Source organism: Bosea sp. Tri-49 (assembly GCF_003952665.1).
Classification (GTDB): domain Bacteria; phylum Pseudomonadota; class Alphaproteobacteria; order Rhizobiales; family Beijerinckiaceae; genus Allobosea.
Genome location: NZ_CP017946.1, coordinates 3842501 through 3897506, shown reverse-complemented (window position 1 = coordinate 3897506; position 55006 = coordinate 3842501). Strand labels below are relative to the sequence as shown.

Here is a 55006-nt window from a genome sequence, read left to right as displayed (position 1 = left end):
TCGACCGCACGGGCCCGCAGTTGGAAATCCTGTGCGACGGGGCCGGCACTGCCGACCCGGATCGTGTACTCGCCGGGGCCGAGCTTGTAGCGCCGCAGGTTCGGGCGGCTCGGATTGGCGATGTGGATGGTCTTCATCGGGGCGTTGTTGCGGCCGAGCACGTCGACGGGCACGGTCGGGTGCGGCCCACGGACGCTGCCGGTCGGAATATCGACCTCGACATAGGATTCCTGCACGACCAGGAAGGGGTATTGCTGCAGGGCCCGGCCACCTTCGATGCGGGCATTGATCCGCATCGGCGTCTGGTCGAGCCGCGGCGTCTGGGCCGTCGGGCCGAGCGCGGCCCATTGCTGCATCGTCGGCAACTCGTCGAGCGTGACCAGCCCGTCCTCGGAGACCGGTGTCGTGTTCCGGCGGTTGACACTGACCGAGATCCGGTAGCCCAGCGGGCGCGGGTCGACAGTGACCATGCCTTCCCAGCGCTTGTCCTCGGCGCCGGCGGGGTCATGTGCGATCACCAGCGAGACATGGCGCTCGGCCCGGATTTTGGTCTCTTTCTCCTCGGCATTCTGCTTGCTCAGCGCGCGCCGCAGCTTGTCGGAGAAGAATTCCTGCCAGCCGGGGCTGACGGGCAGGCCGCTCAGCATCCTGACCGAGAGCGTGACGGGGTTGGAGGTGTCGACAGAGGCCGCCCAGACGCCGGCTGCGACCCGGTTGAAGAGCTCGTCGGTCGAGCTGTACTCCTCGCCGATGAAATCCTGCGAGACGGTGAAGGGGTCGAGGCTCGGCGAGCAGCTCTCATAGCCGTTCCAGCCATGCGCGGACAGGTTGAAGCGCGCTGCCGCGCCGACCTTTTGGCCTGACGCCCGGACCTCGATCTGGATCTTGGCGAGCTGTTCCTTGCTATTGCCCGCCATCGGGCTGTCGAGCACCCCGGTATCGACGATGCCCTTGATCGGGTCGATATCGAGCCAGGGCGCCATCGAGACGCCCGGAATGTTCGAGAATGCAGCTCTGATCTGCTGCATGATGTTATTGCCCTGATCAGTCGTGAAGGCGTCACGGGTCGCAGGGCGCGAGGCAATGCCGATGGCGACCGGCAGCTTGAGCTGCGGGCATTGCTGCTGGATGCGCTGCCAGAGGAGCTGGGCGGCGGAGCCGAACGGATTGTACGGGTCGAACCCGGCCATCATCTGCGTTTGCGCCGTAACCCCCACCGGTGATGCCGCCGTAAGGCAGGCAACCGTCAGGCAAAGGGCTCGTTTGGTCAGCGCTCGCGCAGTCATCTCGGTTCGATACTCATGGGGTCCTCCCTCGCAAGCGAGGGAGGACCGGTTCTCGTTTCGCCCGCGGCTCAGATGCCGGAGGCTTCGTTGGTGGCCAGATTGACCTCGACCTGGTCGGTGCCGGCGGCCTTGCCTTCGCGGGTCACGCTGCGCTCGACGACGCGAATGCGCTGGCCCTGGCTGTTGTTGTAGGTGCGGACGGTGCGGGCGCGGACGGTGACGTCCTGGCCGCTCGAATTGCGGAAGCGCTGAACGTTCGAGCCGCCCGAGCGAGCAGCGATGTAGGCGGCTTCGCGAGCACGCTCCTTCTCGATCGCGTCGGCGATGACGAGACCGGCAACGCCGCCGATCAAGGCGCCGATCAGGGCACCGCGGCCGCCGCCGACTGCGCCGCCGATCAGGGCGCCCGCGCCGGCGCCCATCGCGCCGCCCGCGGCGACGCGTTCCTGCGACCCGGTGCAGCCGCCGAGCAGGAGCGCGCCCGCGACGAGGATGGTTCCGGCTTTCATGGTCTTGGCATGCATCACGTCACCCCAGTAAAAGATTGTTTCCAAAATCCATGGCGCCTGCAATCTGGCAGCTCTTGCATCCGGTAGAGCCAGTTTCGCAAAACCCGGGCAAGACCATACGGCGCCACACCCGGCATCTCTTCCATATTGGCCATTTCTGGGCAAGAGCCAGCGCAGTTTGTGACGATTTCGATAATCTTTAAAATGTTCGCAGACCCGAACCTGCCTCGAAAGCCAACAAAAACCGGGACTGACGGGCTGCCGCGTGATCGCTGCTCCGTCGTGGTGGCCGTCGGCGGCGCGACATCTTTAAAAACCCGAGGTTCATCTTTAATGCTTTTCCGGCAGCTGTGGTTAATTCGCCGCGGTCCGCTGCGTCCTTACCGCGATGAGTGACGTTTCGTCACGCGCATCGGCATCCCGTCACGCGGCCGCAGTGTGATGCGCTGGGTCGGCATTGGCGCCTCCTCGTTCGCATAGTCGAAACGCAGGTGCCGGAGCAGCGTGGCAAGCACGATCACCGCTTCCACCATGGCGAATTGCTGGCCGATGCAGATTCGAGGGCCGGCGCCGAACGGCAGATAGGCATAGCGTGGGATAGCCTCGCGAGCGCCCGGCAGGAAGCGCTCGGGCCGGAAACGGTCGGGCGCCTGCCATAGCGTCTCATGCCGGTGCAGGAGATAGGGCGAGATCACGACCAGCGCACCCTTCGGGATGACGCAATGCCCGGCGGCGACATCGTCGGCCAGTGCCGTCCGCGACAGGGACGGAACGGGCGGATAAAGACGCATCGCCTCCTCGATCACCGCGCGGGTGAGAGAAAGGCGCTCGCCGGACAGGGCAGCCGCTGCGAGGTCCTCTCCGGCTGCATCGATTTCGGCCTCGAGCGTGTCGCGCACGTCTGGTGCGAGCGAAACAAGATAGAGCGACCAGGTCAGGGCGTTCGCGGTCGTCTCGTGGCCGGCGCCGATGAAGGTGACGATGTTGGCGCCGACCTCGGCCTCGCTGAGCCCTGTGCCCGTCTCGGGATCGCGCGCGGCGAGCAGCGCGTCGAGTAGGTCGGGCTTTTCTGGCTGCCAGCCGCCGCCCGCATGCAGTGCTTGCCGCTCGGCGATGATCGCCTTGACCTGCGCTTCGAAGAAGGAGATCGCCGGTCGTGCCATCCACCGCCCGACCCGCGGCAGCCAGGCGGGCGCACCGAGCACGTCGAGCGGGTCGATCCGCCCTTGCGTCTCGAAATAGCGCGTCAGGGCCTTGCCGAAAGCGTCGGCACCGCCGGCGATCGCGTTCGAGAACATCGTCTCGGCCAGGATGTCGTAGGTCACGCGCGTCATGTCGGCCGAGATATCGACGATGCGGCCGCTGCGCCGGCGTAGCATGCGGGCGACGGTTCGCTCGGCCGGTGCGACCATGCGCTCGGCCAACGCCGTGACCGAGCGCGGCGTGAACAGCGGCGCCAATGTCCGCCGCGCCCGTTTCCAGACTTCGCCCTCGGCCGTCAGCAAGCCTTCGCCGAGCCCGGGCGCCAGGATGGTGCGCTGGAGATCATCCTTACGGTAGTTGGCTGCGTTCTCGACGAGCACATGCCGGACGACGTCCGGATCGGAGACGACGACGCCGTAGCCGAACAGGCCCTCGCCGGCGACGATCGGCTCGCGGAAATGCCGTGTTCGCCAGATCGTCAACGGGTTGCGGCGCAGGCGCAGCAGCAGTTCGAGCCGGCCGAACTCGCGCTCTTCCGGCACCGGGGCCGGTGGGCGCCGCCGACGGGCTTGCACCGCAGACATGGCAGCATCCGCTGTGATCATGGCTCTCCTCGCGGAGCCGAAGCCGAAGCCGACTAGGTCAGCTCAATCGGAACCAGCTCTGAGGGGAACAATCTCCTGCCGGTTTTAGGCATTCCCAAGGCGCAAGTCGCATGCCAACCCGCTCTGCGATTGTTGCATTGCAGAGAATAATCCACGCAATCTTGTGCAGTGCACAATAAGTGCTATTTTAGGCGTCCAAGGAGCCATTGAGATGCCCGAATACAAGAATCCTCCCCCGCGCGTCCTGCGTCCGCGTGTCGAACTGCCGACCTTGGAAGAGGCGGTGACGGCGGCGCAGTGCATGAGCGATTCGCCGGAGCAGCAGGCCGAGCTCGCCGCCCAGCTGATGGGCGTTCCCGTTGCCGAGGTCGTGCCCTTCATCCGTAAGGCCGCGCACCGCACCACGGTGATGACGCCGAATCGCTCCGTCGTCGTGGTCCGCCGGCCGACTCGGACCTTCTCGCCGCGCCTCGCCGAGGCGATGCGGCGCTGAGCGGCGTCTCTGCCGCTTTCCGAATTTTGAGACGCCGGGAGCCAGAAATGGCTTCCGGCGTTTTGCTTTCCAGACTGCAAAACAGTCCCGTCCGACCTGAAATGCTCAGTTCCGAGCGCCGATCTTGTCGAGGATCGGGCAGTCCGGTCGCTGGTCGCCATGACAATTACTCGCTAGATGGCGCAGCGTCGCCGCCATCGCCTGCAGCGCGGCGGCTTTTTCTTCCAGCTCCGCGACATGCTTGAGTGCGAGCTGTTTCACGTCGGCGCTGGCCCGCGAGCGGTCGCGCCAGAGCGCAAGCAGCGCCCCGGTCTCGTCGACCGAGAAGCCGAGGCTGCGGGCCCGCCGCACGAAGCGCAGCGTATGGACGTTCGGCTCGGTATAGACCCGGTAGCCCGATTGCGAGCGCGCCGGCGGCTCGATCAACCCGATCTGCTCGTAATAGCGGATCATCTTGGCGCTGACGCCGGAGGCTTCGGCGGCTTGTCCGATATTCATCCCATCCTCCCAAAGGCGGTGGCCGGAGCTGCGCCTGACGCTGCCGCAGTGATGTCCTGCCGCACCGCGAAGCGACGCAGCCTGAGCGCGTTGGCGAGCACGCTGACACTGGAGAAGGCCATGGCGAAGCTGGCGAAGACTGGCGACATCAGCACGCCCCAGAGCGGGTAGAGCAGCCCGGCCGCGACCGGGATCAGCAGCACATTGTAGCCGAAGGCCCAGCCGAGATTCTGGCGGATGTTCGCCATCGTCGCCTTGGACAGGCCGATCGCCTCTGGCACGTGGCGCAAATCGCCGGAGATCAACACGATATCGGCGCTCTCGATCGCGATATCGGTGCCGGCACCCATGGCGATGCCGATATCGGCCTGGGCCAGCGCCGGCGCATCGTTGATGCCGTCGCCGACGAAGGCGACCTTGCCGCCACCCGCCTGCAGGCGCTTGACGATCGTGGCCTTGTCGGTCGGCAGCACCTCGGCCTCGACGGCGTCGATGCCGAGCCGGGCCGCGATCGCCTCGGCGGTGGCGCGGTTGTCGCCGGTCACCATGACGATGCGCAGGCCGAGTGCCTTCAGGGCGTCGATCGCGGCTGCCGTGCCCGGCTTGGCCTGGTCGGCCACGGCGACGAGGCCGGCAAGCCTGCCGTCGATCGCGACATAGAGCGGGCTTTCGCCATCGCGCGCGGAGGCCGCAGCCTTGTCGGCGAAGATCGCAGCATCGACGCCACGCTCGACCATCAGCCTGGCCGAGCCGACAAGGACCGCGCGGCCCTCGACCCGGGCCGAGATGCCGAGGCCGGGCTCGGCCGCGAAATCGGCGGCCGGAGCGAGTGCAAGACCGCGCCGCTTCGCTTCCGCGACGATCGCCTCGGCGGAAGGATGTTCCGAGGCACTCTCCGCCGAGGCGGCCACACGCAGTGCTTCCTCCTCGGTGAAGCCCTCGGCAGCGATGAAGCGCGTCACTTCGGGCCGCCCCTTGGTCAGCGTGCCAGTCTTGTCGAAGGCAATGGTCGAAACCTCGCTCAGGCCCTGCAGTGCCGCGCCCTGGCGGAACAGGATGCCGAGCTCGGCGGCGCGGCCGGTGCCGACCATGATCGAGGTCGGGGTGGCCAGGCCCATGGCACAGGGGCAGGCGACGATCAGCACCGCGACGGCATTGACCAGCGCATAGGTCAGTGCGGGCGAGGGGCCGAAGGCGAGCCATGTCGCGAAGGTCAGCAGCGCGACGGCGATCACTGCCGGCACGAACCAGTTGGTGACGCGGTCGACCAGCGCCTGAATCGGCAGCTTGGCGCCCTGCGCCTGCTCGACCATGCGCAGGATCTGGGCGAGCAGCGTGTCGGCGCCGACCTTCTCCGCCCGGAAGCGCAGCGCGCCGTTGCGGTTGATGGTGCCGCCGATCACGCTGGAGCCGACGCTCTTATGGGCGGGTGCCGGCTCGCCCGTTACCATCGCCTCGTCGACATAGGACACGCCCTCGACGACCTCGCCGTCCACCGGGATCTTCTCGCCCGGCCGGACCAGCACGAGATCGCCAACCCGGACATGCTCGATCGCGATCTCGCTCTCGACGCCGTCGCGCAGCACGCGGGCCGAGCGCGCCTGCAACTGGACCAGCCGCTTGATCGCCTCGCTGGTCCGGCCCTTGGCACGGGCCTCGAACCAGCGCCCGAGCAGTATCAGCGTGACGATCACCGCCCCGGTCTCGAAATAGGTGTAGTCCGTGCCGGCCGGCAGCCAGTCCGGCGCGAAGGTCGCGACCACGGAATAGGCATAGGCCGCCCCGGCGCCGAGCATGACCAGCGCGTTCATGTCGGGCGCAGCCCGCATCAGCGCCGGCCAGCCCTTCAGGAAGAAGCGCAGGCCCGGCCCGAACAGAACGATGGTGGTGAGGCCGAAGGCGATGAGCTTCAGCACAAAGGCGTCGACGCGGGCGTAGAGCCAGTGATGGAAGGCTTCGCTCAGATGCGGCCCCATCTCGAGCACCAGCAGCGGCAGCGTCCCCAGTGCCGCGACGACGACTGCGCGACCGAGCGCATTCTGCTCCGCCTCGCGGCGCGCGGCGGCATCGCCGTCGTCGCTGCGCCCTTCGTCGAGCGGCTTGGCCTCGTAGCCGGCGACGCTGACGGCCGCGACGAGTGCCGGCGTGATGCTGCCATCGGCGATCCGGACGGTGGCTCGCTCGGTCGCGAGATTGACTTCGGCGTTGAGCACGCCCGGGACGGCGCGCAGCGCCTTCTCGACCCGGCCGACGCAGGAAGCGCAGGTCATTCCCGAGATCGCAAGGGTGATATCGGTCGCGCCTGGTTCGTAGCCGGCGCCGCGGATCGCTTCGGCCACCGCCTCGGCGCTGCCGCCGGCCAGCGTCACCCGGGCCTTGCCGGTTGCCAGGTTGACTTGAGCCTCGCTGACGCCCGGAACGGCGGAGATCGCCTTTTCCACCCGTCCGACGCAGGACGCGCAGGTCATCCCGTCGACGGGAATATCGATCGTGCTCTGCCCGCTTGCGGGCGCTTCACGCTTCGCATGCATCGTCATGACGCATCACCTTCCTTCTCTCGTTGGAAGATGGCTACACCTTCCCATCATGGGAAGGTCAAGCGGTTACTTTTGTGGATTGCCGCGACGGCTTGGACGGCTTCCTGCCGGGCAGAAACCGGGTGTCGCGAGCCGCCGCCGACGCGTTTGATCGCCGCCGACAGGACCGGTGAAGGACGTGGAACATGGCGGCGGCACTCCGTAAGGCGGGTAAGCAAACGATGGAAGCGGCCGTCACGGCCCTGGACTGGCAGCGGATCGAGAATGAGCTCGACGAGCACGGTGTCGGCTTGACCGGGCCGCTGCTCGATCCAGGCACCTGCGCTGCGCTGAGCGGGCTCTATGCCGAGCCTCGACACTTCCGCAGTCGCATCGTCATGGCGCGTCATGGTTTCGGCCGCGGCGAATACCAGTATTTCGCCTATCCGTTGCCGGATGTGATCGCGGCGCTGCGTCCGCTGATCTATGCCCGCCTCGCGCCGATCGCCAATCGCTGGAATGCGGCGCTCGGCATCGACCAGCGCTATCCGGAGAGGCTCGGCGACTTCCTCGCGCTCTGCCATGCGCAAGGTCAGGAGCGGCCGACGCCGCTGCTGCTGAAATACGGCGCCGGCGACTACAACTGCCTGCACCAAGACCTCTATGGCGACCTGTTCTTCCCGTTCCAGATGGTGATCCTGCTCTCCGAGCCGGACCGGGATTTCACTGGCGGCGAGTTCACTCTGGTCGAGCAGCGCCCGCGCATGCAGTCACGGCCCGAGGTGGTGCCGCTGCGACAGGGCGAGGCTGCGATCTTCGCCGTGCAGCACCGGCCGGTACAGGGGACGCGCGGGGCCTATCGCGTCAATCTGCGCCATGGCGTCAGTCGGGTGCGTTCGGGCGAGCGCTATACGACCGGGCTGATCTTCCACGATGCGCGTTGAAATAGCCGTCAGGGTGCCTTGAACTTCAGGCTGCGAAGGATCGCGCCCAGTGCCGGCTCGTCGACGAGGTCGGCTGCATCGGCCTGGGTGAACCATTGGCAGCGGCGCTGTTCCTGTTCGGGCCAGGTCGGAAGCTGGTCCTTCACCGCGAGCAGATAGAGCCTGACCTTGCACAGCACGAAATCGCGCGCGCGCCGTTTCCAGTAGATGTAGCGACCAACGGGCTTCTTGCCGACCTCGCCGATGAGGCCGGCTTCCTCCATGGCTTCGCGCGCCGCGGCTTCATGGCCTTTTAGCCCGCGGATCGGCCAGCCTTTCGGCACGATCCAGCGCTGCGTCTCCCGCGTCGTCACCAGCATGATCTCGACGATGCCATCCGGCCTGTGCCGGTACGGTATGGCGCCGATCTGCACCTTCGGCTCTGCCGCCCGCTTGCCGGCTGCCGCCTTTGCCACTCTTGCCGACCTCCACGTCGCCTGCCCAAGCGGCAGCATATGGTGATTCGCATATGAACTCGCCAGTGGATTGTATAGCCGGCAATTCTTCTCCGGCTTCGGGCGGCCGCCGAGTGCGCTCGCCGTCGCGTGGGTGGCGCTGATGACTATCCGCCCCGCCCGCCTCGCGAAATGGTGATCCGGACGATCCGGGCTTGCGCCACTTGGTTGTCGAGGTCCGGGAGCGGGCGAGGTCTGCGCGCCTCGCCTGCGTTCACATCTTCTTGCCGTCCTTGCCGTATTGCTTGAGAAAGGCGGTGAGATCCGCGATTTCCTTCTCGTTCTTGATGCCGGCGAAGACCATCTTGGTGCCGGGGATCTTGGCCCTGGGATCCTTGATGTAGTCGGCGAAGACGGCCTCGTCCCAGGTGATGTTGGCGCCCTTGTTGGCGGTCGAATAGCTGTAGCCCTCGACCTCGCCGGTATGGCGGCCGAACAGCCCGTTAAGCTGCGGGCCGACCAGGTTCTTGGCGCCTTCGCCGATCTGGTGGCAGGCGCGGCACTTGTTCCAGGAGCGTTCGCCGGCGGAGATGTCCTGCGCTGAGGCGGGGGAAGCGGCAATCGCGGTGAGGGCAAGCAGGGTGGCGCTGGCGATCAGTCTCATCGGGTCGTCCTTCTTCGACTTAGACGCCTTCTGAGATAGCGCGGCCTACCCGGTTGGATACGGGGCAGTTCGTCGCGGTGGTCGCTAACAGCCGCTACAGGGCCCCGATCCACTCGGCCACGTTGGCGGTGAAGGCATCCGGGCGGGAGATCGGGAAGAAGTGCCCGCCTGAATCGAGCAGCGTCTTGCGTGCCCCGGGCATGGCGGCCGCGAGCTCCTCCTGCAGGAAGGCGGGTACGATCATGTCGTCGCGGGTGCCGAGGATCAGCGTCGGCACGTCGATCTCGCCGGCCCAACTCGATCCGTCGAAGGAGCGCAGCGCGTCGATGCGCTCGCGCACGATCTGCTTCGCCTCCGGGGTTTCCGGTGCCGTCGCGACCGCCGTCTCGTAGACGCTCCAATGCGCTTCGAGCCAGGTCGGTGGATAGGTCATCAGCGCTGCAGTCGCCGCATAGGCGCGCGGATGCTGGTCGAGGATGGCAAGGCGGGTCTCGAACAGCGCGGTCATATAGCGGTTCTGCTTCAACCAGCCGCCGCTGATGATCAGCCCGTCGAGCCGCTCCGGCGCCTGGCGTGCCAGAGACAGGCCGATGCAGCCGCCGGTCGAGTGGCCGAGGACGGTGGCGCGTTCGATGCCAGCGGCATCGAGCACGGCGAGGCAGTCACGCGCCAACTGATCGATCGTGCAGGGCGCGCTGCCGCGGTCGCTGGCGCCGATCCCGCGCTGATCGAAGCGCAGCACCTTGAAGGAGCGCGCGAGCGTCGCGGCATTGTCGTCCCAGAAGGCGGCGCTGCCGGCGAGCCCGCTGACCAGCAGCAGCGGTCGACCCTGGCCCTGCGACAGCGCGCGCAACATGGCGCCATCAGGCAGTTTCACCTGAAATTCGCCATCGATCTCGGTCGGCCTGGCCGCGCCGGCGGTGGTTCCATCAGGAGCGTCGTGCTGGTGCCGTCGCGCTTGTGTCATGGCTGCATATCCTTTGGCGCGGGAAGGCTGGGTGGCTGTCCGGGAGTGAGGGCGCGATCGTCCGGCGCCGCTATTCCCGGCGCATTGATCTGGATCACACGGATGGTGTGCCGCTGCGGCCCGGATGCGGGCCCCAACCGGACGGTCTTGCTGGCGGCTTGCCCTGCCATGCCGACCTCCCTTGCGTTTCCCTGGTCAACGATCATGCCGGGAGAAGCGCTGTGTCCAGCCGCCTTTCCTCATGGCGGCATTGGCTTAGACGCAGATCGGGCTATCAGGAAAGAGCGCTGTCATGCGCTGTGCGCATGCGGACGCCGACTACAGGCAGTTGACCCAGAGCACGCGGGTGACGCCGTCGTGCTGGTTGGCGAAGCGATGCGGGCGCGAGGAGAGGAAGCGGAAGCTGTCGCCCTCGCGCATGACCCAGCTCTCGTTCTCGACATTGAGCAGCATGGTGCCGCTGAGTACGAGGCCGGCTTCCTCGCCATTATGGATGTAGTGCTCGTCGCCGGTGCTGGCGCCGGGCTCCATCTCGACGATGAAGAGGTTGAGCTTCGCGCCCTCCGCCTGCGGCGTCAGCAATTGCTTGCGGATACCGGAGCGCCAGAGCTGCAATTCGCCACGATCCGATTGGCGGACGATGGTCGCGGTCGGGTCGGCGCGCCGTGTGTCGGTGGGGAAGAGCTCGGAGATCGCAGTACCGAGCGCGTCGGCGACGGCAGCGAGCACGCGCAGCGTTGGCGAGGACAAGCCGCGCTCGATCTGGCTGAGGAAGCCGATCGACAGCCCGGTGCGGCTCGCAAGCTCCTCCAGCGACAGCCGGCGGGCGCGCCGGAGTTGGCGCAGCCGCGCTCCGATCTCGCGGTCGACATGCAGATGCGGCAGGTCGGTGGCAGGCAGGCTCATCGCGATTCCTTCATGGCCTATTTCATGTGCATGAAAATCGCTTGCCGGCAAGATCGTCCTATGCTCGTATCTTCATGCTCATGAAAATACGAGCCGGCGCCTGACCGGGCGTACGGACAAATGAGGGGACATTGCCATGGAACGCCGGACCTTCCTGACCCTATTGGCTGGAGGCGCTGTCGCCGCTTCCGTATCGCCGGCCGTCGCTCAATCCGTCCTCAAGGTCGGCTCGACGCCGACCGGCATGCCGTTCACCTTCCTCGATACCAAGACCAACACGATCGAAGGCGTCATGGTCGACCTGGTCAAGGCGATTGCCGCGGCTTCGGACCTGAAGGTCGAAGTCGAGGGCATGCAATTTTCGACGCTGGTCGCCTCGCTCACCTCGAGCAAGATCGATCTGATCTCGGCGGCAATGTACATCACCCCGGCCCGCAAGGAGGTGATCGACTTCTCCGATCCGATCTACACCTATGGTGAGGGCCTGCTGGTCCCGGCCGCGGACAAGAAGGATTATGTCGAACTCGCCGACATGAAGGGCTACACGGTTGGTGCCCAGATCGGCACCGCCTATGTCGAGGCGCTGCAGAAGACCGGCCTATTCCCCGAGGTGAAGCTCTACAAGACCTCGCCGGACATCCTCGCAGACGTCAATGCCGGCCGCGTCCAGGCCGCTTTCGCCGACGCGCCGATCATGGCCTACACGCTGAAGCAGGGACAGTTTCCGAATGTCCGGCTGGTCAAGTCCTACAAGCCCATCATCACCGGCTCGGTCGGCATCGGCGTGCGCAAGAGCGACGGCGAACTGCTCAAGAAGGTCAATGCTGGCCTCGCCAAGGTCAAATCCGACGGCACGCTCGACAAGATCCTCGCCAAATGGGGACTGGAATAAGCGAATTGGAGACCTGTCGGCCTATGCCGCGGCCGGGTCCAGCGCGATCCGGCTGACGGGCTAAGGCCGATCCATCGCCGCGACCTTCCCGTGACGCCGAGCTCCGATGCAAGTTTTTTTGCGTGATGCCGCCCAGTTCCTGCCCCTGCTGCTTCAGGGGCTGAAATTCACGATCCTGGTGACGCTCGGCTCGCTGGCCTTGTCGACCGCGCTCGGCCTGGTCTGGGCGCTGATGCGCGTCTCGGGCATCAGCTGGCTCGCCTTCGTCGCAAAGGCGGTCGTCAACACGCTGCGCGGCATCCCGATCCTGGTGCAGCTCTTCTACATCTACTTCGTCTTTCCCGAATTCGGCGTGGCGCTCTCGGCATTGCAAGCCTCGATCATCGGCCTTGGCATCGCCTATTCGGCCTATCAGTCCGAGAATTTCCGCGCCGGCATCGAGGCGGTCGATCCCGGCCAGATCGAGGCGGCACAGTCGATCGGCATGGGCTGGGGCATGATGATGCGCCGGGTGATCCTGCCCCAGGCGGTCAAGATCGTGCTGCCGCCCTACGGCAACATCATGATCATGATGCTGAAAGATTCCTCGCAGGCCTCGACCATCACCGTGGCCGAGCTGACCTTGCAGGGCTCGCTGCTGGCGTCGTCGACCTTCAAAAATATGACCGTCTACACGCTGGTGGCGCTGCTCTATCTCTCGATGAGCCTGCCGCTGATCGCCTTCGTCGGCTGGCTGGAACGCCGCTTCGGCAAGGGAGCCAAGCGATGATCGAGCTCTCCGGAGTCACCAAGAGCTTCGGCACCCACCAGGTGCTGAAGGGCATCACGGGGAGCGTCCAGCGCGGCGAGGTCGTCTGCCTGATCGGCCCGTCCGGCTCCGGCAAGTCGACGATCCTGCGCTGCATCAACGGGCTCGAGGCCTATGATGGCGGCTCGATCCTGATCGACGGCGCCAAGGTCGACCGTGCCGATCGCTCGATCGTCGGCATCCGCACCGCGATGGCGATGGTGTTCCAGCGCTTCAACCTGTTCCCGCACCGGACCGCGCTCGAGAACGTCGTCGAGGGGCCGATCCATGTGAAGAAGGAGCCGGCCGCGCAGGCGTTGGAGCGCGGCCGCGACCTGCTCGCCCGCGTCGGCCTCGCCGACAAGTTCGGCGCCTATCCGGCCCAGCTTTCGGGCGGTCAGATGCAGCGCGTCGCCATCGCCCGCGCGCTCGCCATGCAGCCCAAGGCGATCCTGTTCGACGAGCCGACCTCGGCGCTTGATCCAGAATTGGTCGGCGAGGTGCTCGGCGTGATGAAGAGCCTCGCCGAGGAGGGCATGACCATGCTGGTCGTCACCCACGAGATGGGTTTTGCCCGCGAGGTCGCTGACCGCGTGCTCTTTTTGGATGGCGGCGTCATCGTCGAGGAAGGCGCTGCCCGCGAGGTGCTGAGCGCGCCGCGCAATCCGCGCACGCAGGACTTTTTGCGCCGCGTGCTCAAGCCGATCTGAGGACACCGACATGGCCGAGCCCTTTCCGCTGCAGCCCTCGCTCTGGCATGCGACCGCCCCCGCGGCAGCTGAGACGCCGCCGCTCGCGGGCGATGTCCGGGCCGATGTCTGCATCGTCGGCGCTGGCTATGCCGGCCTTTCGACGGCGCTGCATCTCGCGGAAAGCGGCGTCTCGGTCGTCGTGCTGGAAACGCATGAGCCGGGCTGGGGCGCGTCGGGTCGCAATGGCGGGCAGGTCATCCCCGGCATCAAATACGACCCCAGCGAGATCGTCTCCAAATACGGGGCCGAGGCGGGCGAGGCCCTGGTCTCCTTCGTCGGCTCGACGGCCAATCTCGTCTTCGGGCTGATCGAGAAGCACGCCATGGATGTGTCGTATCGCCGCGCCGGCTGGATCCAGGGTGCGCATACGCCGGCCATGGTCGAGACGGTGAAGCGCCGCGCCGAGCAATGGGCTGCGCGCGGCGTATCCGCCCGCTTTCTCGACGCCGATGCCGTCGGTCGTCTGATCGGCACTGATCGCTATCTCGGCGGCTGGCTCGATCCGCGCGGCGGCGGCGTCCAGCCGCTCGCCTATGCCCGCGGCCTTGCCCGGGTGGCGCAGAAGGCTGGCGCCGTGATCCACGGCCAGAGCCCGGTGACGGACTTACGCCGCGATGGCGGCAATTGGGTGGTGCGGACCGCACAGGGCGCGAGCGTGACGGCGCCGCGCGTGGTGATCGCGACCAATGGCTATACCGGCGACCTGATCCCGAAACTGCGCCAGACGGTGATCCGGCCGAACTCCTTCATCGTCGCGACCGAGCCCCTCTCCGACAATCTCGCCGGCACGATCCTGCCCGAGGGCCAAGTCACCTCCGACACCCGCCAGCTCCTGCTCTATTTCCGCAAGGACCACGAAAACCGCCTGCTGATGGGCGGACGCGGCCCCTTCCGCGAGCCGCGCGATGCCGCCGACTGGGCCCATCTCGAGCGTGTCGTCGGCAAGATGTATCCGCAGGCGAAAGGCTTGCGCATCGATTATCGCTGGTGCGGCCGTGTCGCGCTGACCCGAGATTTCCTGCCGCATCTGCACGAGCCGGAGCATGGCCTGCTCGTCGACATCGGCTGCATGGGCCGCGGCATCGGCCTGCAGACGGCGATGGGCAAGGCGATGGCGGAGTATCTGCACAGCGGTGACAGAACACGCCTGCCTTTCCCGGTCGTGCCGATCGCGCCGCTGCCGCTGCACGCGCTGAACGAGCTCTATGTCTCGGCGATCATCGCCTGGTACCGCCTGACCGATGGCGGCATGAAGGACCGCGCCGCTTGACCGGCGCCCGTTCCTGACGCAGGGCGAGGGCATGAGCATCGTCCTCGCCTGCGATCTCGGCGGCACCTCCTTCCGCGCCGCCCTTGTCGATGACACCGGCGCTATCCGCGCCCAGCACGCCATTGCGGGACCGGCGAGCCGCGACGATGCCTCGGGCCGTTCCGAAATCGAGCCGGATGCATGGTGGGACCTGCTGATCGAGGCTTGCTCCGGGCTGGCGGCGGACGCGCCGGCGCTGTTCGAAGCGGTTGAGGCCATCGCGATCTGCGGCGTTACCCGTACCCAGATCTTTCTCAATCGCGATGGCCGGTCCTTGCGCCCTGCCATGACCTGGAAGGACACGCGCTCCGACGCGCTCGCGGCGCGTCTGCGAGATAAGCTCGACCCGGCCCATCAGGAAAGCGCTGCGATCAACGCCTTTCACCCGCTCGCCCGCCTGGCCTGGCTGCGCGAGGAGGAGCCGGAGGCTTTCGGCAAGCTCGCCTGCCTGCTCGAGCCGAAGGATTATCTGAATTTCCGCCTGACTGGCCGGCAGGCCAGCGATCCGGTCTCGATGGCACGGTTGCTGGCAGCGGCGGCTCCGCATGGCCGCCACGATCTGCTGGAGGCGGCCGGCATCCCGGCTGCGATCCTGCCGGGGATGCTGGAGCCATGGGAGCAGGTCGGCCCGATCCAGGTCGATTTGCCCGCTCAGCTCGATCACCTCGCCGGCAAGCCGGTCTTCTGCGCTTCAAATGACACCTGGGCGGCGGTGGTCGGCCTCGGCGCCATGCGCGAGGGTTTCGCCTACAACATCTCCGGCACCACCGAGGTGCTCGGCGTCGTCGGCCGCGAGCCGGCGCGGGCGGAGGGCCTGCTCACCGTCGACTGGCGCGGCCTGTTCCAGCTCGGCGGCCCCAGCCAGACCGGCGCCGACACTGTCTCCTGGCTGCTGGCGCTGCTCGGCCGTGATGGTGCAACGGTAGGGCAGGAGATCGGTGCGCTGCTTGCGGGTCAGCGCCAGCCGCAGCCGCTGCTCTTTCTGCCCTACCTTCAGGGTGAGCGCGTGCCGTATTGGGACCCGTCCTTGCGCGGCGCGCTCATCGGTTTGAACCGCCAGCATGGCCCGACCGATCTCGCCTTCGCCGTGCTGGAAGGCGTCGCCTGCCTCAACCGCATCGTGCTGGAGCGGGCCGAAGCTGCGCTTGGTCGCGCGGCGACCGAAATCCGCTTTGGTGGCGGCGCTGCGGCAAACCCTGTCTGGAGCCAGATCAAGGCCGATCTCTGCGGCCGGCCGGTGGTCGTCGCGGCCTCGAAGGAGCCGGGCCTACTCGGCGCGGCGATCGTCGCCTTCGCAGGCCTTGGCCATTTCGCCTCACTTGCCGAAGCACAGCAGAAGCTCGTCACGGTCGCGCGTCGTTTCGAGCCCGACCCCACTCGCAAGCCGGCCTACGATGCGCTCTTTGCCCTGTTCCGCCAGGCCGAGGACGCGCTGGCGCCGATCTCGCGCGATCTCGTCATCGCTGCGCAGGAGGGAGGGCCGCTCGCCGGTCTCGCGCGCCATGCGTCTGCGACCGCGAGCCTGCACGCCGATTGACGTTGCGGCTGAGGCGCTTGCACCTTACCCAGATGGAACCAATCTCCAGAGAGAGGTCCATGCCGCGTTCCTGCCGCGTCGTCGCGTTTCGTCTCTTCCCAGTCGTTGGCAGGGCCGGTTGATGCCGAAGCCCGTCACCCTGATCACCGGCGCCTCAGGCGGGATCGGCGGCGCGCTTGCGATGACGCTGGCTCCCGGACACCGGCTCGTCCTCTCCGGATTGGAAGCCAGCCCTCTCGTCGAGCTCGCCGATAGGCTTCAGGCCGAAGGCGCCGAGGTTGCTGCCATGACCGGCGATGTCCGCGACCGCGATCTCGCCGGAGCGCTGGTCGAGCTCGCGGTCGAGCGCTTCGGCCGGCTCGACAATCTGGTGACCGGCGCCGGGGCTTCGCGGCCGGTGCCGATGGTCGAGATGGAAGACGATGAGTGGGACAAGCTCGTCGACATCAACCTCTCCGCCGTGTTCCGCGTCTCGAAGGCGGCCGCCCGGCAGATGATCGAACAGGGCGAGGGCGGCGCCATCGTCCACATCTCCTCGATCGCCCATAGCAATGGCGGCGCGAACCTCGCCTATGGCTCGGCCAAGGGCGGCGTCGCGACGCTGACCTACGGCATGGCCCAGCAGCTCGGCCGCCACGGCGTCCGCGTCAACGCGGTCGCGCCGGGGATCATCGACACGCCGATGGTGCGCGGCGGCTTTGCCAAGCAGTTCAACGCATTGGTGGAGGGCGCCTCGCAGCGCACCCCGCTAGGGCGACTTGGCCGGCCCGAGGATGTCGCCGGCGTCATCGCCTTCCTGCTCTCGCCGGCGGCGGCCTTCGTCACCGGCGCGCTGATCCCGGTCACCGGCGGCATCGAGATCCTCTCGCCGATCTCGGCGATCGCCAAGGGAACGGCCTGAATGCGCGAGATCATCGGCCGCTACGGCACCGCACTCGCCGGCCTCGCCCTGATCGTCTTCTTCGTCGCCTTCGCGCCGAACTTCGCCACGACGATGAACATCGTCAACGTGCTGAAGGATACGAGCTTCCTCGCCATCCTGGCGCTCGGCTTCGCGCTTGCCTTCACCGTCGCCGAGCTCGATCTCTCGATCGCCGAGATGGCGAGCCTGTCCGCCGTGGTCTGCGGCTGGCTGGTCCAGCTGCAATATCCGCCGCTGGTCGCGGTCCTGGCTGCCTTGTCGGTCGGCGTGCTGCTCGGCGGGCTCAACGGCTACGGCGTCACCGTGCTGCGCATCCCCTCGCTGATCATGACGCTCGGCACGGCCGCCATCGCCAAGGGCTTCGCCTTCATGATCACCCAGGGTGTCGCCTTCGTCGGCCGCTGGCCGGTGAGCTTCACCGGGCTGGCGCGCGGCTACACCTTCGGCATCCCCAATCTCGTGCTCTGGCTGACGGGCGTCACCCTCTTCGCCTGGGGCCTGGTCAAATGGACCCGCACCGGCGCCCATATGGTCGCGACCGGCGAGGCCGACGAGGCGGCGCGGCTCTCCGGCATCGCCACCGGCAGGATGAAGCGCATCGGCCTGCTGTTGTCGGGCCTCCTCGCTGCGATCACCGCCGTGCTGCTTGCCGCCAACCTGTCTTCGGCTGCGCCGAACATGGCGGGCGACTACCTGCTCTACGCCATTGCCGCCGTGCTGCTCGGCATGACCATGTTCGAGCCGGGCAAGCCCAACGTGCCCGGCACCGTCTTCGCAGCACTGGTGCTCAAGGTGCTCGGCAACGGCTTGGTGCTGCTCGGCGCGCCCTATTACGTTCAGGATATCGTTCTCGGCGTCATCATCATCGGCTCGGTCGCCTTCTCGGCCAGTGCGATGAAGAAGGCGGCGTTCAAGGTCTAAAAGCTCACAATACAACGAGGGGAGAGGTCGTCATGGTCGGTTTGAGGAAGGTTCTGCTGGCGGCTGCTGCCGTCGTCGCGATGGCTCAGGGCGCGCAGGCCTTCGAGCTCGGCGTCATCGGCTTCCAGTTCTCATCGGAGACGCATGCCCGCGTCGCCAATGCCGCGGCTGCCGCGGCCAAGGCCAAGGGCTGGAACGTCACGCTGCTGAACTCGGAGGGCGCGCTGCCCAAGCATGCCGAGCAGTTCGACGCGCTGATCGCCAAGAAGGTCGACGCGATCATCATCGCCATGGGCAAGCCGGTCGAGGCCGACGCCCAGTTCAAGGCGGCCAAGGATGCCAAGATCCCGGTGATCACCGTGCAGTCGGGCTCGAGCCCGCATGCGCTCTTCGACATCCAGACCAACGAATACAAGGTCGGCGCCGAGGCTGCGCTCTATCTGCTCGGCCAGCTCGGCTATCAGGGCAACATCGTCACCGCCCGCTTCGACCTCAACGTCGCCTCGCGCATTCGCGGCAAGCTGCTCGACAACGTGCTCTCCGAAAACCAGGCGGTGAAGGAGCTCGGCAAGTTCTCGATGGCCCGTACCCAGAGCTGGCGCGACGATGTCCGCGCCGGCATGCAGGCGCTGCTGCTGCAGAACCAGGGCAAGATCAACGGCATCTGGGCCTCGTTCGACGGTCAGGCCTACATCATCGACGACCTCCTGCAGGCGCAGGGTGTGAAGAAGGGCCAGATCCCGCTGGTCTCGGTCGATGGCGGCAAGGAGACCTATGCCCGCATCGCCGACCCCGCCTCGACCTTCATGGCGACCGTCTCGATCCCATTCGAGGAAATGGGCAAGCAGGCGGTCGACGCCATCCAGGCGATCGTCGTCGAGAAGAAGCCGAAAGAGACCATCGCCGCTGGTCCCTATCTCTTCACCGACGCCGTGCTGGTCGACAAGAACAATGTCCAGCAGTTCCTGAAGTGAGCCTGGTGACCGCCACACCCATCCTCTCCCTCCGCGGCATCGGCAAGAGCTACGGCCCGGTTGTGGCGGTACGCGAGGTCGACCTCGACATCTTTGCCGGCGAGGTCGTCGCCATCTGCGGCGACAACGGCGCCGGCAAGTCGAGCCTGATCAAGGTGGTGTCCGGCGCCGAGGAAGCGACCTCGGGCACTGTTCACATGCGTGGCAAGGAGGTCGTCTTCGCCTCGCCGCATGATGCGCTGAGCCATGGCGTCGCGACGATCTACCAGGATCTTGCGCTCGCCCCGCGTCTCTCGATCGCTCAGAACGTCTTCATGGGCTCGGAATTGACGAGGCCCGTGCTGCTGCCCTTCCTGCGCGTGCTCGACAAGAAGAGGATGGCGCAGGAGGCGCGGGGCTTCCTCAAGCAGCTCTCGGTCACGGTCGAGGACATGGATCGCCCGGTCGAACGCCTCTCGGGCGGCCAGCGTCAGGCGGTCGCGATCTCGCGTGCCCTGCGCTGGAAGGCCGAGATCATCATCATGGACGAGCCGACGGCCGCGCTCGGCGTCAAGGAAACCGCGCTCGTCCTCGACCTGATCCGCAAGCTCAAGGCCGACGGCAGAACGGTGCTGCTGATCAGCCACAACATGCGCGACGTGGTCGCGCTCGCCGACCGGGTGGTGATCATGGGCGCCGGCCGAAAGTACGTCGACCAGCCGCTCGGCGATCTCACCGCCGACGATCTCAGCCATATGATCATGGCCGGCAACGCGAAAGCTGCGTGAGATGGCGCGCGAGACCATCGTCATCGATACCGATCCCGGCCAGGACGATGCCGTTGCCCTGCTGCTCGCCTTCGCCAGCCCGGAGCTCGACCTCAGGGCGATCACGACCGTCGCCGGCAATGTCCCGCTTGCGCTGACCACCGCGAACGCGCTGCGCATCCGCGAACTCGCCGGCCGGGAGGACGTGCCGGTCCATGCCGGCGCCGACCGGCCGCTGCTCTTCCCGCTCTCGACCGCCGAATTCGTCTGCGGACCTGATGGCCTCGCCGGCGCCGATCTGCCGCCGGCCCGTGGCAAGGCTAACCCAAGCCATGCCGTCGAAGCTCTGATCGCAACCCTACGTGCCGCGCCGGACGACAGTGTCACGCTCTGCCCGCTCGGGCCGCTGACCAACCTCGCTCTGGCCTTTCGGCTGGCGCCGGACACACTGCCCAAGGTCAAGCGCATCGTGCTGATGGGCGGGGCGCTGGCGCTCGGCAACATCACCCCGGCGGCCGAGTTCAACGTCCATGTCGACCCGCACGCAGCGGCGATCGTCTTCGCTTGCGGCCGGCCGATCGTGATGTTCGGCCTCGGCGTCACCCATCAGGCGATCGCCTCGCACGAACAGGTCGCCCGCCTTCTCGCCTTCGGCAACGCGACGGGCAAGGCGGTGCATGGCATGCTGACGCGTCCGCGGCCCGGCGGGCTCGGCACTGCCGGCCATCCGATGCACGACCCTTGCGTGATCGCATGGTTGCTCTGGCCGGAACTCTTTTCGGGGCGCGACTGTTTTGTCGAGGTCGAGACCGGTGACGGCCCCTTGCGGGGCCGCACCACCATCGACTGGAACGGCCGGCTCAAGCGGCAGGCCAATGCCCATGTCGTCGCGAGCGTCGAGGCGGAGGCGCTGTTCCAGCGCCTGTTTGACCGGCTCGCGACGTTGCCCTGAGCGGAGAAAGAAATGGCCCATTTCGTCGAGGAGCTGCAGCTCGAAGCCGAGCGCGCGATTCTGGCGATGCAGACGGCCGCGCTCGCCGCCCGCCAGCTCCACGCTCGCGCCGAACTGATGCGCCATATGCTGACCACAGCCCGCAAGGTCGCCGGCAAGCCGAAGGCCGAGGCGGTCCAGACGGTGGTGCGCGAATGGATGGACGCCTGGAATCTCGGGCGTGACGAGTGGCCCCATATCGCCCGCGAGATGGAGGGCTTCACCGCCGCCTTCCATGATTATGCGAATGAGCCCGGTGAGGGGAACGACGCCTCGCTGCGCAAGGCCTGCGACGCGCTCGACGCGGCCCTTGCCCGGGAGAACACTTCGATCAGCGATCAGATGGCCTTCCGCTCGCAATGCGCCCATCGCTGGTGGGAGCTGGTCGTGCCGGTGCCGTCGGACCTGCCGGACGCGAAGCCGCGCCCCTCGGTGCCGGCGCTCGATGGGCAGGCGCCATTCTGGCAATCCGGCTGCGCCGAATTCTGTCGCTGAGGGCCGGCCGATGATGTCGACCCAATTGACGCTCCGCCCTGCCGGGCCCTCCGATGCCGACGCCTGCCAAAGGCTTTCGGCGGCGATTGGCTGGCCGCATCGGCGCGAAGATTGGGAGTTTGCGCTCGCACTCGGTCGGGGTTTCGTCCTGCCGAACGGGGACGAGATTGTCGGTGTCGGGCTCTGGTGGGGTTTTGGCGCGACCCACGCCACGCTCGGTACGATCATCGTCGCGCCCGACCGGCAGGGGCAGGGCATCGGCAAGTTGCTGACCGAGCAACTGATCGCGGCGACGGAGGGCAGGACGCTCGGGCTCGTCGCTACGCCGCAGGGCGAGCCGCTCTACGCCCGGTACGGGTTCATCGCCATCGACGAAGTTCGCCAGCACCAGGGCGATTGGCCGGAGCTGGCAGCGCCCGTCCTTGCCGCAACCGAGAGCATGCGCCCGGCCATCGCCGCCGATTTGCCGCTATTGGCGCAGCTCGACGGCGAGGCGACGGGCCTGCCGCGTGCGCCCGTCCTCGAAGCGCTGCTCGCCAGAGGCCATGCGATCCTGATCGAGCGCGACGGTGCGCCGGCCGGCTTCGGCTTCCTGCGCCGGCATGGCCGTGGCTGGCTGATTGGCCCGGTCGCAGCCGTTGACGATGCCGCCGCCTGCAATCTGATCGCCGCGCTCCTCGCCGCCCGCCGCGGCGACTTCGTCCGCATCGACGTGCCCGCCCGCACCGGCCTCGGCGCCTGGTTGAGCGAACGCGGCTTGCCGCTCGTCGCCTCCAGCGTGGTGATGGAGCGTGGTGCTGCGCCGGCCGCACCCGGGCCGATGCATCGTTTCGTCCTGGTCAACCAGGCAATGGGCTGAACCTTCCCTAGCGAATGGCGGGGTTGCCGAAGCGGCGCTGGCGGTTCCGCTCCGCGTCGCGCAAGATCGTTCCTGAAACGATTTAAGTCTGCATCCGACGGGAGGAATGATGCTCGAAGATCTGAAGGGGCTGCGCGCCCTGGTCACCGGCTCCAGCACCGGCATCGGCGCCGCTGTGGCCAAGGCTTATGCGGCGAACGGCATGCGCGTCGTGGTGCATTACAAGTCGAGCGAGGCTGAAGCGAACGCCGTGGCCGCCGATATCAAGGCTGCCGGCGGCGAAGCGCATGTGCTGCAGGCCGATGTCGCCGACAGCGCCCAGGCCGTTGATCTCGTCAACAAGGCGGCCGACAAGCTCGGCGGGCTCGATGTCCTCGTCAACAATGCCGGCGCGCTGGTGAAGCGCACGCCGATCGCCGAGATCGAGGACGAGTTCTTCGACAGCGTCGTCGATCTCAACGTCCGCTCAGTGGTTATGGCGAGCAAGGCGGCGCTGCCCTACCTCAAGAAATCCGGCAGCAAGGCGAGCGTCATCAATCTGAGCTCGATCGCGGCGCGCAATGGCGGCGGCCCTGGCTCCTCGCTCTATGCCAGCTCAAAAGCCTTCGTGCTCAATTTGACCCGCGGCATGGCCAAGGAGTTCGTGCCCTTCGGCATCCGCGTCAACGGTGTCTCGCCAGGCGTGATCATGACGCCGTTCCACGAGCGCTATTCGACGGCCGAGCAGATCGAGGCGATGCGCAAGACCGTGCCGATGGAGCGCGTCGGCACACCACAGGACAATGTCGGCGTCTTCCTATTCCTCGCTAGCCCCGCAATGAGCGGCTACATCACCGGCCAGACCATCGAGGTGAATGGCGGCCAGTACATGGTCTGATCGTCACTGTGGCTTCGGTGTCCTTGACGGGTGTCGCTGCTGCCGAGCATGGTCCGGGCTGCAAGCGGGACCTTGGATAGTCAGTGATGCCGATCAGCTGCAAAGACCTGCCGACGCCGGCCGTCAGACGGGTCTTCGTGTCTGCGGCCGTGGCGGTTTTCCTCGCCGGCTGCGCCGGCGACGTGAAGGGCGTGCTGACACCCGTCACCAGCACAGTGCCGGGCACCAGCAAGGTCACCATGCTGGTGGCAACCACGCGGGCTGCCGATCCGGATGCCGGCGTGCTGTACTCCGGCGAGCGCGGCAAGCCGTCCTTTGTCGAGATGACGATCTCGCTGCCGCCCGATGCGCGCCGCAAGATCGGCGAGGTGCAGTGGCCGAGCCGGCTGCCAGGCAATCCCGAGACCGATTTCGTCACGCTCAAGGTCGACAAGCTCGATGCCCGGACGGGTCTGGCGCGCCTGCATGAGCGCGTATCACGGGTGCCGAAGCGCCGGGTCATGGTCTTCGTGCACGGCTTCAACAACCGCTTCGAGGACGCGGTCTACCGCTTTGCCCAGATCGTCCACGATTCCGATGCCGATGTCGTGCCGGTGCTCTTCACCTGGCCGTCGCGCGGCTCGCTTTTCGCCTATGGCTATGATCGCGAGAGCGCGACCTATTCGCGCAACGCGCTGGAGAGCCTACTGCAGGCGCTGGCGCGCGATCCCGCCGTCGGTGAGGTCTCGCTGCTGGCCCACTCGATGGGTAACTGGGTCGCGCTCGAGTCATTGACCCAGATGGCGGTGCGCAATCGCGGCATTCCGCCAAAGATCGCCAATGTCATGCTCGCTTCGCCCGATGTCGACGCCGACGTCTTCCGCACCCAGATCGCGGAGATGACGGGACGGCGCCCGAAATTCACCCTCTTCGTCTCCCAGGACGACCGCGCGCTGGCGATCTCGCGCCGGGTCTGGGGCGGCAAGGACCGCCTCGGTGCTGTCGACCCTGATATCGAGCCCTATAAGAGCGAGTTCGAGACGGACAAGATCACGGTCCTCAATCTCACCAAGCTGCGCACTGGCGACAAGCTCAATCACGGCAAGTTCGCCGAGAGCCCGGAGGTGGTGAAGCTGATCGGCACGCGCCTCGTCGACGGCCAGCCGATCACCGATTCCCGCGTCGGCCTCGGCGAGCGCCTGATCGAGGTGACCGGCAGCGCTGCGGCCGCGGTCGGCACTGCCGCCGGCATTGTGGTCACCGCCCCGATCGCGGTGGTCGACCCGCAGGTACGCCGCCACCTTGGCGACCGGGTCGAGCATCTCGGCAACAACATTCAGGACACCGGTGCGGCAGTTGGCGACACTGTCACGACGCCGTTCCAGACCCCGGGCAGACAGCCCTGATCGATCGCCTCAGCGGCTGAAGCGGATCGGCACCGAAAGCGAGATCGCTCCGCCGCCGCCGACACCCGCCGGCGGCGCCGGGACGGGGCTGGCGCGGCGGATCATCGCCGCCGCCTCGGCGTCCAGTGCGGAATCGCCCGACGAGCCGACGACACGCGAGGACAGCACATTGCCGCTGCGGTCGATCGCGAACGCGACCTGGACCGTGCCGGGGCTCGCGCCGCCAGGGAAGCGCTTGTAGCGGTTGAGATGGGCGATCAATGAGCCGCGCCAGGAGGCGGTCGAGACCGTGGGTTGGCTGGCCGTGCCCTGCGCCGCGCTGGTCGGCGCCGAGGCGCGCTGCTCGGATGGCTTGGGCGCCACGGCCTCCGGCGCCCGCCGCTCGACCGGCTTGCGTTCTACGACCTTGGGCTTCGGCTTGGGCTTTTCCTTTTTCTCGACGACCTTTGGCGGCGGCTTCTTCTCTACCGGCTTCAGCTCTGGCGGAGGCGGCAGCAGTACGGCGTCGAGCGTCGGAATCTGCGGCAGCTCGGGCAGCTTGACCTCGGGCTGATCGACCGGGATCGGCTCCGGAACGGGCTCCGGCTCCGGTTCGGGCGGCGGTGTCTCCTTGACCGGCTCAGGCGGTGGCGGCTCCGGCGCTGCCCGCTCCGGTGCGACCGGCAGCTCCTCCGGCGGCGCCTCGGGCGCGACCGACAAGGCCGCGAGCTCGATCATGACCGCGGGCTCCGGAGCGCCTGCTGCGGCCTCCGTCGGGCGCCAGTGCACGCCGACCCAGGCTAGCCCGCCATGGAGGGTGGCGACGGTGAGTGCGGCCGCCCCCCAGCGCAATGCGGCGAGCCAGCGGCGGTCGGGTGCGGGGGCGATCATGGCTTGCCCGCTCCCTGTGCCGCGCCCTGGCCGGTATCCTCGAGCCCGACCAGCGCGATCTTGAGATAGCCGGCCTGGCGCAGCTTGTTCATCACCTCCATCAGCTCGCGATAGGCTATTGCCCCGTCGGCGCGCAGGAAGACGCGCTGCTCGCGATCGTTGCTGGTCTGCCGGTCGAGCACGAGTTGCAGTTGCTCGCGCGGCACCGTGTCGTTGCCGAGCGCGAGCGAAAGGTCCTGCTTCACGGTCAGGAACACCGGTTTGTCGGGGCGCGGCTGTGTCTGCGCGTTCGAGACCGGCAGGTCGACCGCGACGTCGACCGTCGAGAGTGGCGCCGCGACCATGAAGATGATCAGCAGCACCAGGATCACGTCGATGAATGGCGTGACATTGATCTCGCTGAGCTCACCGAGATCGCCGTCCTGCGGCTCCTTGAGCGAGACGGCCATGGCTCACTCCGCCGGAACGCGCGGCATGGCCGCAGGTTGAGTGGGCACCGCATGCAGATTGGCGCGGACCTGCTGCGCCGCCTGACGTCGCGCCCGCTCGAGATCGCGCGAGAGATGGCGCAGCACTTCGCCCGAAGCGTCCGAGAGCGTAGCGCGGTAGCCGGCGATGGCGCGGGCGAAGACGTTGTAGATGATCACCGCCGGAATCGCGGCGACGAGGCCGATCGCGGTTGCCAGCAGCGCCTCGGCGATGCCCGGCGCAACCACGGCGAGATTGGTGGTCTTCGACTGGCTGATGCCGATGAACGAGTTCATGATGCCCCAGACCGTGCCGAACAGGCCGACGAAGGGCGCTGTCGAGCCGATGGTGGCGAGCAGACCGGTGCCGCGCGCCATCGATCGGCCTGCACGCGCCTCGATCCGCGACAGCGCGATTGCGGCGCGTTCCTTGATGCCGTCCTCGCCGAGATCGGCTGAGCGCTCGCGCTCGCCCTGGGCTGCCCCGACCAGTTCCGCGACCGTGCCACGCGCCTGGCCCTTGCGGCCGGCGATGACCTGCGCGGCCTCGTCGAGGTTTTCCGCTTCCACCAGCCGGCGCACGGCTCGCTGCGCCCGTGTCTTGGCGGCGGCGAGTTCGAGCGCCTTGGCGAGCCAGATCGTCCAGGTCACCAACGAGGCGAAGGCGAGGCCGAGCATCACCGCCTTCACGACGATGTCGGCGGCCATGAACATGCCCCAGGGCGACAGGTCGTGCGGCAGCGTGGCCTGCCCAGCGACAGGCGCGGGGGACGCGGAAGGAGCGGTTGCAGGCACAGAGGTCTGCGGGGCGCCGCCGGGAGTGGCGACCGGGACGGCTTGGCTCGGCGTTGCAGCGGTGTTCGGAGCAACAGGTGCGGCTTGGCCAGCTGGCGCGGTCGCTGCCGGTGCGGGGTTCTGGGCCGTCTCGGCCGGGGCGGTCTGGGCGAGGGCGACGAAGCCCGCCATGGGCGTGGCGACAATGGCCGTCGCGAGCAGGACTGTGCCGATCAAACGCTGCATCGAATTGGGTCCGTGGTCTTGCGGCGCCCGCCTTGGCGGGAGCGCGTTCAAAACGAAGCCACGTTCGTTGAGGCGGCTCCGGGCGATCGCGAGCCAGTGCCGGTCGAGGACATCAACCTCGCGATCGTCTCCAGCAGTTAACCCAGAGCGAATTGGTTAGCAAATACAATAGTTTACATGTATTCTAAACTAAGGCACCCGATGCTCTGGGTTCGGAACAGTTCAACTATTCCGATTGCTTCGCCCGCGCACTCGCCTGCTTCACCTTTGCGCGAGGACCGCGCCGGGATTGAGAATGCCGAGGGGGTCGAAGGCCTGCTTGACCGCCCGCATCAGCTCCAGCGCCTCGGGCTGCGCCTGCCGTATCAGTGCGCCGGTCAGGCTGCGGCCGATGCCGTGCTCGGCGGTGATGCTGCCACCAAAATCGCTGGTGATCGCGAAGACCTCTGCGTTCACGGCATCGCCGAGATACGCGCTTCGCTCCGCCGGAGTCTCCTGTGGGAAGAGCAGGATGACGTGGATGTTGCCGTCGCCGACATGGCCGACGAAAAGCGGCCTAGCCTCCGGGAAGCGCACGGCTGTCATCGCCTCGACCGCTGTGATGAAGGCCGGCACGTCGGCTACCGCGACGCTGGTGTCGTGCGAGACGATCGGGCCGGCGCGGCGGTTCGCCTCCGCCACGGCAAAGCGCAGATTCCAGATCGCCTTGGCCTGCGCCTCGCTCTGGGCGATGGCCGCGTCCTGCAACAGGCCCTGCCCGAGCGCGGTGGCGAGTGCCTCGGTCAGCAACTCGCCAACCCGTCCGGACGGATCGCTGTCGGCGAGCTCGATGAAGACATACCAGCGGTGCCGCCGTTCGAGGGGAAGGGCGGTGCCGGGCATGAGATCGAGCGTGAGACCCATCTCGGCGTCGCACATCAGTTCGAAGCTGGAGATGCGTTCGCCAGCCGCCTGTCGCAGTAGGGCGAGGAGTTGCAGCGCGTCCGATGGGCTCTCGAAGCCGCACAGCGCCGTTGCGCTGATACGCGGCCTTGGAAACAGCCGGAAGGTCGCCGCCGTCACGACCGCCAGCGTGCCTTCCGAGCCGATCACGAGGTCCTTCAGTGCATAGCCGGCATTGTCCTTGCGCAGCGGCTTCAGGCCATGGATCACCGCGCCGTCGGCGCGGACATATTCGAGGCCGAGCGCGAGATCGCGCACCGTGCCGTAGCGGATGACGTTGATGCCGCCGGCATTGGTCGCAACCACCCCGCCGATCTGGCAGGAGCCCTCGCTGCCGAGGCTGAGCGGGAACAGCCGGTCATTGGCTGCGGCGGTTTGCTGGACATCGGCGAGAATGCAGCCGGCTTCAGCAGTCAGTGTATCGCCTGCGCTGTCGACCGCGCGGATCTTGTTCAAGCGGGCCAGCGAGAGCACGACCGCTTCGCCCGAGCCGTCCGGCGTCGCCCCACCCGACAGGCCGGTATTTCCGCCTTGCGGCACGACCGGAGTGCGCGTCGCGCTCGCCCAGCACAGGATGGTCGAGACTTCTTCGACGCTGCGTGGACGTAGCAGCGCGAGTGCCGTGCCGTGATGCTGGCCGCGCCAGTCGGCGAGGTGCGGTGCCAGCGCCTGCGGATCGGTGACGATGGCGGCCGGATCGAGCATGGCGGCAAGCGCATCGAGCGAACTCATCGCGCTAGACCGTGCCGGCATCGACGATGAAATTCTGGCCGGCGCACATGCGCGAGACGTCGGAGCAGAGAAACAGCACCATCTGCGCGACGTCCTCCGGCTGGATCTCGCCCTTCAGCGCTTGCGCAGCCTGGTTGGCCGCGCCCTTCTCGGGTGTCCACCAATTGGTGCGCTGGCGCTCGGTCATGACCCAGCCGGGCGTGACGCAGTTGACCCTGATGCCATCAGGCCCCAGCGCCCGCGCCAGCGAGCGGGTGAAGCCGATCACCGCCGATTTCGCGGTGGTGTAGGCGATCATGTGCGGCGACCCCTTCATCCACGAGGTCGAGGACAGGTTGACGAGCGCACCGCCGCCGAGACCGCGCATGTCCGGCGCGAGCGCCTGCGCGACGAACATCATCGGCCGGAGGTTCACGGCGAGGCGATCGTCCCAATAGGCTTCCGTCACCGCGTCGAAATCGTGCCGCTCGTCATGGCCGGCATTGTTGACGCCGATGGCGAAGGGGCCGTGCACGGCGCGTGCCGCCGCGATCGCCGCTTGCGTGGCCGGGATGTCGCGTAGATCGACATAATGGAACGAGATAGAGCCGCCGGCGGCCGAAAGCTCGGACGCGAGCTGCTCGCCGCGCTCGGCATCGATGTCGAGGAAGGCGACCTTGGCGCCCTGCCGTGCCAGCGCCTCGACGACTGCGCGGCCGATGCCGTCCGCTCCTCCGGTGACCAGCGCCGCCCTGCCGGAAAGATCGGGATAGGAGGCTTCGACCCTCACCCGCCGAACTCCGCCGTGGGCAGGCCGGGGACGTCGACCGGCAAGGTGAAGAGCCCGCCCGAGAACGGTGCCTCGGCCAGCACGCGCGACGGCAGCCGGATGCGCGCCGAGGTTATGAACAGCGTCTTCAGGTCGGGCCCGCCGAAGGCGAGGCTGGTCGGGCGCGGCACCGGCAGCCAGACCTCGCGGTCCAGCCTGCCGTCTGGCGCGTAGCGGTGCAGGCACCAGCCATCCCAGATCGCGCACCAGACGAAGCCCTCGGCGTCGACCGCGAGCCCGTCCGGGCGGCCGGCGACCTCGGCGAAGACGCGGCGACTGGCGAGCGTGCCGGTCTTGGCCTCGAATTCATAGGCGTAGATGCGGCTATGGGCGGAATCGACGAAGTAGAAGGTCCGGCCATCCGGGCTCCAGTCGAGTCCGTTGGCGACGGTCAGCCCGCTCTCCTGCCGCTGCCAGGAGAGATCGGGCGCGATCGCGTAGAGCGCGCCCGAGGCGCGGCTGGCGTCCAGCCGCATCGTCCCGGCCCAGAGCCGGCCCTGCCGGTCGCATTTGCCGTCGTTGAAGCGGTTGTCGGGGATGTCGGCCTCGGGATCGGCGAGTGGGGTCAGCCGACCGCTGGCGAAGTCGAAGGCTTCCAGCCCCTCCTGCGTCAGCACCACCAGCCCGCCGCCGCGGCGGCCCAGCACGGCGCTGACAAGGCGCGGCAGCGTGACTTCCTCGTTGTTGCCAGTCGCCGGATCGAAGCGGTTGACCGAGGGTGCGAGGATGTCGACCCAGTAGAGCCGCTGCTCGCCTGCCGACCAATAGGGCCCCTCGGCGAGATGCGCGCCCCAGGGCAGGACGCATTGCACGTTGGGATCGACCGGGCGGGCCGAGCGTGGCGCCGGGGAAATGTTCATCTGCGTCGCGCCGACATTGCCGGAGATCTGCCTGGCAGCCGCCATCAGGTCGCGGCCGGTGGTGTGCAGGCGCTCGCGCGTCAGCCGCGAGGATGGGCCGAACACGCCGATCGCCGCCACGGCCCTGCCGGTATGGTCGAAGATCGGCGCTGCGACCGAGGCGACGCCGGCGACATGCTCCTCCTGCGAGACGGCATAGCCGCGCGCCCGCGTCAGAGCGAGGTCGGCGGCGAGCGCCTCCTCCTCGGTGATCGTCGTCTCGGTGAAGCGCTCGAGCTTCAGCCGATCGACGAGCGCGCGTTGCTCATGCGGCTGGACGAAGGCGAGCAGCGCCTTGCCGCCTGCCGTGCAATGCAGCGGCGCGCGCCGGCCGATCTCGATGCGGAAGCCATAGGGGCCGCCACGGCTGCGCTGGTCGATATAGAGCACCTCGCCATTGTCGATGGCGCAGAGTGCGGCGGTCTCGCGCGTTTCCTCGGCGAGCCGGTCCAGCGCCGGCGCGCCGGCGCCGCGGAGATCGAAGGATTCCCAGACGCGATGGGCGAGCTCGAACAGGCGGTGGCCGAGCCTGTAGGTGTTGTCGCTCTCCTCGTGCCGGATCAGGCGGAAGGTCAGCAGCGTGTTGAGCATGCGCGCCAGCGTGCCCTTGGGCAGGCCGGTCGCGGCCTGCAGGTCGCGGAAGCGCGGCGGCGCCGGCGCCTCGCCGATCACGTCGAGCAGATAGAGGCCCTTGGCGAGGGCGGCTGCGCCGGTCGGAACGTCGCGCTCGTCCGGCGTCAGGACGCGCGCTTCACCCGCGCCTGCGCCGCCTCGCCGATCATGCGCTCGAAGGTCCATTGCGGCTCGTACCCCAATTCGGTCCGGATCCTGGCGTTCGACGTCTCGTAGAAGACGCCGGCGCCCGGCAGGTCGATGGTCTTCAACGGCAGTCCCGTCAACTGCGCCATCATCGGCAGCGCGGCGGCGAAGTCGACCGGTTCGGTCGCGCCGAGATTATAGGTGCGGCCGGCGGCGCGCTCGTCCGATAGCGCCAGCAGGATACCGGCGACCATGTCGCGGGTGTCGGTGATGTGCATGCGGAAGGGACGGCCGGCCTCGTTGCGCGACAGCACCAGCGCCTCGCGCCCGTCGTCGACGGTGCGCAAGGCGGCGACGGCGGCCTGATTGCTGAAGCCTTCCTGCTGCCGGATCTTCGGCTGCAGGAAGAAGCGCGGGCCGGAGAAGAAGCTGCCGGGATCGAGCAGTTCGCTGGCATCCTGGGTATGCGAGAAGCGCAGGATCGTCGCCGGCACGCCGCTGGTCCGCTCGAAGAAGCGCACGATCTCTTCGCCCAGCAGCTTACTCAGTCCATAGGGCGAGCGCGGCTTCAGCGGGTGATCCTCGTCGATCGGCTGATAGTCCGGCACGTTCTCCGGATAGACCTCGCCGGAGGAGGCGAAGACCAGCCGCTTCGGCCTGGCCGCCGCGGCCTCTTCCAGCAATACGCGCGTGCCCTCGACATTTGCGGTGAAGAGCCTGTCGCGATCGGCCGGCAGCCAGGACATGAAGGCGCCGAGATGCAGGATCGCCTCCGCACCCTGCACGGCCTTCCTTGCGGAGGCTCGGTCGTCGAAGTCGCCGAGCACCTCGCGATAAGCGGGATGATCAATGCCGCTGGCGCGCAGGTCAAAGCCGGTGACGCGATGCCCTGCTTCGAGCAATTGGCGGGCGACGCGCGAGCCGACGCGCCCGGCACTGCCGGTGACGAGGACCGTACTCATCGGATCGCCTCGCCGCTCAAGGCATCGAAGACGTGCAGTCGCGCGGGATCGAAGGACAGCGTCAGCGTCGCCTCGGGTGGTCTCGGCTCCGGATTGATCAGGCGCGCGATCAGCGAGGTCCGCCGCGCTTCATCCTCGCCGCCCGAATTAACCTCGCGGCGGTGCTCCTCGGGCAGGTCGACATAGACGTATTGCTCGCTGCCGAGGCTCTCGATCAGCCGCGGGCTGACCGCGAAGGAGACCTGCCCCGGTCCGGCGGCGATGTGCTCGGGCCTGAGGCCGACGACGATGTCCTTGCCGGCGAGCGCAGCGGCGTTAGCGAGCGGCAGGGTCACGTCGTGGCCGAACAATTTCGCGGTCACGCGGCCACCAGTGGCCTGCGCTTTCGCCTTCAAAAAATTCATGCCGGGCGAGCCGATGAAGCCGGCGACGAAGAGATTGGCCGGCTCGCGGAACATCACATCGGGCGCGGCGATCTGCTGGATCACGCCGTCCTTCATGATGACGATGCGGTCGGCCATCGTCATCGCCTCGGTCTGGTCGTGGGTGACGTAGATCGTGGTGACGCGCAGCCTCTTGTGCAGGGCGCTGATCTCGGCGCGGGTGTGGACGCGCAATTTGGCGTCGAGATTGGAGAGCGGCTCGTCCATCAGGAAGGCCTGCGGCTCGCGCACGATGGCACGGCCGAGCGCGACGCGCTGGCGCTGGCCGCCCGAGAGCGCGCGCGGCCGCCGCTCGAGCAGATGGTCGATGCCGAGGATTTTTGCGGCCTCGTTGACACGCCTGGTGATCTCGCCGGCATCGGTGCCGCGCATCTTCAGGCCGAAACCCATGTTCTTGGCGACCGTCAGATGCGGGTAGAGCGCGTAGTTCTGGAAGACCATGGCGATGTCGCGATCGCCCGGCGCGAGGTCGGTGACATCGCGCTCGCCGATGCTGATCGTTCCCGAGGAAGCTTCCTCCAGCCCGGCGAGGATCTTCAGCATGGTCGACTTGCCGCAGCCGGAGGGGCCGACGAGGACGACGAATTCGCCATCGGCGATGTCGAGTGAGAACGCCTTGAGGACGGTGAGCCCGCCATAGGATTTGGTGACGCTGTCGATACGGATTCCAGCCATGCGGGTTCTCTTACTTCTCGGCGCCGGCCGTCAGGCCGCCGACGAGATAGCGCTCGAGGAAGAGGTAGATCGCGAGGATCGGCAGGGCGACGAGGATGGAGGCGGCGGAAATGTCGCTCCAGTTCGAGATGTACTCGCCCTTCATCGTGGTGATGCCGAGATTGGCGGTCCAGTTGCCCTGGGCGTTGGTCAGGAAGGTGCGGGCATAGGCATAGTCCGACCAGGACAGCACGAAGCCGTAGAGCGCGGTTGCCGCCAGCCCCGGCGCCGAGACCGGCAGGATCACCCGGACCAGCGCGCCAAGCGGCGAGCAGCCATCGACCATCGCCGCCTGCTCGAGCTCGCGCGGGATCGTGTCGAAATAGCCCTTCAGCATCCAGGTGGTGAACGGGATGATCAGCGTGGCGTGGGCGAGGATGATCGACCACAGGCTGCCGATCAGCTCGAGATTGCGGAAGATGCCGAAGAGCGGGATGACGAGCAGCGTCGCCGGCAGCATCTTGGCGGTCAGGATGAACAGGCCGAGCGACTGGCCGCCGCGCACCCGAAAGCGCGACAGGCTGTAGCCGGCGAGCACAGAGACGATCATGGAAATGGTAACGGCCCCGATCGCCGCCAAGGCCGAATTGCCGAGCCAGAGCAGGATCGGCCGCTCGGCCATGATCTGGCCGAACACGCCCCAGCGCGGCTCAGCTGGCCAGAAGCTCGGCGGCAATTGCCGAAGCTGGCTCGGTTCGGAAAGCGCGGTGACGACGAGCCAGTAGATCGGGAAGACCAGGATGGCGCAGGTCAGGGCGACGCCGGCATAGAGCAGGGCGTGACGTGTGGTTTTCCGTCTCATCGCCGCCTCCTCAGATATTGTCCGGCGCGCGGGAGATCATCAGCCGGCTCGCGATCACGCAGACGATCAGGGTGATGACACCGATGGCCGAGGCGTAGCCCATCTTGAAGAAGCCGAAGGCCTGTTCGTAGGTCATGATCGAGAGCGACTGCGTCGCCTTCAGGGGCCCGCCGCCGGTCAACACGTAGATGATCGAGAAGTCGCGGAAGACCCAGAGCATCACCAGCACGAGCGTGACGCCGATCACCGGCATCAGCGAGGGGATGGTGATGTGGATCAGCCGCTGCCAGGCGCGGGCGCCGTCGACCTTGGCAGCGTTGTAGAAATCCTCCGGGATCGACTGCAAACCGGCCAGCATCATGATCGAGACGAAGGGATAGCCCTTCCAGACCATCACCGTCGTGACCACGGCGAAGGCCGCGTCGGGCGAGGAGAACCAGTTGATCGTCTGGTCGACGAGGCCGAGCTTGATGAAGAGCCAGTTCATCAGGCCGAAGGAGGAATCGAACAGCCAGGCGAAGATCACGACCGCGATCACTTCCGGGATCGCCCAGGGCAGGGCGACGAGCAGCCGCGCCAACGCCTGGCCCTTGAAGCGATTGTTGACCAGGAGCGCCGTGCTCAGCCCGAGCAGGAAGCAGAAGAACGAGACGATGGTGACGAGCTTGAACGTCACCCAGCAGGCGTACCAGAACTCCTCGGAGGCAAAGAGCCGCTCGTAATTGGCGGTGGTGAACGGCCGGCGCGGCTGGTCGAGCCGGGCGATGTTGACGTTCTGGAAGGAGAGGTCGACCGAGACGAAGAGCGGATAGACGATGATCAGCGCGATCAGCAGCACCGCCGGCGCCAGCAGGAGATAGCCGAGCCAGTGCCGCCGGCTCGGGCGGGCGAGGTCGAGGCTGAAGCCGGGCATGGCAGGTCGTCTCCTGGCGAGTTCCGTCATTCTCGGGCGGCGTGGAGCGCCGACCCGAGAATCTCGTGACGAGAGGGCTCTGGTTTCCGAGATGGCCGGGTCAAGCCCGGCCATGACGAGTGGTGGGCCTCACTGCTTCTGCAGCGCCTCGGCCTTGGCCTGCATCGTCGCCGCGACCGCCTTCGGGTCGAGGTCCTGGATGATCATGCGCTGCGATTCTTCCATGACCATCTTGGCGAATTCGTTGAACTGCAGCTCCAGCCCCTTCGGGATCCGGTCGACCTTGGCGTCGGCGGCGGCCTTGGTCGCCTGCACCAGAAGGTCGAAATGCGGCGTGTCCTTGGTCGCGGCCGAGGTGTCGGCGCGCGGAGAGGGCGGCGGCGAGGCGCCCAGCGTCGCATAGCTCGACTGGAACTTGTCCGAGGTCGCGATCGCGATGAAATCCCAGACCAGCTTCTTGTTCTCCTTCGGCGCGTCGGCGGCGATGCCGAGCACGTTCGAGGAGCCGCCAACCGGCGGATTGAACGGCACCATGCCGAGCTTGATCTGGTCCTTGGCCTTGCCCTTCTGGATGATCGGGTAGAGCCAGGGGCCGTCCATCTTCATGGCGATCTTGCCGTCGGCGAACATCTGGCGGACCTCGCCGGCCGGCAGGTCGCGTGGGGTCAGGCTGGTCTTGACGATAGTCTTCCAGCGCGAGAGACCCTCGATCATCTGCGGCGTATTGATCGTCACCTTGCCGGCATCGTTAGTCCAGCGCCCGCCGGCATCGAGCGTATAATTCATCATCTCGCTCATATACTGACCGCCGCCGCCCTTGGTCTCGTGACCGGTGCCGAACTGGTCGACGATGCCGTCGCCATTGACGTCCTTGGTCAGCTTCTGCGCCGCGGCGAGGAACTCGGCATAGGTCTTCGGGACAGAAAGACCTTCCTTCTTCAGGAGGTCCTCGTTGTAGGCGAAGATGTAACCGAAATAGAGCATCATCGTGCAGACGGTCTGCTTGTTCCAGCTGCAGGTGTCCTGCCCGGCCCAGCCCTTGAGGTCGAATTTTGCCTCCTTGATGTAAGGATCGAGCGGCTCCAGCCAGCCATTATCGGCGAACTTCTGGAATTCGAACGAGGCGAGATGGACGATGTCCGGCGGCTTGCCGCCGGCGAACAGCGTTGTCATCGTGTCGGCATAGGCGCCGCGCTCGACCTTGGTCCATTCGATCTTGACGCCAGGATGGGTCGCCTCGAACTCCTTGATCACCGAGCCCCACCAGTCGCCGACGCCGCGCTCGTCCTTCTGCCAGGAGACGAACTTCAGCACCTTGCCCTGCGCCATAGCGGCGCCGGGGAGAAAGCCGGCGGCGAGCGCGAGCGCAGCCGCGGAGAATGCAAGCCTTGTCCTCGTCATGGTCTCCTCCTCCCTTGGTTGTTGTCGCTACAGCCGCTTCAGCAGCTTGAGCGCTTCTTTCGATGGCTCGACCCCGAGGCCGGGCCCGCTGGGCAAACGGTAGAAGCCGTCGCTGCAATCCATGTCGCCAAGGAGCAGCCGCCGGTTCGGCTCGAAGATCGAATGCTGGAATTCGTGGCACTCGACCGCCGCGAGCGCCGAGGATGCGTGCAGGCTAGCCGCCAGGAACAGGCCGATGCCGATCGTGGCATGGGGGATCACCCGGAGGTGATGCGCCTGAGCGTAAAGGCCGATGCGCATGAACTCGGTCACGCCCTTATGGCCCATCTCCGGCTGCACGATCGCGCAGGCCCGCCGCGCGACACGCGGCACGAGATCATAGACGGTGCGCCACTCCTCGCCGGCCGCGACCGGTGTCGAAACTTTGGCTGCGACATGAGCGAGGCCGTCGAGGTCTTCCGGCTTCACCGGCGCCTCGGCGAACCAGAGACCGTGCGGCTCCATCGCTCCGATCGCGGCGACGGCCTCCTCGCCGGTATGGACCCAGTGCATGTCGCAGGCGATACGCGCTTTCGGCCCGAGCTTTTCGCGCAAGGTCGCGATCTCCGCGACATTGCCGTCATCGGCGACCGGGGCAGCAAACTTGAAGCTGTCGAAGCCCTTCTCCTGCCATTCCGCGGCGAATTCGGCCCGCTCCGCCCGCGTCGGCTTCGGCAGGCCGGAGATGTAAGCCGGCAATCGATCATGCTTCTGCCCGCCGAGCAGCTTGACCAAAGGCAGGCCGCAGAGCTTGCCGCACAGGTCCCAGAGCGCGATGTCGATCGCCGCGAGAGCGTCGAGATAGAAACCGCCGGTATAGCCGCGCACCCGCATCAGATCGTAGAGGTCGTCATGGATGACGCTGACGTCGCGCGGGTCGCGCCCGACGACGAAGGGGCCGAGCAGGTCGTCGATGATCGCCATCGCCGCGCCGGGCGCGACGATGCCATAGGTCTCGCCCCAGCCGACTGCGCCGCTTGCCGTCTCGATCCGGACGACCACGGTGCGGTCGACCGTCGGATAGACCGTGCGGTTACCCTTGCGGACGATATAGCCGTGATCGTTGATGCGCTCGCCCTCGCGCAGGGCGCCGAGATAGGGCGTCTCGCGCGGGATGGTGATCGAGAAGACCTCGACGCGGGCGACGCGCTCGGCCATCACGCGCCTCCGCCGAGCTTGGGCGCGCGCGGCTCGACCGTCATGAGGTCGGCGCAGGCGTCGAGCCAGGCGTCGATCTCGGCGACGTCCAGCGCGTCCATCGGCGGCACTTTCGCCCGCACGACCTGATTGGTCATCACGCCGCGCCGCGTCAGCACATGCTTGGTGAAGGCCATGCGGAAATTGAACTGGATCACCAAGAGCGGCAGCGTGCGCATATAAAGATCGCGCGCGCGGGCGGTGTCGCCGTCTCGGTAGGCCCGGTCCATCGCGACATGGACATCGGCGAGCTCGACCGCGGGCATCGCGCCGCAGGCGCCGCGATTATACTCGTCGATCAGGTAGCGCGCCCCGCCGCCGCCGATCACGCCCTTGAGATGCGCCGGCTTGCCGGCCGCGATCGCCGAGATGGCGAGGCCGGACGGCAATGTCTCTTCCTTGACATAGGTGATCGCCGGATTGTCGCGGACGATCTGGAGGATCGCCTCGGGCTTGAGGTCGGAGCCGCGCGGCGCCGGAGCGTTCTGCAGCACGATCTCGATGCCGGGCACTGCCGCGGCGATCTCGCCATAGAAGGCCGAGACGGCGTCCGTCGTCGTACCGACGCTTTTCGGTGCCTGGATCATCACATGGCGGATGCCGTTGGCGAGCGCCTCGCGGCAATGCGAGATCGCTTCGAGGGCAGTCGGCGCGCTCGCCCCGGCGACGATTGGCAAGCGTCCGCCGATCCTGGTGACAACCACCTTCAGCAGTGTCGTCCGCTCCGCCGCGGTGAGCTCGTCGACCTCGCTGGCGAAACCCGGGAACACCACGCCGTCGACACCGCTGGCGATCGCGAAATCGACGATCCCAGCCATCGCCACGGAATCGATCGCCCCTGCGTCCGTGAACGGCGTCGGCAACACCGGGAGCATGCCCTGCAGCACTGCGTTCCTCCTATCGATCCATATTATGGATCATTTGTTTTCTAATATGGACCGTACTTCTCGCGTAGAGAATCGTCAAGCGCGCATGAAAAAGGCCGCCAGGTTTGTCGCCCGGCGGCCTCCATGGTTTCGCAGCCTCTGGCGGCGGTCAGTGCTTGTGAGCCTCGGCCGGAGCGCGGGCGCCGACCGATTGGACGGAGAATTCGACCGGGACCGGCCCGGCCTTCTCGAAGGTCAGCGTGCCCTTGACCTTTTCGCCTTCCTTGAGCTGGCGCTTCAGATCCATGAACATGATGTGGTAGCCGCCGGGCTTGAGCTCGGTCTTGGCGCCGGGCTTGAGCTCAACGCCCTCAGGCAAGCCGCGCATGGTCATCACGCCGTTGTTCATCGACATCTCGTGGATCTCGACCTTGCCGGCGATCTCGCTCGAGCCGCCGAGCAGGCGATCGGGCGCGGCGCCGGTATTGGTGACCGCGACATAGCCACCGGCGACCTTGGCGCCGGCCGGGGTTGCGCGCGTCCAGGGCTGCTCGATCTTGAGCAGGCCGGCGCTGTAGTCCTGCGCGATGGCGGTGCCGCAGGCCAAGGCGAGGGCTGTAGCAGCAAAAGTCAGGCGAAACGTGATCATGTCGAAGCTCCTTGCGTGATCAAAGGGAGAGGCGGGTCCTGGCGAGTTCGGCATTGCGCCGGGCGGCGTCGATCAGGGGCTTGCGCCGCGCCAGCACATCGTTGGTCAGCTTGGCGCCGGCGCGCTCGGGCGAGCCGGCGTCGAAAGGCGGTTGCGGATCATATTCCAGCACGAGCTGGATCAGGCGGGCGGTCTCCTCGTCGCGCAGCTTGGCAGCGACCGTCAGGCCGAAATCGATCCCGGCCGTGACGCCGCCACCGGTGATGCGGTTGCGGTCAGTGACGACGCGGCTGTGCTCGACGCTCGCGCCCATCAGCGCCAGCAGGTCGCGAATGTACCAGTGGCCGGTTGCGCGATAGCCCTTGAGCAGCCCGGCGGCGGCGAGCACCAGCGCCCCCGTGCAGACCGCAGTCACATAGCGGGCACGCGCACCGCGATCAGCGAGGAAGGCGAGCGTCTGCGCATCGTCCATCAGCGCGACGCTGCCCTTCAGCCCGCCCGGGATGAACAGGACATCGAGCTCTTCCGGGCAATCGGCATAGCTCGTGCTCGGCGTGACCGGCAGCCCGAGATCGTTCGCGACCGGCTGCCGGTCCTTCCAGACCAGATGCAATTCCGCCCGTAGCAGCGAGAACACGGTGAGCGGCCCGATCAGATCGAGCATCACCATGTCGGGATGCACCAGCATGGCGATCCGAGGAGCACTCGTGCCTGCAGGCTGAGCCAGCGTGGTTTGTGGAAGCCCGGCGAGCAATCCCGACAGCGCGCCGGCCGCCGCCAAGCCCGTCCAGTCGCGTCGTGTGATGTCACCTGTCATGGCCTGATCTCCACGGTCTCCTTGAGGCGGGTCATCTCGAAATCCGAGACCAGGATTTCGAGCTCGACGGTCCAGCGGCCGGCGAGGGGAAGCGTCAGATCGCCGACCTGCCAGCTGCCGTCCGCCTGCCTCGTGGCCTGCCGCTCGATCGGCTCGATGCCGGCCTCCGGCCGCGACAGGGTAAGCCGCAGTTCCTTCGCCGCGAGCGGGCCGAACTCGCCATTGAGCAGCGAGACGGTGATCGTCACGGGGCCAACCCGGCCCGGCGTCACGCTGACATCGGCCATCGCCTTCTCGGTGTGGATATGGACGCTCGCCGGCTGCGCCGCGGCCGCGATGAGCGCGCGGGGCGGCGGCGTGAAGCGCCAGAGCGCGGCTGTGCCGAGGATGACGAGCACAACGACCATCTCGGCGGCAACGACCCGGCGCAGCTGCTGCGCTCCGGCAATTTGCCCCGCTGCGGCCTTTGTCGTCAGCCGGTAGCGATTGAAGCTCGCAAGCCCAAGCAGGACCGCGACGAGGCCGAGCTTGGCGAGGAGGACGTTGCCATAGGCGGTTTCGAGCAGAGCCTGCGGTCGCTCGACCTGCACGATGGCGAGGACCAGGCCGCTAAGCAGGAGCACGATCAGCAGATACGGGATGCGTGCGGAGAACCGCGTCAGCGCAACCGCGCCCGCAGGCTCGCGCAGCGCGAAGGCGAGGGGCATCAGCGCACCGGCCCAGCCGGTGAGGGCGACAGCGTGCAGGAAGACTGCCGGGCGCATCAATAACTGCGGCGCGGCTGCGCTGGCATGGCCGCTGGCCGCAAGGGCGAGGCCGAGGCCGAACCAGCCGGCGAGCGCCAGCATGCGGCCGATCGCGCCGGGCGCGACCAAGGCCGCGAGCGCTGCGAGCAGGGCCAGTGTCGCGACCAGAGCGGTGCGGCCGAAGCTGCTTGCTGCGGCCGCTTGCCAGACGGGCGCTTGCAAGGCGCCGGAGGGCGGAAGCGCCAGCGCATCGAGCCCCTGCGCCGCGAGCGCTACCGGCAAGGAAATGAGGCCAAGCGCGAGGAAGCCTGCAATCGGCCGTCGCGCAGCCGCGGGCAAAGGCGCGACCCAGACGATGAAGGCGGCGCCGCCAATGCCGAAGGCAAGGCCGAGATAGAGCCCGAGCTTGGCGAGCCAGAGCATGAAGCGCACGGCCGGTTCGCTTTGCGTCGTCACGACCGGAGCAGCGCTGGGCGCGCCGATCGAGAACACCACCGAGCCACCGACCGGATGGCCGTCCTCCGAGATGACGCGCCAGCTCAGTACATGCGTGCCTTGGCCGAGATCGGCGGGTGGCGCGATCGAAAGCGTCCGGTCCGAGAGCGTGAAGCGCCCGAGTGACCGTGCGGTTCCGTCTGGTCCGATCAACTTCAGCACCAGCGGCGAGACCGGTTCGCTAAAGCTCAGGCTGAATTCGCCGGGCGCGCCGGCGACGACCGCGCCGTCGGCCGGAACGGTCTTCGTCAAGGCGGCATGCGCCAGCGCCTGCCCCGCCGTCGCGAGCGAGGCGATGGCGAGGCCGAGCAGGATGAGGAGGAGGCAGAGCTGTCGGGTCATGGCGGTAAGGCGGCCGGGCGGAAAAACCCGGCCGCGCTTGCTCACTTCTTCGACAGGAGCTTCAGGCCGGGCGCCGGGAACTTGTAATCGTCAGCCGACTTGCCGGCTGCCGGGATCTCGATCCAGCGCTCGACCGCACCGCCCTCGCATTCCTGCACCACCGGCACGTAGAGCATGGTCTCCGGCTTGAGGTCGGCGGTGAGGTAGCCGCGCAGGACGAACTCGTCATAGTGCTCGTCGAGCAGCTTGCCGCCGCTCCAGCTGACCTCCGTGACACCCTCAGCCGTCGGCGTGCCGTAATAGTCGTAAGGCTTCTCGTACTTGCCCTTGGTGGTTTCGAGCGTCCAGCCGGGCTTGGGCATCGGCTTGACCGCGATAACGCCCTCGGGGATGCGGACGCGGACCTTGGTCGTGGCCGCGCCCTTGCAGCCATGCGGCACGCGCAGCACCGCCTTGTAGGTCGAGCCGACCGGGGCCTGCTGGGTCTCGAGCGTGACATGGGCGAAGGCCGGGCCGGCAGCGAAAGCCGCGACGAGGGCGGCAAGCGAAAGCGATTTCATCGTGGGAATCCTTACGGAATGGGCGCCGGGATGACCGGCACAGCCGCGCGGAGGCGGCATTGGTTCGAATGAGCGCGCTGGCAGCTTTGCCGTCGCGAGCGAATGGGATGGGGGGAGGCCACTAACGGCCGTCAGAGAGAAGCTGGTGGCGCGACGGAGCGCGCAGGCCAGTCCCGTTCAGAGGCCGGCGGGCGGTGCGCGCGGATTGGCCGGGGAGCGGCCGGCGATGAAGCCGGATGGCAGGTCGAGCCGGCGTTGGAAGGCGACGAGATCGACGGCGCGGTGGACGACCGGCAGGGAGTTGGTCGGGGCCGCCGGCGCGCCAGCACCAGTGAAGGCGCAGCCGAGCATGCAGCAGGTCATCAGCTCGTGCGTCGCCGCGGCACCATCGCTCTGCCCTATCGGCATGTCGCCGCCGGCGCAGAGCGTCATCGCCAGCGAGCGGTCGAGGCTGAAGCTCGCCGCATTAGCGCCGGAGGCGAGACCTGCGAAGACAGCCTGCAGCACGACGAGATAGGCCGCGGCCAGCGCGACCCAGCGTCTCATCCCTGCTTTACGGCGCCCTGCGGACAAAATCGGCCCTCCAGCCGTTTCGATAGCATGGCTGCCGGCAGGGTCAATTTGCGTCAGTGTCTCAGTGGCCGTGGTGCTCGCAATGGCTATGGTCGGCCAGCGCTTCGATCACGGCGCAGTCGCTTGCGGCGACGCCGCCCGAGCAAACCGTTGCGATCCGGGCGAGTTCCGCTTCGAGCGAGCGCAACCGCGCGATCTTGTCGCGGACCTCGTCGAGATGCTCGGCCGCGATCGCATGGGCTTCGTCGCAGGCCATGCCGGGTGTGTCCGAAAGCCGCAGCAGAGTGCGGATGCTCTCGACCGCGAAGCCAAGATCGCGCGCATGCTTGATGAAGGCGAGCCGCTCGACATGAGCGCGGCCATAGCGGCGCTGGTTGCCTTCGGAGCGCTCGGGCTCCGGCAGCAGGCCGACCTGCTCGTAATAGCGGATGGTCTCGACCTTGACGCCGGTGCGCTCCGCCAGCATCCCGATCGGCACCACGCGTTCGAGGGCCTTTGCGAAGGTTTTCGCCGGCTGCATGATTTTCCCTCTTGAAGCTGTAGTGGCTACAGGTTGTAGGTAGGTGGTCCCGCAACGCTGTCAAGCGGAGACGCCGATGGCCACTGCCGCCAAAACCGAAACGGAAACGCTGTCCTGGAAGGTCGGCGGCATGGATTGCGCAAGTTGCGCGGCGAAGATTCGCGGCGCGGTCGAGCGCCTGCCCGGCGTCTCCGATGTCCGGCTCTCGGTGATGTCGGAGACGCTGACACTTGCCCTCGACGAGAGCCGGACCCGGCGCGACGCTATCGAAAAGCGCGTCGCCAGCCTCGGCTATACGACGACGCAGGCCAGCGCGCCGCGGGCGGCGGCTCCAGAGCCGGCGTCAAGCTGCGGCTGTAGCCACGATCACGGGTCGGCGAGCAAGGCGCATGGCCACGCGGTTAAGCATGATCACGATCACGCCCATGATCATGCGAGCTGCGGCGGGCACGATCATCACCATGACCACGAGCACGATCACGGCCATGATGACCATGGTCACGGCAAGGCCAAGCCGGCCGCCACCGACCATGGTCACGGCCTGCCCGGCCATGTCCATGAGCCGACGCCGGACGGCGTCGCCTGGTACCAGACCGGCAAGGGCAGGCTCGTTCTGCTGACCGGCGCGCTGCTCGCCAGCGCCTGGCTTTCCAAGCTCGCTGTATCTGAAGCGGCCGCCTATTGGGTCTTCGTCGCGGCCTGTGTGATCGGCGTGGTGCCGGTGGCGCGGCGCGCTTTCGCCGCGGCTGCCGTCGGCCAGCCCTTCACCATCGAGATGCTGATGACGATCGCTGCGACCGGCGCGCTCGTCATCGGTGCGGCTGAGGAGGCGGCGCTGGTCGTCTTCCTCTTCGCCGTCGGCGAGGTGCTGGAAGGCGTTGCGGCCGACCGCGCCCGCGCCTCGATCCGGGCGCTGGGCGATCTCGTGCCGAAGACGGCGCTGGTCGAGGAGAATGGCGAGACCCGCCAGGTCGATGCCGCCCAGCTGAAGGTCGGTCAGATCGTACTGGTGCGCCCGGGCGATCGCATTCCCGCCGACGGTGCGATCAGCGACGGCGTCTCCGGCATCGACGAGAGCCCGGTCACCGGCGAATCCGTGCCGAAGACCAAGGGCGTCGGCGATTCCGTCTATGCCGGCTCGGTCAATCGCGAGGCGGCTTTGCGCGTGCGCGTCGAAAAGGCGGCGCAGGACAATACGATTGCCCGCATCATCCGCTTGGTCGAGGAAGCCCAGGAGGCGCGCGCACCGACCGAGCGCTTCATCGACCGCTTCTCGCGCATCTACATGCCGGCGATCGTCGGCCTCGCCATCCTGGTCGCGCTGGTGCCGCCGCTCGCCTTCGGCGCCGACTGGTCGGTCTGGATCTACCGGGCGCTGGCGCTGCTGCTGATCGGTTGCCCCTGCGCGCTGGTCATCTCGGTGCCGGCCTCGATCGCGGCGGCGCTCTCGACCGGCGCGCGCCAGGGCTTGCTGCTCAAGGGCGGCGTGGTGATCGAGGCTGCCGCCCGCACCGGCGTCGTCGCCTTCGACAAGACGGGAACGCTGACCGCGGGCGAGCCGCGCGTCACCGAAATCGTCGCGCTCGGCCGCGATGAGCGCAAGGTCGTCGAGCTCGCCGCTGCCGTCGAGACCGGCTCCAGCCATCCGCTGGCATTGGCGATCATCGCCCGCGCCAAGGCACATGCGATCCCGGTGCGGCCGGCAGCCAATGCCGGGGCGCTTGCCGGCAAAGGCGTGACGGGCTCGCTCGACGGGGTCGACATCTTCGTCGGCGCGCCGCGCCACGCCAGGGATCGCGCCAGCTTCGATGCAGCCGCGCTGGAGGCAGTCGAGCGGCTTGAAACCGCCGGCAAGACCGTCGCCGCGGTCATCGCCGATGGCGCGCTCGCCGGCCTGATCGCCCTGCGCGACGAGCCGCGCGAGGATGCCGCCGCCGCCATCGCCGAGCTCAAGGCGCTCGGCGTCCGCTCGGTGATGTTGACCGGCGACAATGCCCGCACCGGTGCCGCTATCGCCGGCTCGCTTGGTCTGGAGCACAAGGCCGAATTGATGCCGGACGACAAGGTCAGCGCCATCAAGGAACTCGCGCGCGAGGCGCCGGTGATGATGGTCGGCGACGGCATCAACGACGCCCCGGCGCTGGCCGCCGCCAATATCGGCGTCGCCATGGGCTCGGGCACCGATGTCGCGCTCGAGACCGCAGACGGTGCGGTGCTGAAGAGCCGGGTGCGTGACATCGCCGCGATGATCCGGCTGGCCCGGGCGGCGATGGGCAACATCCGCGCTAATATCGCGATCGCGCTCGGCCTGAAGGCGGTGTTCCTCGTGACCAGCGTGCTCGGCTACACCGGTCTCTGGGTCGCGATTCTCGCCGATACCGGCGCGACCGTGCTGGTCACAGCGAACGCGCTGCGCCTGCTGCGCTTCAACGCCGACAAGACCGGCTGAGGAGGCCTCCCATGTCCGGCATGGAGATCGCCAGCTATCTGATGGCCGTCGTTTACGTCGTCAGCTTCCTCGCCATGTCGGCGATCCTGGCGAAGGAGGCAGGCCGTCTGGTCTGGCTGTTCGGCAAGGGCAAGGAGAAGCAGAGGCTGCCGGCGCTGCTCTTCCGCCTCGCCTTCGCCGGCGCCGTGCTCTGGCCGCTCTGGCTCGCCGCCTTCGGCAATCCCGTGAAAGGCGATCCGCTGGCTGCCGCCCTCGACGGCCCCTGGTTCGATGTCCTTGGCCATCTCCTCGTCGTCATCGGCGCCTGCATCGCGCTGTTGTCGCAGCGCTATATGGGTGCCTCCTGGCGCATCGGCGCGGCCGAGGGCGAGCAGGGCGCGATCGTCGACAGCGGACCTTTCGCGATCTCGCGCAACCCGGTCTTTGTCGGCCAGGCCCTGCTCTTCATCGGCCTTTTCATCGTCCTCCCGAGCCTGGTGCAGGCGGCGCTGACATTGGCGCTGCTGATTGCGATCAGGCTGCAGGTCGCGATCGAGGAGCGCGTGCTCGCCGCCTCGCTCGGCCGGCCCTATCTCGCTTACAAGACCCGTGTCCGGCGCTGGCTCGGCGTCAGCGGCCGCGCAGTGGGAGAGGTGGCATGAGCTGGTCGCGCAGGCTTGCTTCCGCAACTGCGGTTGCGCTCGCCGCTTTCGGGCTCGATCAGGCCAGCAAATGGCTGATGCTCGAGATCGTGCTCAACCCGCCGCAGCTGATCGAGCTCACGCCGTTTCTCAATTTGCGCCTCGGCTTCAATACGGGCGTCAGCTTCGGCCTGTTCCGGGATACGCTCGAAGCCTGGCCGGGTCTGCTCGGGCTGTTCAAGTTCGCGGCCGGCTTTGGCCTGCTGGCCTGGGCGGCATTCGCTGGCCACCGGCTCGAACGCATCGGCCTGGCGCTGATGGCGGGCGGTGCCTTCGGCAATGCGCTCGATCGCTGGCGTCAGGGCGCGGTCACCGATTTCCTCGACCTGCATTGGGGTGACTGGCATTGGCCGACCTTCAACGGCGCCGACATCGCGCTGACCTTCGGCGTGGTGCTGATGCTTCTGGCGACCCTGCCGGTCATGAACCGAACGCCGGACCGAGCCCCCACATGAACGGAGCATCGTAATGGGTGCTGGACATTCGCATGGCGGCAGCGCCGGCACAGCGGCGGGCCGGCACAAGTCACGGCTCGCCATGGCCTTCGGCCTGACCTTCGCCTTCATGCTCGCCGAGGCGATCGGCGGCCTGTGGACCGGCAGTCTCGCGCTGCTGGCCGACGCGGCGCACATGCTGACCGATGCCGGCGGTCTTGCTTTGGCACTGGTCGCGATCCGCTTCGCCGAGAAGCCGGCGACGCCGCAGCGAACCTATGGCTATGTCCGCATGGAGATATTGTCGGCGCTCGCCAACGCCGTCGTCCTGCTGCTGCTGACGCTCTACATCCTCTACGAGGCCTATGAGCGCTTCCAGAACCCGCCGCCCATCCTTGGCGGGCCGATGCTCGCCGTCGCGGTCGTCGGGCTGATCGTCAACCTGATCAGCATGAAGCTGCTCGCCGGCGGTTCCTCCGAGAGCCTCAACGTCAAGGGCGCCTATTTCGAGGTGCTGAGCGACATGCTCGGCTCGCTCGGCGTCATCATCGCGGCCGTGATTGTTATGGCGACCGGCTGGACGCTCGCCGACCCGATCGTCGGCGCCGGCATCGGCCTGTTCATCGTGCCGCGGACCTGGATACTGCTGAAGCAGGCGGTCCATATCCTGATGGAAGGCACGCCGCCGGAGGTCGATATCGCCCTCTTGGAGAAATCGCTGCTGGCGCTGCCCGGCGTCAGCGCCGTCCATGACCTGCATGTCTGGACGCTGACATCGGGCCTCGATGCGATGAGCGCGCATATTGTCGTTGCCGACATGGCGCAGGCTCGGGAGACGCTCGTCGCGGCCAACCGGCTGCTCGCCGAAGAGTTCGGTTTGAAGCACACCACGATCCAGATCGAGGACGAGGCGATCCGCCGGACCGATGGTCACGAGCAGCGCCTCTAGTCACCGCAATTCCGACACAGGCACAGCTGAAAGCCGACCCATGGAATCGTTCATCGCCGCCCTGGTCTCGCTCCTCATCCTCGATCCGATCCAGGGGGCCATCACCAGCCAGCTCTCGACCCTCGGCATCCCGCGCGACAGCGCCGAGAAGGTCGTCGCCTGCGCTCGCAGCGCGACACCGGCAATCGTCTCGCGCGTCGGTGAGAATCCGGGCTGGGCCGCCGTCCAGGTCGTTCGCTTCTGGACCGGGATGGCGAGCCCGGATGTCGTGCTGGTCGAGATCGCGCCGCAGTGCTCCGGCGCGGTCGAGACGGCCAAGCGCGCGATCGGCCGCTCGGCCTGACGCTTCAGGGCTTCGGGCCGACAGGTTCTGCCGGCGCCGAATGCGCCTTTGGATCGTTCAGGTGCCGGCGATCCTCGCTCTCGCGCATCCGCACGACGGTGACGGCGTAGAACAGGATCGCCAATGCTGTCAGGGAGGCCGCGAGCGCGGCGTTTCGCGATCTCGTCATGGTGGGGTCAGCGCCCGGCCAGCAGCGGCGCCAGGATCGCGTCGAACTGCGCGAGCGAGAGCGCGCCGACCTCCTTCTTGCCGTTGACGAAGAACGTCGGTGTCGACTCGACGCCGAAGCCTTTTGCGCGCTCGGAGACCTGCCTGATGCCCTGATAGATGTCCTCGCGCTTCAGGCAGGCCTCGACGCCATCCTTGCCCATGCCGGCCTGGCGCATCGCCTGGGTCAGCCCGTCCAGCGGCTTGTCGGAATGGGCCCAGCCTTCCTGCGTCCGGTAGAACATGTCGACGACCGGATACCATTTGTCCTCGCCGGCGCAGCGGGCGAGCATGAAGCCGGCCATCGCCAGCGGGTCGAGCGGGAATTCGCGGATGATGAAGCGCACCTTGCCGGTGTCGACATATTTCGCCTTGAGCTCTGGCCAGGTCTTCATGTGGAAGTTCATGCAATGATGGCAGGTGAGCGAGGCGTATTCGATCACCGTCACCGGCGCTTCCGCCGCGCCGAAGACCTGTTCCGGCAGCGGGCCGGGGTCGAGCAGGGCGGTCGGCGCCTGGGCGAGAGCCGGCACGGAGAGCGAGCCGGCGAGGCCGAGGGTGAGCGATTGGATGACAAAGCGGCGGTCGAGCATGGCGTGATTCCCCTTTCGCCACCCTTCTGCGACCTGAAGCCACCTGAGCTTCAAGCGGCGAGGGCGGGCGATCCCGGGAAGGCCGTTCACGAAAACGTCAATTGAACCTCGACCGGCCTGAGGTTGCAGGGTCGCGCGGGTTCAAACCCGTTCACGAGTCGTTAGCGCCAGACGCCGATAATTTTAGCCATGTCCGATCGCTCTCTTTTCCAGCGTCTCCGGCGCTTCGCGCTGCTCGGCGTCGCCGCCATTGCACTGTCGTCCTGTGTCGGGATGGAAGGTGATGGTCGCGGCAACCAGCCATTGCCGGCCGCACTCGTCTCGCAGATGTCCGCCAAGGGCATGAGCCAGGCCGACCCGATCGTCGTGCGCCTCTATAAGAAAGAGAGCGAGCTCGAAGTCTGGAAGCGTGACCGCTCCGGCCAATATGCCCTGCTCAAGACCTACCCGATGTGCCGCTGGTCCGGCCAGCTCGGCCCGAAGAAGCGCGAGGGCGACCGGCAGGCTCCGGAGGGCTTCTATACGGTGACGCCTGAGCTGATGAACCCGAAGTCGGCGTACTACCTCTCCTATAATCTCGGCTATCCGAACGCGCTGGAGAAGGCGCAGGGCTATACCGGCTCAGCCCTGATGATCCATGGCGCCTGCACCTCGGCTGGCTGTTACGCCATGACCGATGACGGCGTCACCGAGCTCTACGGGATGGCGCGCGAGGCCTTCGCCGGCGGGCAGCGCAGCTTCCAGGTCCAGGCCTTCCCCTTCCGGATGACGCCGGAGAACCTGGCGCGCCATCGCAGCAATCCGAACATCGCCTTCTGGCGCAATCTCAAGGAAGGCTCGGATCATTTCGAGGCGACGCGCCAGCCGCCCAGGCTCGCGACCTGCGGTGGGCGCTACGTCTTCAATCCGGCGGGCGATGCCTCCGCTTTCGTCCCCGGCGCGCCGTGCCCGGCCTATCAGGCGGATCCCGAGGTCGAGCCGCTGGTCGCGGCCCGCAACGAACGCGATCAGGCCCGCATCGCCGAGCTCGCCGGCAGCCTGCCGGCGATGAGCTATGCGCTGATGGATGGCGGCATGCATCAGAGCTTCCGCAAGCTCCTGCGCAATATCGGGCCGGAGCGGATGCAGCCCATGGTCGCCGGTAAGGTCGAGATCAGTGCGCCCCAGGCCGCATTGGCCGATCCCTATGGCGGTGGCGACGATGAGCCGCAGCAGGCGACGGCGACCGGGTCGATCTTGTCGCGTTGACGCCGGGCAAGCCGGCGGCCAGACATAGCGCCATGCCAATCCTCAAGATCATTCGTTACGGCGCCTGGGCCGCGATCGCCCTCGTCGCTTTCGTCGTGGGCGCAATCACGCTCGGCTGGTGGCGCGTCGACGGGCCCGGCCGGCCGGGCTCCGGCGCCGCCGTGTCGACCCCGCTGGCCGATGTCGGCGGGTCCTTCACATCGACCGACCATACCGGCCGCAAGGTCACGCAAGCCGATTATCTCGGCAAGCCGACGCTGGTCTTCTTCGGCTTCACCCATTGCCCCGAGGTCTGCCCGACCACGCTGTTCGAGCTCACCACTCTGCTCGGCAAGCTCGGCGCCGAGGCGGACAAGCTCAATGTGCTGTTCGTCACCGTCGATCCCGAGCGCGACACGCCGGCGCAATTGGCGCTCTACCTGCAATCCTTTGATCCGCGCATCGTCGGGCTTTCCGGCACGCAGGCCGAGGTCGATGCGGCGCTGAAGGCCTACAAGGCCTATGCCAAGCGGCTCCCGACCACGGATGGCTACACCATGGACCACACCGCCTCGGTCTATCTGATGGACGCGGAAGGCCGCTTCCGCAGCCTGATCGACTACCATGAGGAGCAGGCTTCGGCGCTGGCGAAGGTCAAGCTGCTGCTGAAGCGCTGAGGGCTGCCTCAGCGCCGGTTCATCAGGATCATCTTCTCCTGTGTCATGTCGCGCATGGTGTAGGGGATGCCACCGGTGCCGTAGCCGGACTCCTTGCGTCCGGCGAAGGGCATCCAGTCGGTGCGGAAGGCGGTCGGGTCGTTGACCATCACCGCCGAGGCATCGAGCCGCTCGGCGGCGCGCAGCGCAACGTCGATATCCTGCGCGAAGACGCTGGCCTGGAAGGCGACATTGAGCGAATTGGCCCGGGCGATGGCCTCGTCGAGCTTGCTGTAGCGATAGACACAGACCAACGGGCCGAAGACCTCGAGCTGCGAGACCTTGGCGTCGGCGGCAGGATCGAGCAGCACCGCCGGCTCCAGCGTCGTCTTGGACAGCCGCTTGCCGCCGAGCGCGAGCTTGGCTCCGCCCTTGACGGCTTCGTCGATCCAGCTTGCGACCCGGTCGGCCTCCTTGGGCAGGATCAGCGGGCCGACCTCGGTCTCCTTCAGCACGGGATCGCCCGTGCGCAACTTGGCGACGCGCGCCACCAGTCGCTCGGTGAAGGCGTCGGCGATTTCCTCATGCACGTAGATGCGCTGCGTCGACACGCAGACCTGGCCGGCATGGTAGTAGCCGCCCTTGACCAACGGCTCGATGATTCGCTCGAGATCGGCACTGCGGTCGACGATCGCCGGCGCCGCCCCGCCATGCTCCAGCGCCGAGCGCGCGCCATGCGCCAGCTTAGAATGCAGGTACCAACCGACCTTGGCCGAGCCGATGAAGCTGAGGAAGGCGATGCGCCGGTCGGTCACGAGCTTTTCGGCGAGCTCATTGGTCTCCGGCAGGAACATCTGGCACCAGGCCTCCGGCAGGCCGGCCTCGTGCACCAGCGCGATGAAGTCGCGGCAGCAAAGCGGTGTCGTGCTCGCCGGCTTGATGATCACCGGGCAACCGACGGCGATCGCCGGCGCGACCTGATGGACGATCAGGTTGAGCGGGTGGTTGAAGGCTGAGATCGCCGCGACGATGCCGATCGGCTCCTTGGTGGTGAAGGCCCAGCGCCCGGCCGCGGCCGGCGTCAGCCCCATCGGGATCTCGCGCCCGGCGAAGTTCCGGAGTTCGTCGGCGGCGTTATGGACGCCGTCGATGGCGCGCGTCGTCTCGATGATTGCATCGGTCAGCGGCTTGCCGCCTTCGCGCGCGATCTGGCGGGCGAAATGGTCGCGTTTGGCCGACAGCAATTCGGCGAGCTTGCGCAGGATCGCGATCCGCTCATGCGGTTTCAGCCAGTTGCCGCGATCGCGGAAGACCTTGTCGGCCGCCGCGAGCTTGGCTTCGAGCGCTGCGGCATCATCAGTGGCGATCTCCTCGATCGGCGCGCGATCATAGGCCTGCACGACCTGCAGCATGATGAGCTCCTTCGCTTGGTCCGTATCAGGCCAGTTCGATATCCGGCGTCTTGTTGCGCAGCTCCTCAACGAGGACGCGCGTATTCTCCGAGTAATCGATCGGAATCTCGACGAGATGGACGCCCCCGCCGGCAAAGGCGGCTTCCAGCGTCGGCACGAGCTCGGCGGCAGAGCCGACGCGTGAACCCTTGGCGCCATAGGCCTGCGCATAGCGAACGAAATCGGGATTGCCGAAGCTCATGCCGTAATCGGCGAAGCCGTCGACCGCCTGCTTCCAGCGGATCATGCCATAGGCATTGTCGTTGAGGACGACGACGACAAGGTTGAGGCCGAGGCGAACTGCGGTCTCCATCTCCTGGCTGTTCATCATGAAGCCGCCATCGCCGCAGACCGCCATGACCCGGCGCTTGGGATGCAGCATCGCCGCCATCATCGCCGAGGGCAGGCCGGCGCCCATCGTCGCCAGCGCATTGTCGAGCAGCAGCGTGTTGGCGACATGGGTGCGGTAGTTCCGCGCGAACCAGATCTTGTACATGCCGTTGTCGAGGCAGACCATGCCGTCTTCCGGCATCACCGCGCGGATGTCGTGAACGATGCGCTGCGGCGTGACCGGGAAGCGATCCTCCTCGGAGCGGTCGTTGAGATGGGCGAGAATCCTCTGGCGCAAATCCAGCATGACCGGATCGGCTTCGAGCCGGCCGCCAAGCCGCTCGGCCAAGGCCGCGACCGTTGCGCCGATGTCGCCGATCACCTCGGCATCGGGGTGGTAGACCTGCTCGACCGTCGCCGACTGATAGCCGACATGGATCACCTTCGGCCCGCCGGCGCTCTTCATCAGGAACGGCGGCTTCTCGATCGTGTCGTGGCCGATCGCGATGATCAGGTCGGCCCGGTCGATCGCCTGATGGACATAGTCGCCTTCGGACAGGGCAGCGGTGCCCATATAGAGGTTCGAGCCGCCGGTGACTGCGCCCTTGCCCATCTGGGTGTTGAAGAAGGGCAGCTTCACCCGCCGCACGAAATCGGAGAGCGGCTCGATCAGCCGCGGCCGGTTGCCGGCGGCGCCGATCATCACCAGTGGCCGCTTGGCCGCCAGGATCATCTCTGCCGCCCGGGCGATCGCTTGCGGATTTGCGATCGGCTGTTCCAGCGGATGCACCGGGATCAGCGGCACATCGGCGACCTCCTCGCCGGCGATGTCCTCCGGCAGTTCGAGATGGACCGGGCCGGGCCGCTCCTCCATCGCGACGCGGAAGGCGTCGCGCACCACCGCCGGGATGCTGGCGGCGCTGACGATCTGCCGGGTCATCTTGGTCAGAGGCTTCATCGAGGCGACGACGTCGACGATCTGGAAGCGCGCCTGCTTGGCACTCATGATCGCCTTCTGCCCGGTGATCAGGATCATCGGCATGGCGCCGAGATGGGCATAGGCCGCGCCGGTCGAGAAGTTGAGCGCGCCGGGCCCGAGCGTCGCGATGCAGACGCCCGGCCTGCCGGTCAGCCGCCCATGCGTCGCCGCCATGAAGGCGGCGGCCTGCTCGTGCCGGGTCAGGACGAGCTCGATCTTCGAGGTCCGCAGCGACTCGACGACGTCGAGGTTTTCCTCGCCTGGGACGCCAAAAATGCGGTCGACGCCCTCGTTCTCGAGTGCGGCCACCAGAAGATCGGAACCCTTGGTCATCGTCATCGCCTATCCGGAACGCCTCGATACCCGAAAAGGTAGGCTGCCTATGCGCGAAGGGAAAGCCGGCGCATGGCAGGGTTGCTATCGGGGCAGGGAGGTCCCGATGCCGGCAGCGCGCGCCTTCTCCAGGACGAGATGCGCCAGCGCAAGATCGGCCAGTGCGAAGCCGCGGAAGCAGAAGAGCGAGCGCTTCTCGCCAGCCCCGGTAGGCGGCGTCTGCGAGAGCGTGGTGAGATCATGGCCGAAGCGGACGCTCGTCACCGGCTGCCCATCGACATCATAGGGCGCCTGCGACTGGGCGAGGCTGTCGGTGGCGAGGATGTCGAAGGCGGGCAGGGCCTGGGGCAGCCAGCTGCGACCGGTGTCGACCGCTGCGGCGAAGGCGACCGGCTTCATCCGCCTGGCATCGAGGAAGGGGCGCAGGTCCGGCGCTGCCGGGACCATCGAGATGACGATGTCGGCGCGTGTGAGGAGCGCATCGGCGTCATCGACGATTTCCGTCGCGAGGCCATTCGCAGCGGCAGCAGCCTCGGCCAGGCGCTCGGCCGAGCTGCGGCTGCGGCTCAGCATCAGGGCGCTCGCGAGGCCGGGGTAGAGATCATGGAAGGCGGCGAGATGGGCATGGGCCTGCAGGCCGCAGCCGACGAAGCCGATCGTACGGGCATCAGTTGGTGCGAGCAGCGAGGCCGCAGCCGCCGACATGGCTGCGGTCCGCACGAGCGTGATCTCATCGCCGGCGAGGACGGCGAGCGGGGTACCGGTTGCATAGTCGCTGACGCAGATCAGCGCGCTCACGCTCGGCACGGTGCTGCCCGGCTGCGTCGGCGCGGAGGCGACCCATTTCACCGCGGCGATCGCCTGCGCCTGCGAGGCCGCCGTCATCGCCTGGAACGCGTGGCCGGGTCCGAGAGCGAGCGCACTCTTCGGCAGGCTTCGATTCAGACCGGCGGCATGGTCGCGAAAAGCGCCGAGCACGGCCTCGCGTGCCTCGCCTGGAGCCACCGCGCAGGCGCACACATCATGATGTGAGAGATAGAGAAGAGAGTTGCTCATCGACCGAACCGCATCGTGACGGGACACAAAAGCACTGGGCTGCCGGTAACCGGGAGCCCATGCGGTTCGGTATGAGCACCGGTGAGGCGATGGGCAAGGCCCGGGCTTTCGCCCCACCTAGGCGGCTCTGCCATGAGGCGAGGTGGTCGGGGCCGCGATCCGGCGGTGGTATAGGTCAGTTTGCCGGAGGCTCTTTGCCGCGTAAGTGATAAGTCATTGAAATTACGTGATCTTCAAGCGGGAAGGCGCTTTTGTCGAAAAACTTTCATCTGCTGTGTTGACAGGGTGAGCGGGTGGCCCCTATAAAGCGG

The 55006-nt window shown here is 67.2% G+C and carries 56 protein-coding genes (1 of these 56 only partly in view); 23 read left to right on the top strand and 33 right to left on the bottom strand.

The features are described from left to right. From BLM15_RS18805 to BLM15_RS18795, 3 genes are all read right to left on the bottom strand, one after another. On the bottom strand, positions 1-1193 hold the 5' portion of the coding sequence (locus tag BLM15_RS18805; protein WP_126114180.1) for a hypothetical protein. 541 nt of this gene lie to the left of the window's left edge; 1193 of the gene's 1734 nt are visible here — the first part of the coding sequence; it begins with the start codon at positions 1191-1193; its stop codon lies beyond the left edge, outside the window. A 161-nt stretch (positions 1194-1354) separates the two neighbouring features. Continuing rightward, positions 1355-1795 carry a glycine zipper domain-containing protein gene (locus tag BLM15_RS18800; RefSeq protein ID WP_126116255.1) on the bottom strand — a complete coding sequence of 147 codons (441 nt, stop codon included), beginning with the start codon at positions 1793-1795 and terminating at the stop codon, positions 1355-1357. A 380-nt stretch (positions 1796-2175) separates the two neighbouring features. Further along, positions 2176-3582: a cytochrome P450 gene (locus BLM15_RS18795; protein WP_164547575.1), complete on the bottom strand. Its 1407-nt coding sequence runs from the start codon at positions 3580-3582 to the stop codon at positions 2176-2178. 232 nt (positions 3583-3814) lie between these two features. Here BLM15_RS18795 and BLM15_RS18790 point away from each other — a divergent pair, with 232 nt between their 5' ends. After that, positions 3815-4096: a hypothetical protein gene (locus BLM15_RS18790; protein WP_110492257.1), complete on the top strand. Its 282-nt coding sequence runs from the start codon at positions 3815-3817 to the stop codon at positions 4094-4096. Positions 4097-4201: 105 nt separating this feature from the next. Here BLM15_RS18790 and cueR read toward each other — a convergent pair whose 3' ends face one another. Both cueR and BLM15_RS18780 read right to left on the bottom strand, forming a co-directional pair. Beyond that, positions 4202-4594 (bottom strand): Cu(I)-responsive transcriptional regulator, encoded by a 393-nt coding sequence (cueR, locus tag BLM15_RS18785; protein WP_126114178.1) that lies wholly within the window; start codon positions 4592-4594, stop codon positions 4202-4204. After that, positions 4591-7131, bottom strand: coding sequence for a heavy metal translocating P-type ATPase (locus BLM15_RS18780; RefSeq protein ID WP_206438541.1), 2541 nt, complete (start codon positions 7129-7131; stop codon positions 4591-4593). The genes cueR and BLM15_RS18780 overlap by 4 nt, the downstream gene beginning before the upstream one ends. Positions 7132-7316: 185 nt before the next feature. Here BLM15_RS18780 and BLM15_RS18775 point away from each other — a divergent pair, with 185 nt between their 5' ends. Next, positions 7317-8054 carry a 2OG-Fe(II) oxygenase gene (locus BLM15_RS18775; RefSeq protein WP_126114177.1) on the top strand — a complete coding sequence of 246 codons (738 nt, stop codon included), beginning with the start codon at positions 7317-7319 and terminating at the stop codon, positions 8052-8054. Between the two features lie 8 nt (positions 8055-8062). Here BLM15_RS18775 and BLM15_RS18770 read toward each other — a convergent pair whose 3' ends face one another. The 4 genes from BLM15_RS18770 to BLM15_RS18755 all read right to left on the bottom strand — a co-directional run bounded on the left by BLM15_RS18770 (position 8063) and on the right by BLM15_RS18755 (position 11025). After that, positions 8063-8509: an NUDIX hydrolase gene (locus tag BLM15_RS18770; RefSeq protein ID WP_236846350.1), complete on the bottom strand. Its 447-nt coding sequence runs from the start codon at positions 8507-8509 to the stop codon at positions 8063-8065. A 253-nt stretch (positions 8510-8762) separates the two neighbouring features. Beyond that, positions 8763-9152: a c-type cytochrome gene (locus BLM15_RS18765; RefSeq protein ID WP_126114175.1), complete on the bottom strand. Its 390-nt coding sequence runs from the start codon at positions 9150-9152 to the stop codon at positions 8763-8765. Between the two features lie 94 nt (positions 9153-9246). After that, positions 9247-10119 carry an alpha/beta fold hydrolase gene (locus BLM15_RS18760; RefSeq protein ID WP_126114174.1) on the bottom strand — a complete coding sequence of 291 codons (873 nt, stop codon included), beginning with the start codon at positions 10117-10119 and terminating at the stop codon, positions 9247-9249. 318 nt (positions 10120-10437) lie between these two features. After that, a complete protein-coding gene (locus tag BLM15_RS18755; protein ID WP_126114173.1) occupies positions 10438-11025 on the bottom strand; it encodes a helix-turn-helix domain-containing protein in 588 nt (195 codons plus the stop codon). A 136-nt stretch (positions 11026-11161) separates the two neighbouring features. Between BLM15_RS18755 and BLM15_RS18750 the strand changes: the two genes are divergently transcribed. The 14 genes from BLM15_RS18750 (at position 11162) to BLM15_RS18690 (ending at position 24472) form a co-directional block, all read left to right on the top strand. Beyond that, the gene (locus BLM15_RS18750; protein ID WP_126114172.1) at positions 11162-11917 is read left to right on the top strand and encodes an ABC transporter substrate-binding protein; all 756 of its coding nucleotides are present in this window, start codon (positions 11162-11164) and stop codon (positions 11915-11917) included. 106 nt (positions 11918-12023) lie between these two features. Continuing rightward, positions 12024-12686 (top strand): amino acid ABC transporter permease, encoded by a 663-nt coding sequence (locus BLM15_RS18745; RefSeq protein WP_126114171.1) that lies wholly within the window; start codon positions 12024-12026, stop codon positions 12684-12686. Further along, the gene (locus tag BLM15_RS18740; RefSeq protein ID WP_126114170.1) at positions 12683-13414 is read left to right on the top strand and encodes an amino acid ABC transporter ATP-binding protein; all 732 of its coding nucleotides are present in this window, start codon (positions 12683-12685) and stop codon (positions 13412-13414) included. Before BLM15_RS18745 ends, BLM15_RS18740 begins: the two co-directional genes overlap by 4 nt. Positions 13415-13424: 10 nt before the next feature. Beyond that, positions 13425-14726 carry an NAD(P)/FAD-dependent oxidoreductase gene (locus BLM15_RS18735; RefSeq protein ID WP_126114169.1) on the top strand — a complete coding sequence of 434 codons (1302 nt, stop codon included), beginning with the start codon at positions 13425-13427 and terminating at the stop codon, positions 14724-14726. A 31-nt stretch (positions 14727-14757) separates the two neighbouring features. Further along, positions 14758-16302 (top strand): xylulokinase, encoded by a 1545-nt coding sequence (locus BLM15_RS18730; protein ID WP_126114168.1) that lies wholly within the window; start codon positions 14758-14760, stop codon positions 16300-16302. 121 nt (positions 16303-16423) lie between these two features. Continuing rightward, positions 16424-17203, top strand: coding sequence for an SDR family NAD(P)-dependent oxidoreductase (locus tag BLM15_RS18725; RefSeq protein ID WP_164547574.1), 780 nt, complete (start codon positions 16424-16426; stop codon positions 17201-17203). Further along, a complete protein-coding gene (locus BLM15_RS18720) occupies positions 17204-18145 on the top strand; it encodes an ABC transporter permease (protein WP_126114166.1) in 942 nt (313 codons plus the stop codon). Between the two features lie 32 nt (positions 18146-18177). After that, entirely contained in the window at positions 18178-19119 is a 942-nt protein-coding gene (locus BLM15_RS18715; RefSeq protein ID WP_126114165.1) for a sugar ABC transporter substrate-binding protein, read from the top strand. Between the two features lie 5 nt (positions 19120-19124). Next, positions 19125-19886 carry an ATP-binding cassette domain-containing protein gene (locus BLM15_RS18710; protein WP_164547573.1) on the top strand — a complete coding sequence of 254 codons (762 nt, stop codon included), beginning with the start codon at positions 19125-19127 and terminating at the stop codon, positions 19884-19886. 1 nt (position 19887) lies between these two features. Then, positions 19888-20817 (top strand): nucleoside hydrolase, encoded by a 930-nt coding sequence (locus tag BLM15_RS18705; RefSeq protein WP_126114163.1) that lies wholly within the window; start codon positions 19888-19890, stop codon positions 20815-20817. A gap of 12 nt (positions 20818-20829) precedes the next feature. Continuing rightward, positions 20830-21351: a hypothetical protein gene (locus BLM15_RS31415; RefSeq protein ID WP_164547572.1), complete on the top strand. Its 522-nt coding sequence runs from the start codon at positions 20830-20832 to the stop codon at positions 21349-21351. Between the two features lie 10 nt (positions 21352-21361). After that, positions 21362-22210, top strand: a complete 849-nt coding sequence (locus BLM15_RS18700; protein WP_206438540.1) for a GNAT family N-acetyltransferase — start codon at positions 21362-21364, stop codon at positions 22208-22210. A gap of 109 nt (positions 22211-22319) precedes the next feature. Further along, a complete protein-coding gene (locus tag BLM15_RS18695; RefSeq protein WP_126114161.1) occupies positions 22320-23087 on the top strand; it encodes an SDR family NAD(P)-dependent oxidoreductase in 768 nt (255 codons plus the stop codon). A gap of 86 nt (positions 23088-23173) precedes the next feature. Next, positions 23174-24472: an alpha/beta hydrolase gene (locus BLM15_RS18690; protein ID WP_126114160.1), complete on the top strand. Its 1299-nt coding sequence runs from the start codon at positions 23174-23176 to the stop codon at positions 24470-24472. A gap of 9 nt (positions 24473-24481) precedes the next feature. On the opposite strand, the gene BLM15_RS18685 is transcribed toward BLM15_RS18690, so the two are convergent. The 19 genes from BLM15_RS18685 to BLM15_RS18595 all read right to left on the bottom strand — a co-directional run bounded on the left by BLM15_RS18685 (position 24482) and on the right by BLM15_RS18595 (position 42969). Next, positions 24482-25342: a TonB family protein gene (locus BLM15_RS18685; protein ID WP_126114159.1), complete on the bottom strand. Its 861-nt coding sequence runs from the start codon at positions 25340-25342 to the stop codon at positions 24482-24484. Then, positions 25339-25791 (bottom strand): TonB system transport protein ExbD, encoded by a 453-nt coding sequence (gene exbD / locus BLM15_RS18680; RefSeq protein WP_126114158.1) that lies wholly within the window; start codon positions 25789-25791, stop codon positions 25339-25341. Before exbD ends, BLM15_RS18685 begins: the two co-directional genes overlap by 4 nt. A 3-nt stretch (positions 25792-25794) precedes the next feature. After that, positions 25795-26829 carry a tonB-system energizer ExbB gene (gene exbB / locus BLM15_RS18675; RefSeq protein ID WP_126114157.1) on the bottom strand — a complete coding sequence of 345 codons (1035 nt, stop codon included), beginning with the start codon at positions 26827-26829 and terminating at the stop codon, positions 25795-25797. A gap of 261 nt (positions 26830-27090) precedes the next feature. Next, the gene (locus tag BLM15_RS18670; protein WP_164547570.1) at positions 27091-28503 is read right to left on the bottom strand and encodes an FAD-binding oxidoreductase; all 1413 of its coding nucleotides are present in this window, start codon (positions 28501-28503) and stop codon (positions 27091-27093) included. 4 nt (positions 28504-28507) lie between these two features. Further along, positions 28508-29272 (bottom strand): SDR family NAD(P)-dependent oxidoreductase, encoded by a 765-nt coding sequence (locus BLM15_RS18665; protein ID WP_126114155.1) that lies wholly within the window; start codon positions 29270-29272, stop codon positions 28508-28510. Beyond that, the gene (locus tag BLM15_RS18660) at positions 29269-31008 is read right to left on the bottom strand and encodes an SMP-30/gluconolactonase/LRE family protein (protein WP_126114154.1); all 1740 of its coding nucleotides are present in this window, start codon (positions 31006-31008) and stop codon (positions 29269-29271) included. The genes BLM15_RS18665 and BLM15_RS18660 overlap by 4 nt, the downstream gene beginning before the upstream one ends. Then, the gene (locus BLM15_RS18655) at positions 30948-31931 is read right to left on the bottom strand and encodes an NAD-dependent epimerase/dehydratase family protein (protein ID WP_126114153.1); all 984 of its coding nucleotides are present in this window, start codon (positions 31929-31931) and stop codon (positions 30948-30950) included. Before BLM15_RS18655 ends, BLM15_RS18660 begins: the two co-directional genes overlap by 61 nt. After that, on the bottom strand, positions 31928-33049 hold the full coding sequence (locus BLM15_RS18650; protein WP_126114152.1) for an ABC transporter ATP-binding protein: 1122 nt from the start codon (positions 33047-33049) through the stop codon (positions 31928-31930). Before BLM15_RS18650 ends, BLM15_RS18655 begins: the two co-directional genes overlap by 4 nt. A 10-nt stretch (positions 33050-33059) precedes the next feature. Then, positions 33060-33890, bottom strand: a complete 831-nt coding sequence (locus BLM15_RS18645; RefSeq protein WP_126114151.1) for a carbohydrate ABC transporter permease — start codon at positions 33888-33890, stop codon at positions 33060-33062. Positions 33891-33900: 10 nt separating this feature from the next. Continuing rightward, on the bottom strand, positions 33901-34803 hold the full coding sequence (locus BLM15_RS18640; protein ID WP_126114150.1) for a carbohydrate ABC transporter permease: 903 nt from the start codon (positions 34801-34803) through the stop codon (positions 33901-33903). A 129-nt stretch (positions 34804-34932) separates the two neighbouring features. Next, complete coding sequence (locus tag BLM15_RS18635; RefSeq protein WP_126114149.1) at positions 34933-36204, bottom strand: ABC transporter substrate-binding protein; 1272 nt, start codon at positions 36202-36204, stop codon at positions 34933-34935. Between the two features lie 27 nt (positions 36205-36231). Further along, a complete protein-coding gene (locus BLM15_RS18630) occupies positions 36232-37401 on the bottom strand; it encodes a mandelate racemase/muconate lactonizing enzyme family protein (protein WP_126114148.1) in 1170 nt (389 codons plus the stop codon). After that, positions 37401-38315, bottom strand: coding sequence for a dihydrodipicolinate synthase family protein (locus tag BLM15_RS18625; RefSeq protein WP_164547700.1), 915 nt, complete (start codon positions 38313-38315; stop codon positions 37401-37403). Before BLM15_RS18625 ends, BLM15_RS18630 begins: the two co-directional genes overlap by 1 nt. A gap of 160 nt (positions 38316-38475) precedes the next feature. Continuing rightward, positions 38476-38955 (bottom strand): copper chaperone PCu(A)C, encoded by a 480-nt coding sequence (locus tag BLM15_RS18620; RefSeq protein ID WP_126114146.1) that lies wholly within the window; start codon positions 38953-38955, stop codon positions 38476-38478. 19 nt (positions 38956-38974) lie between these two features. Beyond that, positions 38975-39772 carry a DJ-1/PfpI family protein gene (locus tag BLM15_RS18615; RefSeq protein ID WP_126114145.1) on the bottom strand — a complete coding sequence of 266 codons (798 nt, stop codon included), beginning with the start codon at positions 39770-39772 and terminating at the stop codon, positions 38975-38977. After that, positions 39769-41355, bottom strand: a complete 1587-nt coding sequence (locus tag BLM15_RS18610) for a copper resistance CopC/CopD family protein (protein WP_126114144.1) — start codon at positions 41353-41355, stop codon at positions 39769-39771. Before BLM15_RS18610 ends, BLM15_RS18615 begins: the two co-directional genes overlap by 4 nt. A gap of 41 nt (positions 41356-41396) precedes the next feature. Continuing rightward, on the bottom strand, positions 41397-41915 hold the full coding sequence (locus BLM15_RS18605; protein ID WP_126114143.1) for a YcnI family copper-binding membrane protein: 519 nt from the start codon (positions 41913-41915) through the stop codon (positions 41397-41399). 177 nt (positions 41916-42092) lie between these two features. Next, complete coding sequence (locus tag BLM15_RS18600; RefSeq protein WP_126114142.1) at positions 42093-42461, bottom strand: hypothetical protein; 369 nt, start codon at positions 42459-42461, stop codon at positions 42093-42095. A gap of 88 nt (positions 42462-42549) precedes the next feature. Next, positions 42550-42969 (bottom strand): MerR family transcriptional regulator, encoded by a 420-nt coding sequence (locus BLM15_RS18595; protein WP_126116253.1) that lies wholly within the window; start codon positions 42967-42969, stop codon positions 42550-42552. Between the two features lie 115 nt (positions 42970-43084). On the opposite strand from BLM15_RS18595, the gene BLM15_RS18590 reads away from it, so the two are divergent. From BLM15_RS18590 to BLM15_RS18570, 5 genes are read left to right on the top strand one after another with little or no spacing between them, the layout of a single operon-like run. Further along, on the top strand, positions 43085-45457 hold the full coding sequence (locus BLM15_RS18590; RefSeq protein WP_126114141.1) for a heavy metal translocating P-type ATPase: 2373 nt from the start codon (positions 43085-43087) through the stop codon (positions 45455-45457). A gap of 11 nt (positions 45458-45468) precedes the next feature. Next, the gene (locus BLM15_RS18585; protein ID WP_126114140.1) at positions 45469-46098 is read left to right on the top strand and encodes a methyltransferase family protein; all 630 of its coding nucleotides are present in this window, start codon (positions 45469-45471) and stop codon (positions 46096-46098) included. Then, complete coding sequence (gene lspA, locus BLM15_RS18580; RefSeq protein WP_126114139.1) at positions 46095-46592, top strand: signal peptidase II; 498 nt, start codon at positions 46095-46097, stop codon at positions 46590-46592. The genes BLM15_RS18585 and lspA overlap by 4 nt, the downstream gene beginning before the upstream one ends. Before the next feature lie 13 nt (positions 46593-46605). Next, a complete protein-coding gene (locus tag BLM15_RS18575; protein WP_126114138.1) occupies positions 46606-47520 on the top strand; it encodes a cation diffusion facilitator family transporter in 915 nt (304 codons plus the stop codon). Positions 47521-47560: 40 nt separating this feature from the next. Next, a complete protein-coding gene (locus BLM15_RS18570) occupies positions 47561-47863 on the top strand; it encodes a hypothetical protein (RefSeq protein ID WP_126114137.1) in 303 nt (100 codons plus the stop codon). Positions 47864-47867: 4 nt separating this feature from the next. Here the strand turns inward: BLM15_RS18570 and BLM15_RS31410 are convergent, their stop codons facing one another. Further along, entirely contained in the window at positions 47868-48032 is a 165-nt protein-coding gene (locus BLM15_RS31410) for a hypothetical protein (protein ID WP_164547569.1), read from the bottom strand. Between the two features lie 7 nt (positions 48033-48039). Further along, positions 48040-48663, bottom strand: a complete 624-nt coding sequence (locus tag BLM15_RS18565) for a DsbA family protein (protein ID WP_126114136.1) — start codon at positions 48661-48663, stop codon at positions 48040-48042. A gap of 189 nt (positions 48664-48852) precedes the next feature. Here BLM15_RS18565 and BLM15_RS18560 point away from each other — a divergent pair, with 189 nt between their 5' ends. Beyond that, positions 48853-49911: a L,D-transpeptidase family protein gene (locus tag BLM15_RS18560; RefSeq protein WP_126114135.1), complete on the top strand. Its 1059-nt coding sequence runs from the start codon at positions 48853-48855 to the stop codon at positions 49909-49911. 32 nt (positions 49912-49943) lie between these two features. Beyond that, on the top strand, positions 49944-50567 hold the full coding sequence (locus BLM15_RS18555) for an SCO family protein (RefSeq protein WP_126114134.1): 624 nt from the start codon (positions 49944-49946) through the stop codon (positions 50565-50567). Between the two features lie 8 nt (positions 50568-50575). On the opposite strand, the gene BLM15_RS18550 is transcribed toward BLM15_RS18555, so the two are convergent. The 3 genes from BLM15_RS18550 to BLM15_RS18540 form a co-directional block, all read right to left on the bottom strand. Beyond that, the gene (locus tag BLM15_RS18550; RefSeq protein ID WP_126114133.1) at positions 50576-51958 is read right to left on the bottom strand and encodes an aldehyde dehydrogenase family protein; all 1383 of its coding nucleotides are present in this window, start codon (positions 51956-51958) and stop codon (positions 50576-50578) included. A 25-nt stretch (positions 51959-51983) separates the two neighbouring features. Next, positions 51984-53639, bottom strand: a complete 1656-nt coding sequence (locus BLM15_RS18545; protein WP_126114132.1) for an acetolactate synthase large subunit — start codon at positions 53637-53639, stop codon at positions 51984-51986. A gap of 84 nt (positions 53640-53723) precedes the next feature. Then, a complete protein-coding gene (locus tag BLM15_RS18540; RefSeq protein ID WP_126114131.1) occupies positions 53724-54695 on the bottom strand; it encodes an ornithine cyclodeaminase family protein in 972 nt (323 codons plus the stop codon). Positions 54696-55006 lie beyond the last annotated feature (311 nt).

What these genes read in the sequence shown, in the direction of transcription:
- BLM15_RS18800 (WP_126116255.1), bottom strand. Translation starts at nt 1,795, where the DNA reads ATGAAAGCCGGAACCATCCTCGTCGCGGGCGCGCTCCTGCTCGGCGGC.
- BLM15_RS18795 (WP_164547575.1), bottom strand. Translation starts at nt 3,582, where the DNA reads ATGTCTGCGGTGCAAGCCCGTCGGCGGCGCCCACCGGCCCCGGTGCCG.
- BLM15_RS18790 (WP_110492257.1), top strand. Translation starts at nt 3,815, where the DNA reads ATGCCCGAATACAAGAATCCTCCCCCGCGCGTCCTGCGTCCGCGTGTC.
- cueR (WP_126114178.1), bottom strand. Translation starts at nt 4,594, where the DNA reads ATGAATATCGGACAAGCCGCCGAAGCCTCCGGCGTCAGCGCCAAGATG.
- BLM15_RS18780 (WP_206438541.1), bottom strand. Translation starts at nt 7,131, where the DNA reads ATGACGATGCATGCGAAGCGTGAAGCGCCCGCAAGCGGGCAGAGCACG.
- BLM15_RS18775 (WP_126114177.1), top strand. Translation starts at nt 7,317, where the DNA reads ATGGCGGCGGCACTCCGTAAGGCGGGTAAGCAAACGATGGAAGCGGCC.
- BLM15_RS18765 (WP_126114175.1), bottom strand. Translation starts at nt 9,152, where the DNA reads ATGAGACTGATCGCCAGCGCCACCCTGCTTGCCCTCACCGCGATTGCC.
- BLM15_RS18760 (WP_126114174.1), bottom strand. Translation starts at nt 10,119, where the DNA reads ATGACACAAGCGCGACGGCACCAGCACGACGCTCCTGATGGAACCACC.
- BLM15_RS18755 (WP_126114173.1), bottom strand. Translation starts at nt 11,025, where the DNA reads ATGAGCCTGCCTGCCACCGACCTGCCGCATCTGCATGTCGACCGCGAG.
- BLM15_RS18750 (WP_126114172.1), top strand. Translation starts at nt 11,162, where the DNA reads ATGGAACGCCGGACCTTCCTGACCCTATTGGCTGGAGGCGCTGTCGCC.
- BLM15_RS18745 (WP_126114171.1), top strand. Translation starts at nt 12,024, where the DNA reads ATGCAAGTTTTTTTGCGTGATGCCGCCCAGTTCCTGCCCCTGCTGCTT.
- BLM15_RS18740 (WP_126114170.1), top strand. Translation starts at nt 12,683, where the DNA reads ATGATCGAGCTCTCCGGAGTCACCAAGAGCTTCGGCACCCACCAGGTG.
- BLM15_RS18735 (WP_126114169.1), top strand. Translation starts at nt 13,425, where the DNA reads ATGGCCGAGCCCTTTCCGCTGCAGCCCTCGCTCTGGCATGCGACCGCC.
- BLM15_RS18730 (WP_126114168.1), top strand. Translation starts at nt 14,758, where the DNA reads ATGAGCATCGTCCTCGCCTGCGATCTCGGCGGCACCTCCTTCCGCGCC.
- BLM15_RS18725 (WP_164547574.1), top strand. Translation starts at nt 16,424, where the DNA reads ATGCCGAAGCCCGTCACCCTGATCACCGGCGCCTCAGGCGGGATCGGC.
- BLM15_RS18720 (WP_126114166.1), top strand. Translation starts at nt 17,204, where the DNA reads ATGCGCGAGATCATCGGCCGCTACGGCACCGCACTCGCCGGCCTCGCC.
- BLM15_RS18715 (WP_126114165.1), top strand. Translation starts at nt 18,178, where the DNA reads ATGGTCGGTTTGAGGAAGGTTCTGCTGGCGGCTGCTGCCGTCGTCGCG.
- BLM15_RS18705 (WP_126114163.1), top strand. Translation starts at nt 19,888, where the DNA reads ATGGCGCGCGAGACCATCGTCATCGATACCGATCCCGGCCAGGACGAT.
- BLM15_RS31415 (WP_164547572.1), top strand. Translation starts at nt 20,830, where the DNA reads ATGGCCCATTTCGTCGAGGAGCTGCAGCTCGAAGCCGAGCGCGCGATT.
- BLM15_RS18700 (WP_206438540.1), top strand. Translation starts at nt 21,362, where the DNA reads ATGATGTCGACCCAATTGACGCTCCGCCCTGCCGGGCCCTCCGATGCC.
- BLM15_RS18695 (WP_126114161.1), top strand. Translation starts at nt 22,320, where the DNA reads ATGCTCGAAGATCTGAAGGGGCTGCGCGCCCTGGTCACCGGCTCCAGC.
- BLM15_RS18690 (WP_126114160.1), top strand. Translation starts at nt 23,174, where the DNA reads ATGCCGATCAGCTGCAAAGACCTGCCGACGCCGGCCGTCAGACGGGTC.
- BLM15_RS18685 (WP_126114159.1), bottom strand. Translation starts at nt 25,342, where the DNA reads ATGATCGCCCCCGCACCCGACCGCCGCTGGCTCGCCGCATTGCGCTGG.
- exbD (WP_126114158.1), bottom strand. Translation starts at nt 25,791, where the DNA reads ATGGCCGTCTCGCTCAAGGAGCCGCAGGACGGCGATCTCGGTGAGCTC.
- exbB (WP_126114157.1), bottom strand. Translation starts at nt 26,829, where the DNA reads ATGCAGCGTTTGATCGGCACAGTCCTGCTCGCGACGGCCATTGTCGCC.
- BLM15_RS18670 (WP_164547570.1), bottom strand. Translation starts at nt 28,503, where the DNA reads ATGAGTTCGCTCGATGCGCTTGCCGCCATGCTCGATCCGGCCGCCATC.
- BLM15_RS18660 (WP_126114154.1), bottom strand. Translation starts at nt 31,008, where the DNA reads ATGGACCTTCGAGCGCATGATCGGCGAGGCGGCGCAGGCGCGGGTGAA.
- BLM15_RS18655 (WP_126114153.1), bottom strand. Translation starts at nt 31,931, where the DNA reads ATGAGTACGGTCCTCGTCACCGGCAGTGCCGGGCGCGTCGGCTCGCGC.
- BLM15_RS18650 (WP_126114152.1), bottom strand. Translation starts at nt 33,049, where the DNA reads ATGGCTGGAATCCGTATCGACAGCGTCACCAAATCCTATGGCGGGCTC.
- BLM15_RS18645 (WP_126114151.1), bottom strand. Translation starts at nt 33,890, where the DNA reads ATGAGACGGAAAACCACACGTCACGCCCTGCTCTATGCCGGCGTCGCC.
- BLM15_RS18640 (WP_126114150.1), bottom strand. Translation starts at nt 34,803, where the DNA reads ATGCCCGGCTTCAGCCTCGACCTCGCCCGCCCGAGCCGGCGGCACTGG.
- BLM15_RS18635 (WP_126114149.1), bottom strand. Translation starts at nt 36,204, where the DNA reads ATGACGAGGACAAGGCTTGCATTCTCCGCGGCTGCGCTCGCGCTCGCC.
- BLM15_RS18630 (WP_126114148.1), bottom strand. Translation starts at nt 37,401, where the DNA reads ATGGCCGAGCGCGTCGCCCGCGTCGAGGTCTTCTCGATCACCATCCCG.
- BLM15_RS18625 (WP_164547700.1), bottom strand. Translation starts at nt 38,315, where the DNA reads ATGCTCCCGGTGTTGCCGACGCCGTTCACGGACGCAGGGGCGATCGAT.
- BLM15_RS18620 (WP_126114146.1), bottom strand. Translation starts at nt 38,955, where the DNA reads ATGATCACGTTTCGCCTGACTTTTGCTGCTACAGCCCTCGCCTTGGCC.
- BLM15_RS18615 (WP_126114145.1), bottom strand. Translation starts at nt 39,772, where the DNA reads ATGACAGGTGACATCACACGACGCGACTGGACGGGCTTGGCGGCGGCC.
- BLM15_RS18610 (WP_126114144.1), bottom strand. Translation starts at nt 41,355, where the DNA reads ATGACCCGACAGCTCTGCCTCCTCCTCATCCTGCTCGGCCTCGCCATC.
- BLM15_RS18605 (WP_126114143.1), bottom strand. Translation starts at nt 41,915, where the DNA reads ATGAAATCGCTTTCGCTTGCCGCCCTCGTCGCGGCTTTCGCTGCCGGC.
- BLM15_RS18600 (WP_126114142.1), bottom strand. Translation starts at nt 42,461, where the DNA reads ATGAGACGCTGGGTCGCGCTGGCCGCGGCCTATCTCGTCGTGCTGCAG.
- BLM15_RS18590 (WP_126114141.1), top strand. Translation starts at nt 43,085, where the DNA reads ATGGCCACTGCCGCCAAAACCGAAACGGAAACGCTGTCCTGGAAGGTC.
- BLM15_RS18585 (WP_126114140.1), top strand. Translation starts at nt 45,469, where the DNA reads ATGTCCGGCATGGAGATCGCCAGCTATCTGATGGCCGTCGTTTACGTC.
- lspA (WP_126114139.1), top strand. Translation starts at nt 46,095, where the DNA reads ATGAGCTGGTCGCGCAGGCTTGCTTCCGCAACTGCGGTTGCGCTCGCC.
- BLM15_RS18575 (WP_126114138.1), top strand. Translation starts at nt 46,606, where the DNA reads ATGGGTGCTGGACATTCGCATGGCGGCAGCGCCGGCACAGCGGCGGGC.
- BLM15_RS18570 (WP_126114137.1), top strand. Translation starts at nt 47,561, where the DNA reads ATGGAATCGTTCATCGCCGCCCTGGTCTCGCTCCTCATCCTCGATCCG.
- BLM15_RS31410 (WP_164547569.1), bottom strand. Translation starts at nt 48,032, where the DNA reads ATGACGAGATCGCGAAACGCCGCGCTCGCGGCCTCCCTGACAGCATTG.
- BLM15_RS18565 (WP_126114136.1), bottom strand. Translation starts at nt 48,663, where the DNA reads ATGCTCGACCGCCGCTTTGTCATCCAATCGCTCACCCTCGGCCTCGCC.
- BLM15_RS18560 (WP_126114135.1), top strand. Translation starts at nt 48,853, where the DNA reads ATGTCCGATCGCTCTCTTTTCCAGCGTCTCCGGCGCTTCGCGCTGCTC.
- BLM15_RS18555 (WP_126114134.1), top strand. Translation starts at nt 49,944, where the DNA reads ATGCCAATCCTCAAGATCATTCGTTACGGCGCCTGGGCCGCGATCGCC.
- BLM15_RS18550 (WP_126114133.1), bottom strand. Translation starts at nt 51,958, where the DNA reads ATGCTGCAGGTCGTGCAGGCCTATGATCGCGCGCCGATCGAGGAGATC.
- BLM15_RS18545 (WP_126114132.1), bottom strand. Translation starts at nt 53,639, where the DNA reads ATGACCAAGGGTTCCGATCTTCTGGTGGCCGCACTCGAGAACGAGGGC.
- BLM15_RS18540 (WP_126114131.1), bottom strand. Translation starts at nt 54,695, where the DNA reads ATGAGCAACTCTCTTCTCTATCTCTCACATCATGATGTGTGCGCCTGC.